Origin of the sequence: Nocardia arthritidis NBRC 100137, from assembly GCF_001612765.1 — a bacterium.
In the GTDB taxonomy this organism is placed as follows: domain Bacteria; phylum Actinomycetota; class Actinomycetes; order Mycobacteriales; family Mycobacteriaceae; genus Nocardia; species Nocardia arthritidis.
This window is the reverse complement of record NZ_BDBB01000016.1, coordinates 1-57,019: the sequence shown is the minus strand read 5'-3', so window position 1 is coordinate 57,019 and position 57,019 is coordinate 1. Positions and strand designations below refer to the sequence as shown.

Below are 57,019 nucleotides of genomic sequence, written 5' to 3'. Positions count from 1 at the left end.
TGGTGGACTCGGTCGCGGGCGCTGGAGCTGGGGCTGGTCGGGCAGGCGAGGAATGCCAGGGACGGCCGGGTGCATGTGGTCGCCGAAGGGTCGCGACCGGCCTGCGAGCGGTTGCTCGCACAGCTGCGTTCCGGCGATACTCCTGGTCAGGTCAGTTTGGTTGTGGAAAGCTGGGAGCCCGCGCGGGGTGATTTGACCGGTTTCGAGGAGCGTTAGTGGTGGTTCGGGCGACGAGGGGGGAACAGCGGTGAGCACGCGGAATCCGGGTGACGACGAGCGCCGGGACGATCCCCAGCGGCCGTCCGGGACGCCACGCCCCGAGGAGAACGATCGGGCCGCGGCCACACCCGGGTCCGGCGACGAAGAGGACTGGTCGACGCCCGTCTCCGGTGGCACGGAACCCGCTTCCACACCGGGTGGCCCCGAGCAGTCCGAGATCGACTGGTCGACGCCCGCTTCGGTGCCGCCCGGCAGCCCGAGCGGTCCGGCCGAGCAGCAACCACCCGCCGAGCACCCGCCGCGTCCTGGCAGTATCCAGCGGCAAGAAGCCGGCGTGACCCGGCCCCGCCCGCCCACGGTGGCCGAGTTACGGGCGAGGGACAAGGCCCGCAAGCGCGCCGAAGAAGCGCAGCGCGCGGCTGCGGCGGTCGAGGAGGCCAAGAAGCGCACCCGCAAACGCGTCATGATCGGGGGTGCCGCCATTGTCGGCGTAGCCGCGCTGGTCGGCGGCGGCTACCTGACCTACCGCGCCCTGACCGCGCCGGACCGGGTCACCGCTCAGTGCGTGAAAGTCGAGAACGGCCAAGAGATCGTGGTGGACGACTCCCACTGCGGCGACGGTCGTCCCGGTTTCATCGGCGACACCGGTGTCGGTCCCGGTCTGATCATCCTCGGTGGCGGACCGCAGTACCGCTACTACTACGGCGGCACCGGCACCGTCGGCAGACCGCCGACCGGCGGCACCACCATCAAACCGAAAGGCGCCGAGATCAAGACCAAGAGCGGCACCACGATCCAGCGCGGCGGCTTGGGCAGCAAGAGCACCGGCGGAGGGTCGTAGATGCGGCGCGTGCGGGATACGCCCCGGACGGGCTGGCAGCAGATCATCGAGGGCCAGGGCCTGGTCTACGGTTCGCCGGGACGGGACGCGAGCGGTCAGCCGCGGCCGTACTGGGACGAGTCGGTGCACTACGAGTTCGAGATGCCGGAGATCCTCGCCTTGGAGGCCGACGTCGAACTGCTGCACTCGATGTGCCTGAACGCGGTGGAGCACATCGTGTTGACCGAGCGGTACGCCGATTTCGGTTTGCCCGAGTGGAGCTGGGGCCCGATCGCCGAATCCTGGCGGCGCTCCGACCCCCATGTGTACGGGCGCTTCGACCTTCGTTACGACGCGCGACGCCCGGCGAAACTGCTGGAGTACAACGCGGACACGCCGACCTCGCTGCTGGAGGCGGCGATCGTGCAGTGGCACTGGCTGACCGACCGCTACCCCGGTGGCGACCAGTGGAACTCGTTGCACGAGAAGCTGGTCGAGCGGTGGGGCGAGCTGCGCGACGTACTGCCCAGCGCGCAGTTGCATTTCACCTGGTCCGGCGCGGACGCCACCGGCGAGGACAACGTCACCACCGCCTACATGCAGGAGACCGCGGCCGAGGCCGGGTTCGACACCATCGCGCTGCCGATCGAGGAGATCGGCTTCGATTCCGCGCTGGAACGTTTCGTCGATCTGGCGGAGGCTCCGATCGAGGCGATCTTCAAGCTCTACCCGTGGGAGTGGGCGCTCGACGACGATTTCGGCAAGCGCGTCGTGGACAGTCTGCCGGAGACCATGTGGATCGAGCCGCTGTGGAAGACGCTGCTGAGCAACAAGGCGATCCTGGCGGTGCTGTGGGAGATGTACCCGGGCCACCCGAACCTGCTGCCCGCCTATCTCGACCAGCCCAACGAACTCACCGAGTACATCCGCAAACCGAAGCTGGGACGCGAGGGCGCCAATATGACGATCGTCGGCGCGGGTTTGGAGACCGCGACCGGCGGTGTCTACGGCGAGGAAGGTTACGTGTACCAGTTGCTGGACCCGCTGCCGGAATTCGACGACATGCGTCCGGTGCTCGGCGCGTGGATCGTCGGCGACGCCGCGGCGGGCCTCGGCATCCGCGAGACGGCGGGCCTGATCACCGACGACGGCTCCGCCTTCGTCCCGCACCGCATCACCGATTGAGCCTCGTCACCGGCAAGCACGAAATAATCTCGGCCGCCCGCCAATCTTTCTCGGAAGGATCAAGATGACCACAGTCGCCCTGGAATCGGGGTACTGGAACTCGCTGGGCGAGGGTGTGGGAGCGATCATCCTCTACGCCCTCGTCGGCTTGGTGCTCATGCTCGTCGGCTTCTACGCCATCGACCTGACCACGCCGGGCAAGCTGCGCAAACTGGTGGTGGCGGGCAAGCCGAACGCCATCATCGTCACCGCCGCGGGCATGATCAGCATGGCGTTCATCGTCGTGCTCGCCATCTTCGCAGTGGGCGGCGGCGGCAAGCTGTCCGAGGGCCTGATCGCCGCGCTGGTGTTCGGCCTGGTCGGCATTGTCGCCCAGGTCATCTCGGTGCGCGTGATCGAGCGGGCGCTCGGGATCGACATCGGCGCCGCGCTGCACGCCGACACCTACACCACCGAGGTCCTCGTGGTGGCGGCCGCGCATTTCGCGCTCGGACTGGTCGTCGCCTTCGCGATCCTCTAGGGGTATGCGGAAACTGATCGGGCGGGACGTTCGGTACCGGCCCGGCATCCCTCGCGGCGGCGCGGCCGCTGGTCAGTGCTCGTCTCCGTGGTCGAGACAGTACGCCGCCGCGGCGAGGTACTGGCGGCACTCCGGACCATGACCGGCGTGCACACCGCGGATGAACAGCGCGCGATCGAGGTCGAGATCTGTCGGCGGCTCCGCGGAACAGTCCCGGTATCGGCTCCGCCAGAGGTCCTGCGTATCCAGCGATGTCTGCATCGTGCACCTCCCGTGCTGCGTATCAGTGCGAGAAGGCTTGCAATGTCCCTACGCCGGAGGCATACCCGCTCGGGCCTCTCGGCAACCGGGTGCGGCTCACCGGGTCACCAGCCGCCAGTCGTCGGGCAGGCGTGCCGCGGTGATCTGCGTGCCCTCGGCCTCCAGGTCGACGGTGGTCGCACCGAGCCGCAACGCGCGCAGCGAGACCTTGCCCCACCGCGCCGGTAGCTGCGGCCGAACGGTGAGCGTCCTGCTCGGCGTGTCCGGGTCGAGTCCGAGGAACGAGCGCACCAGCAACAGCGGTGCCGCGCTCGCCCACGCCTGCGGCGAGCAGGACGTCGGATAGGGCACGGGCGTGGCGAATCGGGACCGGGGAAAGCCGCAGAACAACTCCGGCAGGCGGCCGTCGAACACCGCCGCCGCGTCCAACAGACCAATGGCCAGCCGGGTCGCCAGTTCGACCGCGCCGGGAACGTGACGATAGCGCAGCAAGCCCGCCACCGCGATCGCCGTATCGTGCGGCCAGATCGAGCCGCAGTGATAGCTCATCGGGTTGTAGGCGCCCATGTTGGAGGCCAAGGTGCGCAGACCGAAGCCGGAGTCCATCTCCGGGGACGCGATCCGCGACACCAGCTCGGCCGCGTGCTCGTCGGTGGCGATACCCGACCAGAGGCAGTGGGTGACATTGCTGGTCAGCGCGTCGACCTGACGTTTGCCGCCGTCCAGCGCCACGGCGTACCAGCCGCGGTCGGGCAGCCAGAACTGCTCGGCGAACTTGACGCGCAACTCCGCGGCGCGTTCGCGCAGCAGGCCGGCCAGCCGCGGGTCGTCGAAAGCCTCGGCCAGCTCGGCTCTGGCCAGCATCGCCGCGTGCACGTAGCCCTGCACCTCGCACAGCGCGATCGGCGCCTCGGCGATATGGCCGGTGGCGTCGTTGATTCCGTCGAAGCTGTCCTTCCACCCCTGATTGACCAGACCGCGGTCGGTGGCGCGACGGTACTCGACGAAGCCGTCGCCGTCCCGGTCGCCGTAGTCGGTGATCCAGCGCAGCGCGGCGTCGGCGGCGGGCAGCAATTGCCGGATCGCCTCGCAGTCGGCGCCCCAGCGATGGCATTCTGCCAGCAGCATCACGAATAGCGGTGTGGCGTCGGCGGTTCCGTAGTAGATGTTGCCGCCGAACACCTGCCCGCCCGCGGGTCCGCGCCGCATCTCGTGCATGATGCGCCCGGGTTCCTCCTCGGTGAGCGGGTTCACGTCCTGGCCTTGCAGTTCCGCCAGCTGCTGGAGCGTGCCCAGCGCCAGATCGACCTCCAGCGGCAGCGCCATCCACGCGGTGAGCAGGCTGTCGCGGCCGAACAGGGTCATGAACCACGGCGCGCCCGCGGCGACGAACGGCCGGGCCTCGCCGGATTCGTCATGCATCTGCAGCGCGCCCAAGTCGCTCTCGGTGCGGCGCAGCACGCGGGTGAGCACCGGGTCGGACGCGGCGATGTCGGTGGCGGTGTCACGCCACGCCTCGATCTTGCGGCCCGGCGCGCTGATGCCGTAGTGCTCCCCCGGTGAAACGGCCTGAAATCGCTGGTTGCCCACCGTCGGCTGGGCGATGATCTCGGTCTGCCAGCATTCGCCGACCGGCACGATCACCCGCCACAGCAGCGAACCCGGAATCACTTCGGGTTCCACCGTCGCCGAAATCGAGATCCCCCGGCTGCGATCGGCGTGGTCGTGCAGCACCAGTTCACCGTCGGCGACCGTCATATCCGCGCGCCCGTGCCCCGCCCGGCCTTCCTTCACCGCGAAGAGGTCGACGAAGTCGGCGTCCACGTGCAGTTCCAGCAGCACCGCGGTGGGCTCGCGGCCCATGTTCTCCAGCGTGATCAGCTCGTGCATGCCGTCGGCCACGATCCGTTCGCGCACCACCAGCAGCGTGCTGTCGGCCAGGCCCGCCTGCGGGGGCCTGCGCAACACGAACCTGGCGGCGAACGCCTCCGGACTGAGCACCGAAAGGGACTCGGCGGGTTTGCCGTTCACCAGCAACTCCCAGCGGGACAGCACGCGCGCGTCCCGGAAGAACAAGCCGTGCGGCTTGCCCGGTTCGACATCACCGAGCCGATTGGACAGGCAGAACGTGCCGCCTTCGACCAGGGTCACCGAACCGCACCCCCCGAACCCGGTGGGCTCACCGGAGTTCAGGGGGGCCGGGCTCAACGGGGTGGCACCGCTCACGCCAATCCGCTCGCCGCGATCCGGACGGAGGCGGAGCCGTTCACCGTGGCGTCGAGCGGCGCGGCCGCGGGCGCCGCGATGTCGAGCGGCGCGGCGCCGAACCGCTGCTTGGAACGCAGCAGCCGGCGATACACCTGCTCGTACCCGAAGCCGAGCGTGTCGGACCCGAAATTGGCCTGCACGTGGGCTCGGCAGGCATACGGGTCGATGCCGCGGACCTCTTCGATGGCCGCGGGCAATTCGGCGGGATCCTCACAGATGCGGCCGGTCACGCCATCGACGATTACCTCCGACACCGCCCCGCCGCGCAACGCGACCACCGGCGTGCCGCAAACCATGGACTCGATCATCACCATGCCGAACGGTTCCTCCCAGCGGATCGGGAACAACAGGCAACGCGCATTCGCAAGCAGCTTACGCTTGGCCGCCGCGTCGGCGAGACCGAACACGTGATCGTTGTCCGTCAACATCGGCCGCACCTTCTCCTCGAAGTACGCCTGTTCCGGACGTTCGCTGCACTTACCGGCCAGCACCAGCGGAATGCCCGCGGCGTGCGCGGCCTCCAGCGCCAGATGCGGGGCCTTGCACTCGTTGAACCGGCCGAGGAACAGCGCGTAGTCGTCCTTCTCGATACGGAACGGCCAGTCGTCGACGTGCAGCGCATTGTGCACGCGCCCGGACCAATTCAGGCCCGGCGCCAGCTCGCGCTGGCGATCGCTGATCGCGACCAGCGCCACCTCGTCGCCCAGATCCTGGTAGTAGCGGTAGATGTCGTCCTCCACCGGCCCGTGCACGGTCAGTACGGTCGGCAGGCCCATGCGCTGGAAGATCGACGCGTTGAGCGGGCCGGCGAAGGTGTGATCGTGCACCAGGTCGACACCCGATGTGGCCACGAGCTTCTCGATGGCGCGGCGCACCCGCAACGCGTGCACGACCTCGGGAAACGGCTCCCCGAGACGCTCGGGCAGCGCCCGATCCCACACCGGCACGAACTTGGCCTTCGTCCCCGGTTCCCCCGCGCCCAGCAGAGTCACGTCGTGGCCACGGGCCACCAGTGCGTCGACCAGATCGGCCACCACGGCCTCGACACCGCCGTATGCCTTGGGCGGGACGTCGAAGTACGGCGGCACGACCATCGCGATCCGGAACGGACCGCTGGAGCGATCTGTCGACACGTAGTCGCACGACGGCATCTCCAGATCGGACGACGCCTGCGCGGAAATCGGCACGGAAAGCGCGCTCATGACCCTCCTTCCAGGGACAACCAAGTAGCACTCGCATTCACCCAGCACTCGGAGTACCGGGCGCCGAACTGAACTAAGTGGCCCCCGCGGCGGAGGTGAAGACCTAGCTGCACCGCCGTCCATGGGGCTTGGTTGGCCTGGTCACGCCTTCGGCATGATCAGGGGGGCCGAGTGTGAGGTACCTCAGGCGGTGTGGTTCAAACCACAGTTGGGGAAAAATCCCGCCATCCAGCGATCGTTCAGCTACCGATGGGTAGTCCGGTGACCCCGCCTTCCCGGACAGCCGGGCCTCGCGCGTCTCACCCTTCGAGGACGACGTGCGGATCGCAGCCTGCCGCGGTGGCGTCGCCACCCGCAACGATGAACGACAGCAAATCTTCCGCTTCCGCGCGCACCGCCGCCTCCTCGGTCGCGGACAGCGGATGCCAGGGCATGACGCGCAGCGTGGCGCCGTCGAGCGACCAGCGGCCGTGCACGAAGCCGTCGACCAGATACATGGGTACGCCCGCGGAAGCCTCCCTGGCAGTGCGCTTCCGGTCTTCCTCGCTGATGATCCTGCGGCGGTCCTTGTGGCCCAGCAGCGCGTTGTCGAAGGCGGGCAGAAAGCGTACGGGCACGGGCAGATCCGGTTCGGCCAACGGCGCGTCCGGCAGATCGAACAACACCCGGTGCTGGTCGTCGGTGAACACGCGCAGCCGGGTGCGCAGGTCGTCGACGACCTCGGCCAGCCGGGTGATACCCGCCCATGCCTGCATGTCCGCCACCGTGGCCGGACCGAACGCGGCGAGGTAGCGCAGGACCAGCGTCTCGGGCTGGGCCGCCTCGGCCATCGGAACGCCCGTCCATTCCTCGGCCAGACCGACCGTGACCTGCCGATTGCGCCACCGCCCCCACGCGCCGGTCTCGGGGCCGTGCGTCAACGGGACCAGCAATTCGACGGTTTCGGCGAGCCTGCGCGTGTGCCGGTCCGGGAAACGCCGGGCGAGCAGTTCGCCCAGTTCGCGGCGGCGCAGCCGCTGCCCGGCCAGCAGTTCACGTCCGGCGGCCGCGAGCGCTCCCAGGTCGACGCCGTCGATCTCGTCGCGAAAGTACGGCGCTTTCAGCGCGGCGTCGACCACCGGTTGCACCGTCGGCCGCAGCCAGCGGTAGTCCGCGGCATCGGCCAGGTGGACGGTCCGGCGGATCATGGTGGAGCGCACCAGCGTGCGGTCACGCAGCAGCGCGGCCAAATCGTCGTGCCGGAACTCCGCGAGGCGCGACCACAGCCCCACATAGGGCCAGTTCGGCTCCTGGCCCTGCACCGCGACCAGATGCCGGACGAGTTCGAGCGGAGGCAGCGCCACCCGCTCCACCAGCTTCTGGCGCACCAGCAGCGTCCGATTCAGCTCGCGCAGTGAGAGTTCCGTCATGCACCCATCCTCGCCGAGCCCACCGACATCTCGACGCTGCCCCCGAAGCGCGCGCACCGTGCCACGAGTGCCGGCGACGGCGTCCGGTGTTCACTGATCCGGTAGGCAGCGGCCGGGATCGGGCAACTCGGCGCACGGCGCGTTGCCGTGCGCGCGCAGCACCTCCGTGCCGGTCTGCTCGGTCAGGAAATGCAGGAAGCTCGCGGCGAGCGAGTCACCGGGCAACTCGCCGTTGCTGTAGGCGTACTCGACTCCCCAGAAGGGATAGGCGCGGCGCACCGCGGCGTCGCGGCCGGCGCCGACGCCGTCGATCACGAGGGTCGGCAGGCCCGCGTCGACGGCCTCGGAGAACTCCGTATAGCCGATGGCGCCGGGGATCTCGGCCACCGCCTTGCGCATGTCGGCGGTGACCTGCACCTCGCAGTGCGCGGGCGCGGTGGTGACCGTGCCCTTCAGCGCCGTGCAGCTCACGTGCGGGCGATCCGGCTGTGTGCCGTCGAGCAGCCTGCGCTCGAAGGTGTTGCGCGACCCGGAACCCGGGGTGCGGTCGACCAGCACCACCGGCAGGTCCGGTCCGCCCACCTCGCGCCAGTTGCCGATCGCGCCCCGATACAGATCCCGGATCTGGGCGACGGTGAGATCCCGGACGCCGACGCCGGGATGCACGATCATGGTGAACAACGACAATGCCAGCGGACGGTGCACCAACGCCGGATAACCGCTGCCTTTCGCACCGTCGGTGATGGCGAGCAACCCGGGGTGGCCCGCGCCCTCCTCGGCGAGCCGGTCCAGTCCGCGCTCGGTGCCCTCGAAGCCGAACGCGAATTCCGCATCGGTGCAACGCTTCCGATACTGCTCGGCGGCTTCCCTGACCACCGGGCCGAACGCCGACGACCCGATCACGGTCAGTTTGCCCGAGGCGCACTCCAGTGGCGTCGGCGACGGCTCCAGCGAGGCCACCACCAATTGGACGACGATCACCAGCACCAGGAATATCGTGAGCGCGACCATCATCAGCGGGATTCCGGTGCGGCTGCGGGTCTCGGTGATCCGGCCGGCTTTGATGCCGCCGCGCAGCGCCGGTTGCGGGTATTCGCCCACACCTTCGGAACGCTGCAGGATCGCCAGGATCTTGTAGTGGTCGCCGGGGGCGAGCGGCACCTTCGGCAGATCGATCACGCCGATGTGGCCGCCGGTGTCCTCGCGTACCGCGATGCCGGAGTCGGCGTCGAGGTTGTCGGCCAACGCGGGATCGCTGAGTTCGTTGACCGCCATGCCGATCACGCGGCGCTGCGGAAAGCGCAGGTGCAGACCGATCCGCGCGGCTTCCGGCGCTTTGTAGTCATGGCTGTCGATGGTCGTGATGCCGCTGTTCTCGATGCGCACCAGAACGACCGAGATGTCCTTCAGATCCGGGCTGGCGCCGTCGTCCGAGGGGCGCAGCTGCGGAAGCACACCCGGGAACACCGACTCGATCTCGCCGGTGACCGGCGTGTCCATCTGTACTCGATAGCCGAGCCGCCTGCGGCCGGCGAAGACGAACTCCCACAAGAACGCGCCGATCGGCACCGCGATACCGATGAGCGCCAATACGATTTCGAGCGGAAAGTCGCCCACCAGTCGATCCCCCCAGCAATCCGTGTGGCCCTCATTCTCGGCGGCGATCGCCTACCGACACAGGCGAAGTCGAAATATTCGGCAACAGTTAACCGGGTGGTCACCCTCCCGCGCGAGTCCAGGCCGACAGATCCGCCAGCGGCCAGGTGTTGATCACCCGTTCCGGCGCGACACCGTTCGCGAGCGCGCGCTCGCAACCGTAGCCCTGCCAGTCGAGCTGCCCCGGTGCGTGCGCGTCGGTGTCGATCGAGAAGTAGCACCCCATCTCGGCGGCCAGCCGCAGCAATCGCGAAGGCGGATCGAGTCGTTCGGGCCTGCTGTTGATCTCCACGGCGGTGCCGTAGGTGCGGCACGCCTCGAACACCACCTCGGCGTCGAACGTCGACTCCGGTCTGGTGCCGCGTCCACCCGCGACCAGGCGGCCGGTGCAGTGGCCGAGCACGTCGACGTTGGGGTCGGCGACCGCGTACGCCATGCGCTTGGTCATGGTCGCGCTGTCGTCGCGCAGGTGCGAATGCACGCTGGCCACGACGATGTCCAGCCCGGCGAGCAGATCCGCCTGCTGGTCGAGCGTGCCGTCGTCGAGGATGTCCACTTCGATGCCGGTGAGGATCCGGAACGGCGCCATCCGGTCGTTGAGTTCGGCGACCACGTCGAGTTGCTTGCGCAGCCGGTCGGCGGACAGGCCGTTGGCCACGGTCAGGCGCGGCGAATGGTCGGTCAGGGCACAGTATTCGTGCCCGAGCGCGGCCGCGACGCGCATCATCTCCTCGATCGGGCTGCCGCCGTCGGACCAGTTCGAGTGCGTGTGCAGATCGCCGCGCAACTGTTCCCGCAACGGTTTGCCCGGCGCCCCGATCGGCTGGGCGGCCGCACGCAACTCGGCCAGGTATCGCGGCACCACACCGGTGTACGCCTGCTCGATGACGGCGGCGGTCTTGGGCCCGATGCCTGCCAGTTCGGTCCAGCTGCCGGCCGCGCGGCGCGCCGCGCGCTCGTCGGCGGGCAATCCCGCGACGACGTCGGCGGCGCGCCGGTAGGCCTTCACCCGGTGGGTCTGCGCCCGGGAGCGCTCCAGCCAGAAGCCGATCTCCCGCAGCGCCGCCTCCGGACCGGGCGCCGCGGCCCGGTCCGGCATCCCGCTCGGATCCTGGTCGGGCACCGTGCTAGCGCACCCGGCTGTATTTGACGAAGGCCACGCCGTCCTCGAACACGGTGCTGGTGATCACCCGGAACTTGGCGGGTTCGGGCAAACGCGATCCGGCGCCGAACAGCGGACGGCCGCGGCCGAGCACGATCGGGTAGAGCTTGAGGAAGATCTGGTCGATCTCCGGCAGCAGCGCCTGCGCCAGTTCACCGCCGCCGCACAGCCAGATGCCCAGCCCGCTCTCCCGTTTGAGTTCACGAACCTTCTCGACCGGGTTCGCCGAGATCAGCTCGACGGCCGGATCGGGGCTCTCGGGCAGCGTGGTCGAGACCACGAACTGCCGCAGGTGCGCGTACGGCGTGGAGGTGCCGGTGCGGACGCCGAAGTCGTGCGTCTTGCGCCCCATCAGCACGGTGTCGAAATAGCGATTGTGCTCCTCCACCCCGAGCGCCTCGCGGACCTTGGTGGGCAGCGTCTCGGGGTACTGCGCGTTGATAGACGGACCGTGGTCACCGCCGACCGGGAAGAAGTCGACCGAGCCATCCTCGGTGGCGATGAATCCATCGATCGTCGACGCGACGTAATAGGTGAGCTTGCGCATGCTTCCCTTCCTCACGGCCGGCTGACATTCCGAACCGCCCTGAGGAAACGGTAGCCCGCCCGCGCTAGCGACGGCGAGGCTTCGGCTGGCAGCGCGGGCAGGAGTAGGACGAGCGGTTCATGAACCGCTCCCGGGTGATAGGCGCACCACACCGGCGACACGGCTCGTTCTCCCGACCGTATACGGCCAGAGCGCGTTCGAAGTAGCCCGACTGGCCGTTGACGTTCACATAGAGCGCGTCGAACGAGGTACCGCCCGCGGCGAGCGCTTCGCCCATCACCGCGGCCACATCGGTGAGCAATCCGCGCACCGCGGGCCTGGACAGCCCCGAGGCGAGCCGGCCACCGTGGATCTTCGCGCGCCACAGCGCCTCGTCGGCGTAGATATTGCCGATCCCGGAGACGACGCCTTGATCGAGCAGGACGCGCTTGATCTCAGTCTGCTTGCCCCGGACGACGGCGACCACGGACTCGGGGTCGAAACGCGGATCCAGCGGGTCGCGGGCAATGTGCGCGACCGGCTGCGGTACCAGGGTGCCGTCCACCTCGACCAGCGGCGCGAGCGCCCAGCCGCCGAAGGTGCGCTGGTCGACGAAACGCAGCTGGGTACCGTCGTCGAAGGTGGCGCGGATGTGGGCGTGCTTCTCCAGCGGCGCGTCGACGGGCTGGACCAGCATCTGACCGCTCATGCCCAGATGCACGACCAAGGCCGCTTCCGGGTCGTCGAAGGTGAGCCAGAGGAATTTGCCGCGCCGCTCGGCCGACTCGACCCTCAGGCCGGTCAGCCGCGCGGCGAGATCGGCGGCGCCTTCGAGATGGCGGCGCACCGAGCGAGGATGGGTGATCGCCACCGATTCCACGATCCGGCCGACCACATGCTCGGCGAGGCCGCGTCGCACGACCTCGACCTCGGGTAGTTCGGGCACGTCAGGTTTCGGCGGTCAGCGCCTCGTAGGCGGCCCCCGCGGCCTTCTGCTCGGCTTCTTTTTTGGACCGGCCGACACCCTGCCCATAGGCCCGCCCGCCGACCACCGTGGTGGCGGTGAATTCCTTGTCGTGGTCCGGCCCGGTCGAGGTGATCTCGTAGCTGGGCACGCCGAGACCACGCTCAGCGGTGAGTTCCTGCAGGCTCGTCTTCCAGTCCAGTCCCGCGCCCATTCGCGGTCCGCGCTCGAGCAGCTCGGCGAACAGCCGCAACACCACGGCACGAGCCACCTCGATGCCGTGCTCCAGGTGCACCGCGCCGAGCAGTGACTCCATGCCGTCGGCGAGGATGCTCTCCTTGTCCCGGCCGCCGGTGAGTTCTTCGCCTTTGCCCAGTAACAAGTGCACACCGAGGCCGCCCTCGCCGAGCCCACGGGCTACCTCGGCGAGCGCGCGCATGTTCACCACGCTCGCGCGTAGCTTGGCCAGTTCACCCTCGGTCTTCGAGGGATGCTCGTGATACAGCCGTTCGGTGATGCTCAGCCCGAGCACGGAGTCGCCGAGGAACTCGAGACGCTCGTTCGTCGGCAGACCGCCGTTCTCATACGCGTACGACCGATGGGTCAGCGCGAGACGCAGGAGATCCGGCTGCAGATCGACGCCTAGGGCGGCGAGCAGGCTCGCGTGTTCACCGGACGAGTCGGGTTCGTCGGTCACGTCGCTACGACAGGTCTAACGATCAGACCGCGGCGGTGACCTGGCGGCCCTTGTAGGTGCCGCAGGACGGGCAGGCGATGTGCGGCAGGGTCTTCTCGCCGCAGGCGCGGTTCGGGCAGGTGATCAGGGTCGGCGCGGTGGCCTTCCACTGGCTGCGCCGCGACCTGGTGTTGGAACGGGACATCCGGCGCTTGGGAACGGCCACGACTACTTCTCCTCTGTCTAATTGCTCTGCCGGTTCGGCTGATCGGTCTTGCTCAGTGGTCTCGGTCGGCCGCACCCTCGTCGGGGCGGCCTGTGCCGGGCGATCCGGAGGCGAAGTTAGCCAGTCCGGCCCAGCGAGGGTCAAGTATCTCATGCCCGTGGTCGGATCCCGCAATCGCCATCCGTATGCCGCATTCCGGGCACAGTCCCGCACAATCCGGCGTGCACAGCGGCTGCAGCGGCAGCTCCAGACCGACGGCGTCGATCACCACGGGCTCCAGATCGATGGTGTCGTCGATCAGGCGGTATACCTCGTCGTCCTCGGTGGTCTGCTCGGTGGTGCTGTCCGGGTAGGCGAACAGCTCGGTCACCCGCAGGGTGACCTCGTCGCCGAACGGCTCCAGGCAGCGCGAGCACTCCCCTTCGATCGGCGCGGTGACCGTGCCGGTGACCAGCACACCTTCGGATACCGCCTGCAACTGCAGGTCGAGCTCCACCTGCGCGTCCACGGGCACCGCGATCAGATCCAGACCGATCCGATTTTCGGTGGTGACGGTGCGGTGCAGCTCGCGCATGGTCCCCGGCCTGCGGCCGAGACTACGGGCGTCCAGCACGAAACCAGCGTCCGGCGACCGGCGCTTGGCCGACTTGGGACGCGACGCGGAACCGGAACCGGCGGGCATCACGAACTCACTCACGCTCGAGGGTATGGGCAACCACCCAACAATACGCGATCACGCGGTGCGCTCCCAAACGCAGTCCACCGCGCTCGGCGCCGCTACCTGCGGAATTCGCTGGCGTAGTCGGGTACGCCCGTCCCACTGCGCAGCTGGTGACGTCCCCGCCCGACCGTGCGCAGCGTGCTGGCCAGCGTCTCCTCGAAGTCGGCCAGCCGGGAGTCGACGTAGTGGTCGCATTCCTCGCGAAGGCGATCGGCTTCGGCGTGCGCGGCGTCGATCACCCTGGCCGATTCGGCGTGCGCGGCCCGGACCACCTCCGTCTGCGTGACCAGCCGCTCCTGCTCGGCGAGCCCTTCGGCGACGGAGCGATCGTGGGCGGCCTTGCCCGCCTCGATCATCCGCTCCGACTCGATGCGTGCCCGGCCGGTCACCGCCTCGTATTCGGCGTTGCCGTCGGCCACCACCCGATCGGCCTCCTCCTGAGCGGAGGCGACCAGGTGATCGGCGTGCGCACTCGCCTCGGCGACCATCCGGTCGGCGTGCGCCTTGGCGTCGGCCAGGATGCGATCGGCTTCCTGGCGCGCCGAAGTGATGGTGTGCTCGGCCTGCTCGTTCGCTCCGGTCACGGCGGTCTCGGCCGCGGTCCTGGCATCGGACACGATCTTGTCCCGATGGTCGAGCACGTCCTGGGCGTCGTCGAGTTCGCCGGGCAGCGCGTCCCGGACGTCGTCGAGTAGTTCGAGCACGTCGCCGCGCGGCACGATGCAGCTGCGGGTCGGGGGGATGCCACGCGCCTCTTCGACGATGGCGACAAGTTCGTCGAGCGCTTCGAATACGCGATACATGCTCACTACCCTCCTGCGGACTCACGGCGAAACTCTCCGCCCAGCCCAGTGTGCCCCTCGTCACGGCTCGTGCCGAGTCACTTTCCGGTGTGTCGTGCCAGTGTCTCGCACGCCACAGAAATCAAGTGGAGACCACCTCTCCGCTTCGTGTTACATTTTTCTGGAAGGTCGACCAAGACCTTCGAGGCCTACCGCGTTCCCCCCGGATCGCGGACGAAGAAGCCGGAGGTACGGACAACCCGCCGTCGAATGTTGACAGGCTCCGACGCGTCAGCGATTCCTGACCATGGGCTACGAACGGAACCTGCCAAGAGTCGACCGGAGAGGTGAGCGATCACCATCGCCGTTGTCCCCGCCGAGGACTTGTGTTCGATCGGAAAGACGATGACTGTTCTGGAATTACCGCGATCGGCGGGAGTGAGCGCCACCAGCTTCTTCGTGCCGTGGGTCGGCCCCTACCCGGGGTTGCCGACCACCGCGGTCGCGTCCAAGTTCGGACAGCTCGCCCAATATCTGCGCGGCGATCGCGCCTTCGCTCAGCTGATCCGGTTCGCGCTGGTCGGCGGGTCCAGCAATATCGCCTATGTCCTGCTTTTCTTCGCCATGCACGGGGCCGGGCCGCTGATCGCCAATGTCGTCGGCTCCGTCGTCAGCACCATGATCGCCAACGAGCTGCACCGGCAGCTCACCTTCCACGCGGCGGGACGGGTCGGCTGGTTCACGGCACAGTGGGAGGGTGGTGGGCTGGCGATGGTCGGCCTCGGCGTCACGACCGCCGCGCTTGCCGCACTCGCCGTGTGGGCCCCCGGCCTCGGGGACACAGCCCAGGCCGCCGCGATCCTCGCCCTCACCGCCGCCGTCGGCGGCATGCGCTTCCTGGCCCTGCGCGGCCTGGTGTTCTGAGCGGTCCGCCTCTTCCGAGCACTCAGGGCGTACCGTACGGCGGAACCTGGCCGCGTTCAGGCTTGTTTCCCGGTCAGTTCTCGCGCTCGGCCAAGCGGTCGAGGAGCCGCTTGTGCACCGAAGGCGGCAGCATGTCGGCGACGTCTCCGCCGTACGCCGCGACCTCCTTGACCAGTGAGCTGGACAGGAAGCTGAGCGACGGGTTGGTGGCGATGAAGAAGGTGTCCACCCCCGAAAGCTTCTTGTTCATCTGCGCCATCTGCAGTTCGTAGCCGAAATCGCCCGCGTCGCGCAGGCCCTTCACGATCGCGGTGACGCCCTGCTCGCGGGCGAAGTCGACCAGCAGGCCCTGCCACGACTCCACCCGCACGTTGGCCAGGTGCGCGGTCGACTCGCGCAGCAGCTCGATGCGCTCCTCGACGGTGAACATGCCCTGCTTCTTCGGGTTGATCAAGACGGTGACGACGACCTCGTCGAACTGGGCCGCGGCCCGGGTGAAGACGTCGAGGTGTCCGTAGGTCACGGGGTCGAACGACCCGGGGCACAGTGCTCCTGCCATGAGGCGACGCTAGCAGGGTGACCGCCGGCGGACACGCGCGGCCGGACCCGCGCCTACCCGTCCGGCTCGAACTCCGCGAGATCGATGCGTGTTTCGCCGTATCGTCGCGATTTGGCCGAGACGAAGCCTGCGGGCCAGGCTATTTCGGGCGAACGCGCCGAACGCTCCAGCACCACCGACGCCCCGGGACGCAGCCAACCGCGCTCGGTCAGCGCCCGCAGATCGGCCAGCACCGCGACGTTGTCCACCGCGTAGGGCGGGTCGGAGAAGACCACGTCGAAGCGGCCCGCCCCGCCCTGTTGCAGCACGCAGGCCACCGTCGCGACCCGCAGTTCGGCGCCGGGCAGCCCGAGGTCGGCGATGTTGCCGCGGACCACGGCCGCGGCCTTGCGGTCGGACTCGACGAGCAGCGCGTGCTCGGCGCCGCGCGACAGCGCCTCCAGCCCGAGCGCGCCGGAACCCGCGTACAGGTCGAGCACGCGCGCGCCCGCGAAATCCAGCCGGGCGTCCAACGCGCTGAACAGCGCCTCCCGCACGCGGTCAGAGGTCGGGCGGGTGCCCGACGGCGGCACCCGCAGGCGCCGCCCACCCGCCGTGCCCGCGACGATCCGCGTCATCCGGCGGACGACTCCCGGACCGCCAGTTCGATGAGCAGGTCGCCGCCTTCGACCTGCTGCACGGCGCCGATGGCGACGCGGCCGACGGTGCCCGCGCGGGGCGCGGTGATCGCGGCTTCCATCTTCATGGCCTCGATGGTGCCGATGGTGTCGCCAGCCGCCACCGAATCGCCTTCGGACACCGCGAGAGTGACGACACCGGCGAACGGCGCCGCGACGTGGCCGGGATTGGTCTTGTCGGCCTTCTCCGCCGCCGGGATCTCGCTGGCGATCGACCTGTCGCGCACCGATATGGGCCGCAACTGCCCGTTGAGGATGCACATCACCGTGCGCATGCCGCGCTCGTCGGGTTCGGAGATGGCTTCCAGGCCGATGAGCAGGGTGACGCCCTTCTCCAGTTGCACCCGGTGTTCATCGCCGCGACGCAGGCCGTAGAAGAACTGGTTGGCCGACAGCCCGGAGGTGTCGCCGTACTTCTCGCGGTGGGCGAGGAATTCGGCGGTGGGGCCGGGGAACAGCAGCCGGTTCAACGTCGCCCGACGCTCCTCGGAGCTGCCGGCCAGGGCCTTCTCCTCCGCGGGCGTCAACGGTGTCTCTGGTTTGGCCGCGCCGCGCCCGGCGAGTGCCTTGCTGCGGAACGGTTCGGGCCAGCCACCGGCGGGGGTGCCCAGTTCGCCGCGCAGGAACCCGATCACCGAGTCCGGGATGTCGTAGCGGCCGGGGTCGGCGGCGAAGTCCTCGATCTCGACGCCGGTGCCGACCAGCGCCAGCGCCAGGTCGCCGACGACCTTCGAGGACGGGGTGACCTTCACCAGACGCCCGAGCAGCCGGTCGGCGGCGGCGTATTTCGCCTCGACCTCCTCGAACCGGTCACCCAGCCCGAGCGCGATGGCCTGCTGACGCAGGTTCGACAGCTGCCCGCCGGGGATCTCGTGGGTGTAGACGCGACCCGTCGGCGCGGGCAGCCCGGACTCGAACGGCGCGTATACCTTCCGCAGCGCCTCCCAGTACGGTTCCATGTCGCAGACGTTCTGCAGGTTCAGCCCGGTGTCGTATTCACTGTGTGCCGCCGCGGCGACGATCGCCGAGAGCGCGGGCTGGCTCGTGGTACCCGCCATCGCGGCACTCGCGCCGTCGACGGCGTCGGCGCCGGCCTGCCAGGCGGCCAGGTAGGTGGCCAACTGCCCGCCGGGGGTGTCGTGGGTGTGCACGTGCACCGGCAGATCGAAATTGCTGCGCAACGCGGTGACCAGCTTGGTCGCGGCCGGAGCGCGCAACAGTCCGGCCATGTCCTTGATCGCGAGCACGTGCGCGCCCGCGTCCACGATCTGCTCGGCCAGCTTCAGGTAGTAGTCCAGGGTGTAGAGCGTCTCGTCGGGATTCGACAGATCGCCGGTGTAGCTGATCGCGACTTCGGCGACGGCGGTGCCGGTTTCGCGGACCGCGTCGATGGCCGGGCGCATCTGGTCGACGTTGTTGAGGGCGTCGAAGATACGGAAGATGTCGATACCGGTGGCAGTCGCCTCGGAGACGAACGCGCGGGTCACCGCTTCCGGATACGGGGTGTAGCCGACGGTGTTGCGGCCACGCAGCAGCATCTGCAAGCAGATGTTCGGGATCGCTTCCCGCAATGCCGCCAGCCGCTCCCACGGATCCTCGTAGAGGAATCGCAATCCCACGTCGTAGGTCGCGCCACCCCAGCACTCCACCGACAGCAGCTCCGGCGTCAACCGCGCCACATGCCCCGCCACTCCCAGCAGGCCGTTGGTGCGCACGCGGGTGGCCAGCAGCGACTGGTGCGCGTCGCGGAAGGTGGTGTCGGTGACGCCGACCGCCTTCTGCTCACGCAGCGCCTGCGCGAAGCCCTCTGGTCCCAGCCGCAGCAGCCGCTGGCGCGAGCCGTCCGGCGGCGGCACGCTCAGATCGATCGCGGGCAGCTTGTCGTGCGGATAAACCGTGGTCGGCCGCTCGCCGTGCGGCTTGTTCACCGTGACGTCGGCCAGGTAGTCGAGGATCTTGGTGCCCCGGTCGGCGGACTGACGCAGGGTCAGCAGCTGCGGACGCTCCTCGATGAACGAGGTGGTGACCAGGCCCGCCTTGAAGTCGGGATCGTCGAGCACCGCGAGCAAGAACGGGATGTTGGTGGCCACACCGCGGATGCGGAATTCCGCCAGCGCCCGGCTCGCCCGCGCCACCGCCGCGCCGAAGTCGCGACCGCGGCAGGTGAGCTTGACCAGCATCGAGTCGAAGTAGGCGCCGATCTCGGCGCCCAGGTTCGCACCGCCGTCCAGGCGGATGCCCGCGCCACCCGGGGTGCGGTAGGCGGTAATGCGGCCGGTGTCGGGACGGAACCCGTTGGCCGGGTCCTCGGTGGTGATCCGGCACTGTAAGGCCGCGCCCCTGATCGTCACCGCGTCCTGGCTCAAGCCCAACTGCTCGAGCGTCTCCCCGCCCGCGATGCGCAGCTGCGACTGCACCAGGTCGACATCGGTGATCTCCTCGGTCACCGTGTGCTCGACCTGGATGCGCGGGTTCATCTCGATGAAGACGTGGTTGCCGCGCTCGTCCAGCAGGAACTCCACGGTGCCCGCACACGAGTAACCGATCTGCCGGGCGAAGGCGACCGCGTCGGCGCAGATCCGTTCACGCAGCGCGGGGTCCAGATTCGGCGCGGGCGCCAACTCGATCACCTTCTGATGCCGACGCTGCACCGAGCAGTCCCGCTCGAACAGGTGCATCACATTGCCGTGCTGATCGGCCAGGATCTGCACTTCGATATGGCGTGGGTTCACCACCGCCTGCTCGAGGAACACCGTCGGGTCGCCGAACGCCGACTCCGCCTCCCGGGAGGCCGCCTCGATCGACTCGCGCAGCTGCTCCGGCGCGGCGACCCGGCGCATCCCGCGACCGCCACCACCGGCGACCGCCTTGACGAAGATCGGGTACTCCAGCTCGCGCGACGCGGCCAGCAACTCGTCCACGTCCGACGACGGTGCGCTCGAACGCAGCACCGGCAGGCCGGCCGCCTTGGCCGCTTCGATGGCGCGCGCCTTGTTACCGGCGAGTTCGAGCACTTCGGCCGACGGGCCGATGAACGTGATGCCCTCGCGGGCGCACGCCGCCGCCAGATCCGGGTTCTCCGACAAGAACCCGTACCCCGGGTAGATCGCGTCCGCGCCCGCCGACTTGGCCGCCTCGATGATCGCCTCGATTGACAGGTAGGCGCGCACCGGATGACCGGGCTCGCCGATCTGGTACGACTCCGCCGCCTTCAACCGATGGACCGAATTGCGGTCCTCGTAGGGAAACACGGCGACCGTCCCGATGCCGAGTTCGTAAGCCGCGCGGAAGGCTCGGATGGCGATCTCGCCACGGTTGGCAACCAAGACTTTCGAGAACATTGACCTAAGGTACCCGGCCGTATGAACCGCACCGACATGGAATCCCCCTTCGCGAACCTCTTCACAAGACCGCCTAGCACCGTTGCGAAGTTGCGTTCACAGCGCCGACACATGGGCGGCGCCGCAGCAACCGGTGTGCTGTCCGGCGGCCGGAGCCGACCCGACATGGGCTGCCGGTAGCCCCCCGAAGGGTCGATACGAATCCGCGTGCCCGGCCCTGCCGATAGCCGGAACGCGAGCCGGTGCGGAGTCGGTACGCGGCGAGCGCCTCGGGCAAATATCCGATGTGATGGCCCTCGTGACACGCCGCCGGGCGAACTTCGCGCTCGCGGGGGCTGACCAGTGCGGTCCCAGCCATGCTGCTCGTATCCGGCCGCTGGTCGGCGGGCCGGCGTTTCGCCATCTCGGGTCCGTCGTTCGTGGCGGCGGCCCCGCGTCCTATGCTGAAGGTGCAGCTGGTTCACCGCAGCACGACGAGATGGAGCCCCGACGTCGCGCGACGGAGTCGAGCCCGCCCGTGCGACGTCACGGCGGGCGAGAGGGAACCCGGTGGGAATCCGGGACTGTCCCGCAGCGGTATGCAGGAACGACCGCCGTCACCAGGCACTGGGTCTCACCGAGCTCAAAGGCTCCGCGCGACCCGGGAAGCGACGGCCAGTAGGTCGGCCATCGGGAGCACTCCGGCGTACGCCGGCCCGCACGGCCGGTGCCCGCGAGTCCGAAGACCTGCCAGTCGTGCCGGGTACGCCGTACCCGGCGGCCACCGCCTCGTGGATTGGGCGTGCGGATCACCAGCTGACGTGTCGGGCTCCTGGCCGGGATTTCACCGGCATGTCATAAGGTTTTCCGCCTGCCCGTATGGCGATGGCTTTCGTCCACAGCAATGGAGAAACATCGTGACTGTTGCACAGCAGAAGCCGTTCACCGCGACGGTTCTCGGGCTTCCGCGAGTAGGGCCCCGGCGTGAACTGAAGCGGGCCACCGAAGCCTATTGGGCAGGCGAGATCGACGCAGGCCGGTTGCACGCCGTGGCGTGCGACCTGCGGCGGGCCCAGCTCACCGATTTGCGAGCCGCGGGCCTGGACTCGATTCCGGTCGGCACCTTTTCCTACTACGACCAGATGCTCGACACCGCCGAACTGCTGGGCGCTCTGCCGCCCCGGGTCGCCGGGATCGCCGACCCGCTGGATCGGTATTTCGCCGCCGCGCGCGGCAACGAGACGGTGGAGCCCTTGGAGATGACCAAGTGGTTCGACACCAACTACCACTACCTGGTGCCGGAAATCGGCCCCGAGACCGCGTTCTCGCTGCACCCGGAGAAGCTGCTGGCGCAATTGCGGGAGGCGGTCGAGCTGGGCGTGCCCGCGCGGCCGGTGGTGATCGGCCCGATCACCTTCCTGAAGCTGGCCAAGGCGACCGGCGGCTCGGCCCTGGCCCGGCTGATCGAACTGCTGCCGCTGTATCGGGAACTGCTGCGCAGGCTCGCCGTCGCCGGTGCCCAGTGGGTGCAGATCGACGAGCCGGTGCTGGTCACCGACCTCACGGCGGAGGAGATCGGCCTGGTGCAGGTCACCTACGGGGAACTCGCCGACGCCGCCGAGCGCCCGGCGATCCTCGTCGCGACCTACTTCGGGCAGCCGGACGCCACGCTGCCTGCGCTGGCGAGCACCGGTATAGAAGGAGTGGCCCTCGACTTCACCACCGGCGCCGATGTCGCCGCGGTGGCCGACGCGTCCGCGCTGACCGGGAAGCTGGTCGTCGCGGGGGTCGTGGACGGTCGCAACGTCTGGCGCACCGATCTCGACCACGCCTTGGCCACCCTCGGTGCGTTGCGGGGATCCGCTGCGCAGGTGGCGGTTTCGAGTTCGTGCTCGCTGCTGCACGTGCCCTACACGCTGGCCGCGGAGACGGGGTTGGACGAGCGACTGCGGTCCTGGCTGGCGTTCGGCGCGGAGAAGGTGACCGAGGTCCGCCTGCTCGCGACCGCGCTGAGCGAAGGTGCGGAAGCGATCGACGCCGAGTTGGCCACGGTGCGTGCGGCGCTGGCGGCGCGCAGGTCGGATCCGCGGTTGAACGATCCCCGGGTCCGGGCCGCGCTGGCAGCGCTCGGGCCCGACGCCGTCCGCCGCGCACCCGCCGAACAACGCCGGGAACTGCAGCGGGACCGTTTGCGACTGCCCACGCTGCCGACCACGACGATCGGTTCCTACCCGCAGACCTCGGCCATCCGGCTTGCGCGCGCCGCGCTGCGCAAGGGCGAGATCGACCAGGCGGAGTACGTCCGCCGGATGCGCGCCGAGATCGCTGAGGTCATCGCGCTACAGGAGCGTTTGGGGCTGGACGTGCTGGTGCACGGCGAGCCGGAGCGCAACGACATGGTGCAGTACTTCGCCGAGCAGCTCGACGGGTTCGCGGCGACCGAACAGGGATGGGTGCAGTCCTACGGGACCCGCTGCGTGCGGCCGCCGATCCTGTTCGGTGACGTCGCACGGCGGGAGCCGATGACCGTCGAGTGGATCGCGTACGCGCAGTCGCTCACCGACAAGCCCGTGAAAGGCATGCTGACCGGGCCGGTCACCATCCTGGCGTGGTCGTTCGTGCGCGACGACCAGCCGTTGGCCGAGTCCGCCCGCCAGGTGGCGCTGGCGATCCGCGACGAGACCGTGGACCTCGAATCGGCGGGCATCCGGATCATCCAGGTCGACGAGCCGGCCCTGCGGGAACTGCTGCCACTGCGCGCGGCCGACCAGCCCGGGTACCTGGAGTGGTCGGTGCAATCGTTCCGGATCGCGACCTCAGGAGTGTCCGATGCGACGCAGATCCACACGCACCTGTGCTACTCGGAATTCGGCGAGGTGATCGATGCGATCGCCGGGCTGGACGCCGACGTCACGTCGATCGAGGCGGCGCGCTCTCGCATGGAGGTGCTCGACGACTTGAACGCGGCGGGATTCGACCTCGGCGTCGGCCCCGGCGTGTACGACATCCACTCTCCGCGGGTGCCCAGCGTGGACGAGATCACCACCTCGCTGCACGCGGCACTGAAAGCTGTTCCGGCCGAAAGGCTGTGGGTGAATCCGGACTGCGGGCTGAAGACCAGGGGACGCGCCGAGGTGGAAGCCTCACTGCGCAACATGGTCGCCGCGGCGGCCGCAGTCCGGTAACCCCTTCTCACCCATCGGCGTTCGGTGCCCCCTTCGCCACCCGAAGGGGGCACCGAACCGTCAAGAGCCGCAGTCCGTTTCCGGCTCCGGCCGCGGTGGTTGCCGACGGCGCAGCGTGTACCGATCGCACGGTTCTTCCCGCCGCGTCACCGGCAATTCCCGCGCCCGCGCCCGCATCCCCCGCCGCCACGCCGTATGACACCCGGAACAACGCTCCATCGGCTACCCCTCCTCGCATGTCGACCACCGGACAATCGTTCCCCTCTTACCTACTTCGACGTGCCCGCCCCCCGATTCGGTTCCATACGATCCGGAAATCCATCCCCACCCTCGCTGCCGGTCGAACTCGGTCACCCACGGCCGATTCGAGAACGACCCGCTCGACCGAGTCCCGCTCTACAGCCCGAAGGCCCGGTTGATGGCGGCCATGTCGAAGTAGTCCCGCCACGTGGTGATTTCGCCGTCGGCGACCTCGAAGAAGCCCATGACCGGGAGCGGGGTCTCGCGGCCCGCGGAGCGGAGGGTATCGGTGCGCTCGTTCATCACCACGTTGCCGGAGGCGATCTGGTGATGGATGTCGAAGTCGATGGCCTCGAAGGTGCTCAGGAAGCCCGCGATGAAGTCGCGGATGGCGGTGCGGCCGACGATGGGTTCCATCGGGATGTTGTGGTAGACGGCGTCCTCGGCGAAATACGCGCTGATCCGATCCGGATCGGGGTCGGACCAGCTCCGGCACATCGCACGCACGAGTTCGTCGGGATCGGGCATTCGTTCTGCTCACTTTCCTGCTGATGGAAGGCGGGTGCCGGACCCCTCGATTCAACCAAGCAATCGCTCGGTAGGGAAGGGGATCGATGGGCATTTTCATCCCCCCACCCACAATGCGGCGGCAAACCTCTCTTCGCACGCTACGCAGATCGAAGACATTGCTGGACACCTCGCAAAAGCATATTCCTGCGGGTAAGAACGCGCGTTCTTGCGATGATTGCGAATCATCGCAGCTACCATCGTGCACGTGCGCAAGATGTATGCGGGCGCCCGGCTTCGGCGATTGCGTGAAGAACGGAGGATGACTCAGGCGGCTCTGGCGAAATCGCTGGACCTGTCGCCGAGTTATCTCAATCAGCTCGAGCGCGACCAGCGCCCACTCACCATTCCCGTACTGCTGAAACTCAACTCCACCTTCGATCTCGACGTCCAGTTCTTCGCCGCCGATTCCGACGCGCGTCTCGTGTCGGACCTGCACGAGGTGCTCATCGACGCCGCGGGCGGCCACACCGCGCCGCTGACCGAGGTGGAGGAACTGGCAACCCGCCAGCCGGAGGTCGCCAGGATCGTCGTCGCGATGCATCGCCGACTACGCGCCGCCACCGATCAGCTCGACCTGCTCTCCGCGCGGGTGTCCGCGCCCGCGGGCGCGCCCGGCGTGCCCATGCCCTACGAGGACGTGCGCGACTTCTTCTACGACCATCACAACCACATCGCGCAGCTCGACATCGCCGCCGAGCAGCTGTTCGAGAACTCGGGGCTCACCATCGGCTCGCTCGATCGCCAGCTCGCCCGCGTCGCCGAGGAACGCGCCGGAGTCACCGTTCTGGTACGCGGCGACGGCGCCGACCCCACGGTTCCCAAACGCCACTACGACCCGGAGACCCGGACGCTCACGCTGGCTCGCCGGTTGCGGCCCGGCCAGCGTGCCTTCCAGATCGCCACCACGCTCGGCCTTCTGCTGTACGGAGCCGAGCTGGACGCCGTCTTGGCCGAGAGCCCGGCGCTCAACGGCGAATCCCGCACACTGGCGCGGATCGGGCTGGCCAATTACTTCGCGGGCGCGCTGGTGCTGCCGTACGGCCGATTCCTGCGCTCGGCCGAGGAACTGCACTACGACATCGATCTGCTCGGTCTGCGGTTCGAGGTCGGCTTCGAGACCATCTGCCATCGGCTCAGCACCCTGCAACGGCAGGGCCAGCGTGGCGTCCCGTTCTTCTTCGTGCGCACCGACCGGGCGGGCAACATCTCCAAACGGCAGTCCGCCACCGCGTTCCATTTCTCCCGGGTGGGCGGCAGTTGCCCGCTGTGGGTGGTGCACGAGGCCTTCTCCAACCCCGGCCGCATCCTGACCCAGGTGGCCGAGATGCCCGACGGCCGCCGCTATCTGTGGGTCGCGCGCACCGCGGCGATCGCCCCGCACGGGTTCGGCACCGCGGCGAAGAATTTCGCGATCGGCCTCGGCTGCGATGTCGAATACGCCGACCGCCTGGTGTATTCGGCCGGGTTGCAGCTCGACGACCCGGCGGCCTCGGTGCCGATCGGCGCGGGCTGCAAAGTGTGCGAGCGCCCCGCGTGCCCGCAGCGCGCCTTCCCGCACATCGGCAGTCCGTTGGCGGTCGCCGAGCACACCAGCACCGACCTGCCCTACCCGCGGCTGGGGCGCTGACCTCGGCGGGCCCGGGACATCAGGACTTGGCCAGGTACTCCAGCCGCTCGGAATCGACGGCCGCGTGCATCATTCCCGCCAGGCCCGGATGCTTGCGCAGGCCCGGGTCGGACGCCACCACGGCGCGGGCGAATTCCTGGGCGGCGGTGATGACCTCGAGATCGTCCAGCAGCGACAGCAGGCGCAACGAGCGGGCCGTGCCGGACTGGGCGGCGCCGAGTACGTCGCCCTCGCGGCGGGTACGCAAGTCGAGCACCGCGAGTTCGAAGCCGTCGGTGGTGGCGGCGACCGCGTCCAGCCGCGCCATCGCCGACCCGCCCGGCGCGGCATCGGTGATCAGCAGACACAACCCGGGGTGCCGGCCCCGGCCGATCCGGCCGCGCAGCTGATGCAACTGACTGACGCCGAACCGGTCGGCGTCGACGATGACCATCACCGTCGCGTTGGGCACGTCCACGCCGACCTCGACCACGGTGGTGCACACCAGCACGTCCACCGATCCGTCGTTGAACGCGCGCATCACCTGGTCTTTTTCGTCCGCGGGCAGCCTGCCGTGCAACAGGCCGACCCGCACGCCGGCCAGCGGGCCGCCGCGCAGCATCTCGAATACGTCGAGCGCGGCCTGGGTGGTCGGGCCCTCCTTCTCGCCGTCGCCGGACTTCGAGCGCCCGGTGCGGGACTTGCCCGCCGTCTCCTCGTCGTCGCCGATGCGCGAACACACCACGTACGCCTGACGTCCGGCGGCGACCTCCTCCACGATCCGCTCCCACGCGCGATCCACCCAGTTCGGATGCTGCCTGCGCGGCACCACCTTGGAGACGATCGGCGAGCGCCCTTTCGGCAGTTCGGTCAGCGTGGAGGTCTCCAGATCGCCGAGCGTGGTCATGGCGATTGTGCGCGGGATCGGCGTCGCGGTCATCACCAGCAGATGCGGGCTGACACCGGTTTCGGCCTTGGCGCGCAGTGCGTCTCGCTGCTCCACGCCGAAACGATGCTGCTCGTCGACCACCACCATGCCGAGATCGAAGAACTCGACGTTGTCCTGGATCAGCGCGTGCGTGCCGATCACGATGCCCGCCTCGCCGGTCACCGCTTCCAGCAGCGCGGCCTTCTTGGCCGCGGCCGACATCGACCCGGTCACCAGCACCACGCGGGTGGCGTGGTCGGACGCGCCCAGTTCGCCCGCGGCCCCCAGCTCACCGAGCATGCCGCGCAGCGACCGATAGTGCTGCGCGGCGAGCACCTCCGTCGGGGCGAGCAACGCGCACTGCAATCCCGCGTCCACCACCTGCAACATGGCGTGCAGGGCGACGATCGTCTTGCCGGAGCCCACCTCGCCTTGCAGCAACCGGTGCATCGGCTGCTCGCGGGCCAGGTCGGCGGAGATCTCCGCCACGACCTGCCGCTGCCCCGCGGTGAGCTCGAAGGGCAGCCGCTGGTCGAACGCGGCGGCGATGCCGTCGGTGCGCGGCGCGCAGGCGCGCGCCCGGCGGCCGGACACCTCGTGCCTGCGCTCGGCCAGCACCAATTGCAGGGCCAGCGCCTCGTCGAAGCGCAGCCGATCCTTGGCCTGATCGATATCGGACTTGCGGTCGGGCAGGTGGATCAGGCGCAGCGCGTCGGACAGGTTCGGCAGCGCCCGTTCGGCGCGCACGTCCTCCGGCAGCGGATCATCGAGCGGATCGAGCTGGTCGAGCACCTGCCGCACACAGGCGAGCACATCCCAGCTCTGCACCTTGGCGGTCGCCGGGTAGACCGGGATGAACTCGCGCTCCATGAACGACGTGTCCACTCCTCCCGCGCCCGCGGCGCTCTGCGCCAGACCCCGCAGGTCTCCGCCGCCGCGTACCTTCGTCAGCGCGCCGACCGAATCGTCGTCGCCCTCGGCCTCCGGCAGGATCAGGTAGCCGGGATGACTGAGGTTCCACTGGCCGGGGCGCCAGTAGTTCACCGTGCCCGACATCATCGCGCGCAGACCTTCGCGGACCACGTATTTCACCTTGTCGCCGTTGAAGAAGGTGACGTCGACGCCGCGCCCGGAACCGGTGTCGAGAACCACCTTCAGCAACGATCCGCGGCGGTTGCGCATCGGCCGCAGTTCGGCCTTGGTGATCCGCCCGATGACGGTGATGTGCGAACCGTCCTCGGGCGCCTCCTCGGTGAGCGGCTGACCCTGCGTGGCGTACCGCAGGGGGTAGTGCCGCAGCAGATCCTCGACGGTCCGCATGTCGAACGCGTCCGCCAGCGAGTCCGCCGCCTTCGCGCCGAGGATGTGGTCGAGCCGATCGCTCAGTGCCGCCATGCGCTACTCCACTCCGATCTGCACCGAATCGCCTTGCTGCCCACCGGAATACACGATCACCTCGACCCCGGGAAAGTTCTGTGCGATATGAGCGGCGAGTTCGTCGCCGAGACCGTCCGGCGCCGCCGCTCCCATCAGCAGGGTGACCAGCTCGCCGCCGAAGGCGAGCAGCCGGTCCAGCAGCGTCCGCCCCGCCGCGCGCACGTCGGGCTCGATCACGACGACATCGTGCCCGGCCAATCCGAGACCGTCGCCCGGCTCGCAGGTGCCGACCATGGTGAGCGCGCGCTCGGTCGCCGGGCGCAGCGAGCCCCACCGCGTCGTGGCGGCCGCTTCCGACATGGCGAAGGCGTCGTCCACCGCGAACCGTCCTCGGTCGTGCACGGCCACGGCGGCCAGACCCTGCACCATCGACGCGCTCGGCAGCAGCAGCACGTCCCGATGGGCGTCACGCGCGGCGACGCCGACCGCGACCAGTTCGTGGGCGGGCAGGGCGCCGTTGGGCAGCACCAGTACCTCGCGGTTCGGCATCCGCCGGATCGCGGTCAGCAGCGTCGTCGCGGTGACCTGCTCGTCGCCCGCCAGCACCACGGCGCCCGCGTCCTCGAACAGCGTCGCGGCGCCGGCGCCCGCGACCACCGCCAGAATCCCCCGATCGGCCGGAAGATCGGGTGTCACCCCCGCGCTCGAGCCGAGCCCACCGGCCACCACCTGGGTCGAATCGGCGGCCGGTGCGGACGCCGCGCTGCCCCAGGTCCGGACGGGCCGGACCCGCGAGTCGCGGATACTCTCACCGGCGGAGGGATTCGCCGCGTCCGCGCGGTCGCCGGACCCGGCCGGGGCGTCTTGGTGCGGCGTCCGGACGACATTCTCGATGCGGATCCGGCTGAGTTCGCCCGCCGCGATGCCCGCCTCCACCGCCGCTCCGGCGTCGGCGCAGTGCACATGCGCCGACCAGGTCCCGCCGCCGTCGCCGACCACCACGACCGAGTCGCCGAGTTCGCCGAGCCGGGCGCGCAGCGCGGCCACCTTCCGCTCGTCGGAGCCTGCCAGCAGGTACATCACCTCGTACTGCGGCTCGGCGTCGTCCGCGCGCGCCGATCGCGCCGCCGCGGGCCGTGGGTACTCCGGTCGCGCGGGCGCCTCACCCCGGGTCACGGTGACCAAGCTGTCCAGCAGCACGACCAAGCCGCGAGCTCCCGCGTCGACGACGCCGGCCCGACGCAGCACACCCAATTGGAACGGTGTGTCGCCGAGCGCCTTGGCCGCGCCGTCGGCCGCCGCAAGAGCCACGTTCGCCAGCTCCTGGTCCGGGCATTGCGCGGCCGCCGCGGCCGCGCGGTCCAGCACGGTGAGAATGGTCCCTTCGATCGGCACGCTCAGCGCTTCGCGGACCAGTTCGGAGGCCCTCGCCAGCGCGGCGCGCAGGCTGTCGGCCGTGAACGGGCCACCGTCCACCGCATCCGCGACGCCGCGCAGCACCTGGGACAAGATGATCCCCGAGTTGCCCCTGGCGCCGACCGTCGCCCCGTGCGCCATCGCGACGGCGACGGCGCGGGCCGCGCTTCCGTCCGCGTTCGCCGCCGCCTCCCCCGCCTGCACCGCGGCGCGCATGGTGGCCAGCAGATTCGTTCCGGTATCCGCGTCCGGGACAGGAAAGACATTGAGTGCGTTGATCTCCTCGCGCCGGTGTTCCAGTCCGGCGAGACAGGTACGGCCCCAGCGCAGCAATGCCGTGCCGTCCACTACATCTCGCACTTCGGACCCCGTCACCTCACTCCTTTCCGCCACTTGCCCACCCTCGCCGCCCGCCAGGTTAGCGGGCGGTCCCGACAGGCGACCGGCAAGACCGCGCTCCTACACTGGGGATGCCCGGCAACGGATCCGGCACTCGTCCGTGAGGACCGGTTTGGTGGATCGGCGCCTGCACAGCTACCCTTGCAGGGTTGCCTCGCGTGGCCGTCGCCGGTCCGCGCTGGTCGGCTCTCTGTCGGCAGGGCACACTCGACATTGCAACGAGGACGCGTCGCACCGCGAAGGCGGCGGTCCCCACCATTGACATGAAGGAGTTCGCGACTATGGCTGCCGTCTGCGACGTCTGCGCCAAGGGCCCCGGCTTCGGGAAGTCGGTCTCGCACTCGCACCGGCGCACCAACCGTCGTTGGAACCCGAACATTCAGACCGTGCGCGCACAGGTCGCTCCGGGCAACACCCGCCGCATGAACGTGTGCACCTCCTGCCTGAAGGCGGGCAAGGTCGTCCGCGGCTGATCCGCTTCCCGGCTGACCAATACCGTCGGCACACGCCCCGGCACCCGTATCAGGTGGTCCGGGGCGTTGTCGTGACTGCGGTGTGGCGACGAGCGTGGCAGCGGTGACCGAGCATCCGTGGCGGGTCCAGCCGCTGGCCGCCGAATACGTCTACAGCCTGGCCGAATGCCACATCGCCTGTTGGCGCGAGGCGTATCAGGGGCTGGTGCCCGCGCACGTGCTCGACGCGTTCGACATCGAGCGCCGGGCCGAGCTGTGGGAGCGCGACCGGGTGCGCTATCCGGGCCGCACACACGTCGCGGTCGTCGAGGACCTGGTCATCGGATTCTCCAGCGCCGGCCCGTCCGGCGACGCGGACGCGGTGACCCCGCTCGAGCTGCACGCCCTCTATGCGCGCGCCCGCTGGCACGGCAGCGGAGTCGCCGACGACCTGATCCGCGCCGCCCTCGATCCGGCCGCGCCGTGCTCACTGTGGGTGTTCGAGCGGAATGCGCGGGCCCAGGCGTTCTACCGCAAGCACGGTTTCGTGCCCGACGGCACGCGCAAAGTCGAGTCGTTCACCGCCGCGATGGAAGTGCGCATGGTGCGCACCCCATCTCCGCGTCAGCCACCCCCGAACGTGTCCTGCCGTGCCCGTTAAGGTGCAGATCATGACCTCCAGCGAGCAAGCCGGACACGTGACAACCGTCGACGGCGTTCTCCAGATCACCATCGCCACCTCCGCCAACGGCACGTCCATGGACTTCGCGGGCATCACCGCCGGCACCGCCGCACTGCACTCACTCGGTTCCGAGGTGGGCGCGGTGCTGCTGCGGGGCACCGGCGCCAACTTCTGCGCGGGCGGTGATGTGCGCGGCTTCGCCGCGGCGCGGGATCGCTCGGCGCACATCCACGGTCTGGCCACCGACCTGCACGAATTCGTCCGCGCGCTGGACGCGGTCACGGTCCCGGTGGTGGCGGCGGTCCAGGGGTGGGCGGCCGGGGCGGGTATGAGCCTGGTCTGCATGGCCGACATAGCCCTCGGCGGACCCGGCACCAAGCTGCGCCCGGCTTATCCGGGCATCGGCCTGAGCCCCGACGGCGGCATGTCCTGGACGCTGCCGCGTGTCGTCGGGCGGGCGCGCGCCCGCGAGATCCTGCTCACCGACGCCGTCCTGGACGCCGACGAGGCGGTGCGCCTCGGCGTGCTGAGCAGGCTGGTCCCCGACGGCGAGATCGCCGAGGAGGCACAGCGCCTCGCGCGCACCATCGCCGCCGGACCGCGTTCCACCCACGCGAGCATCAAAACGCTGCTGCGGCAGTCGGATACCGCGACCCTGAGCGAGCAGCTCGACAGCGAGCGCGATGGAATCGCCGCGGCCGCGAGTTCTGCCGCCGGCCGCGAGGGCGTCGACGCCTTCGTCGCCAAGCGCAAGCCCGACTACGCCGGACTGGCCTGATCGGTCGTCACCCGAGAGTCGAAAGGACGAATTTCGCCACCGCGTCGGTGAACGAGTCGTTGTCGTCACCGGCCGCGGTGTGCGCGGCGCCGCCGATCTCCACGAGCTGGGCGTGCGGCACCAGCCGCTGGAATGCCTCGGCTCCTTCGGCGCTCACCACGTCCGAGCGCATGCCGCGGACCAGCAGCACCGGGATGCGCAGCGCCCGCGCCGCGTCCTCCATCGGCTCGATCATCGCGGACGGGTCCTCCGGCCGGTCGCCGAGCATCTCGGGATCCCAGTGCCAGTACCAGCGACCGTCGCGCTCGCGTAGGTTGCGCAGCAGGCCTTCGGCGCTCTTCGGCCGCGGGCGGTGCGGCAGGTACTCGGCGACCGCGTCGGCCGCTTGTTCGATGCTGTCGAAGCCATCGCGATGCTTGCCGAGGAACTCGATCACCCGGGCGACCCCTTCCGGCTCGGGCCGGGTCACGATATCGACGAGCACCAGGGCGCTGATCGCCGCTCCCCCGGGCCGCGCGGTGGTCAGCAGCCCGGTGATTCCGCCCATGCTGGCCCCGACGACCACCGCGGGGGCGCCCAGCTGTTCCAGCACCAGCAACAGGTCCTCGACCATGGTCTGGCGCCGGTAGTCGCGATCCGGCGCCCACTGGCTGTCGCCGTGGCCACGGGCGTCGACCGTGACGACCCGCATCCCCGAAGCGCCCAGCCGGGCGCCGGTCTTCTTCCACGAATGCCGGGTTTGCCCGCCACCGTGCAAGAAGACGACGAGCGGGCCGTCGACCGGGCCGAACTGATCGGCGGCCAGCTCGATTCCGCCCGAACCGCGCAGCCGGAGCCGGGACGGTTCGAGAAGATTGTTCGCATTACTCACGATCTGTAGGATCGCACAACGCTGTTCCGCGCCGGCGCGAACCCGGCGAATCGAGGGTTCAGCAGCCGAGATTGCCCACGAAGAACAGGCACGCGATCTTGGCGTTCACCGACGCGGACAGGGTGGAGGAGCCGCTGGAGGTGTATTCCTCGGCGACCGGAGCCGTCGTGGTCTCCGCGGCGGGCTCGAGCCGCAGGGGGGCCGCTCCCGCGACGGCCGCGCCGCTGGTCAAAGCGGCACAGAAGGCCAAGGTCGCGGTGGTGCCGCGCAGCGCGCCGCGAACGGTGGTGTTGTGCATGGAACAGCTCCTCACTCGTTAACTCTCGGTCGATCACACACAGACGCCCGATTCAGGGCAGGCGCCAGTCAACCGGTTCGGCACCCAGTTCGTCGAGTAGTTCGTTCACTCGCGAGAAGGGGCGGGAACCGAAGAACCCACGAGACGCCGACAGCGGCGACGGATGCGCGGACTCGATGTACGGGACCTCGGATTCGGCCAGCAGCGGCTTCAGCGTCGCCGCGTCGCGGCCCCACAGGATCGCCACCAACGGCTCGTCCCTGGCGACCAGGGAGCGGATCGCCTGATCGGTGACCTCCTCCCAGCCCTTGCCCCGGTGCGAAGCGGGCTTGCCCGGCGACACGGTGAGCACGCGGTTCAGCATCAGCACACCCTGGTCCGACCACGGGCTCAGATCGCCGCAGGAGGGCGTGGGGTGGCCGAGATCCTTGCTGTATTCGGCGAAGATATTGGCCAGGCTGCGCGGGATCGGCGAAACATCCGGCGCCACGGAGAAACTCAGCCCCATCGGGTGGCCGGGCGTCGGGTAGGGATCCTGGCCGACCACGAGCACGCGCACCGCGTCGAACGGACGCTGGAAGGCTCGCAGGACGTTCTCACCGGACGGTAGGTAGCCACGGCCCGCGGCGTTCTCGGCACGAAGGAATTCGCCCATGGCGGAAATCCGATCCGCCACCGGCTCGAGTGCCTTCGCCCATCCCGGATCCATGATTTCCGACAGTGGTTTCGCGCCCATGACCGCACAACTTAGCGTGGCTCGCCGTCGAACGGCGATTCCGCCCCACGGAACGATTCCCACCCACCGCGGCCCGTCTGCGCGACGCCGTCGACGGTAAGCCCGCGACCGGCCACAACTCGCCCGATCACGACCCATCCGGGTGGAAGCGCGCGGCCCGGCGCCCACGCGCCCGCGAAGGCATGGTCTTCGCCGCCGGTCAGGATCCATTGCGCCGCATCGGCGTCCAGCCGAGCGGCGACAGGCTCCAGCGCCGGGTCGCGCAGGGCGGCCGAATCCAGGTCGATGGCCACGCCCGAGGCCGATGCGATGTGCCCCAGATCCGCGAGCAACCCGTCGGACACGTCGGTCAGCGCGTGCAGCCCGAGGCCGGGCGCTCCCGGCGCTGGACCTCCGGACGCAGTGCGCGTTTCCGGTTCGGCACCGAGCGGCGCGGGCCGGGACGACAATGCTGTGTCTCGGGCGTCGAGCGAGACAGTCGCGGTATCTCGGGCGGCCACACCGGATGCGGTGCGAGCCGAAAACGGCTCAGCCGCATCGAGTTCCGATCCTTCGGGACAACCACCGCGCAGTGCGTCCAGGACGACGGCGTATGGCGGCTGCGGGACCCGATGCGCGGCAAGCGCTTCGGCGACCTCGGGGCCGGTCACCCCGGCGGTGAAGGCGGCCAGGCCCGCGGCCGACCAGCCGAGCCGGCCCGCCACCGCGACGACATCCCCCACGCGCGCACCCGCTCTGGTGATCGGCGCGCCGCCACCCGGATCGCCGAAGGCGGTGACGGAGACGACCAGTTCCCGGCTGCGGACCAGGTCTCCGCCCGCGATGGACGCCCCCGCCCTGGCCGCCTCGGCCCACATGCCGTCGGCGAGTCCGTCGACCACCTCGAGCGGGGTATCGGCGGGGCAGCCGAGCGCGACGACGAACGCAGTCGGCGTGGCGCCCATGGCGACCACGTCGGCGGCGTTCTGCGCGATCGCTTTGCGGCCCACGTCCTCGGGGCTGGACCAGTCCAGCCGGAAATGCCGGTCCTGCACGAGCATGTCGGTGGTCACCACGAACCGGCCGTCCGGAGCCGCGATCAGCGCCGCGTCGTCGCCGGGGCCGAGCAGCACGCCCGGCGCCTGCACCCGGCCCGCGTTGATGCGGTCGATCAGCGCGAACTCCCCCAGTTCACGCACTGTCCTCGGGGCCTTGCTGGCGCTGATGACCGATCCTCTCCGGCGCGGTGCTTGCTGGAACGAGCCCGACGGTACCCTTTCGGAGGCACTCGAGTACTTCCGGCCCGGTCCACCGCTGCGCGGCTGCCGACCAGGGCGACGCGCACCAGAAAGGATCGGTGACCATGGCGGCGGATTCGCCGGACCGCGATTCGGCGGAGCAGCGGGACGAACGCCCGCGAGCCGCTACCGAATCCCGGAAGTCCGAGCACACGGACGATGCGGTGGGTAGCGCCGACGCCGCTTCCTCCGACGTCCTTCCCTCCGACGCCGCGACACCGGACAACGGCACCGGCGACAGCGGCGCCGAGGACTCGCCAGCCCCAGCAGACGAGAGCGACCTCGGAAATTCCGCAGCACCAGGCGAGAGCGACGCCGAAGACTCCGCAGCAGCGGGCGAACCGGACAACCCGCCCGCGTCGTCCCCCGCACACCAGTACTCGCCCGCGCTCATCGCCACCGCCGTGGCGCTTCCGGTGGTGCTGGTCGTCGCCGTGATCGTGGCCGCCGTGCTCGCGCGCCGCGCGCCCGTCGAGCGTGAACCGCTGGTGCTCGGCCCCGTCCCGGCCCCGGCGGCGGAGGGACCGGCCTGCGCCGAGCTGCTGCCCGCCCTGCCAGCGAACCTGGGTGAGTTCACCAAATCGACCCTGGTCGAGCCCGCCCCGCCCGCCACCCGCGCCTGGCAGCGCACCGAAGGCGGCGACGCCATCGTCCTGCGCTGCGGGTTGGATCGCCCCCTGGAATTCAACCGTGCCTCGCCGTTGCAGATCGTCAACGGCGTGCAGTGGTTCGAGGTCCGCGACCAGGCCGCCGCGGCGAGCACCTGGTTCGCCGTCGACCGGGGGACCTACGTCGCTCTCACCGTCCCCGACGGCTCCGGCCCCACGCCGCTGCAAGACGTCTCCGACACCATCACCGCCCACCTCCCCGCCCAGCCCATCGACCCTGGACCGCTGCCCAACTGACCGCGAGCAGCGTGCGCCGATCCGTCCGCGAAGGCTCGGGCGGGCCACTCGTCTCGTGGCGCACACACCGCGGCACAGCCGACAAGCGATCAGAACCGAACGCGAACCAGAGTGGGACCGAGTTCCGAGGGGAGCGGGCTCAACGCAAGCCGGTGCCGCGGGCGAGCGCGGTGTCGATGAGCGAGGAGATCAGTGCGGCGAAGTCGACGCCGGTAGCCTCCCACATGCGCGGGTACATGGAGATGGCGGTGAATCCCGGCATCGTGTTGATCTCGTTGATCACCGGGCCCTGCTCGGTGACGAAGAAATCGACTCGCGCCAGACCCTGGCAGTCGAGGGCTCGGAAGGCACGCACGGCCAGTTCCCGGATCTGGTCGGAGACCTCGTCGTCCAGCTTGGCGGGGACATCGAATTCGCAGACGTCGTCGAGGTACTTGGTGTCGAAGTCGTAGAAGGCCGGAGCGTCGGCGATGGTGCCGGTCTCCGGCATCCGGATCTCCGCGACCACGCTCGCCGCGACCCGGCCGTCCGGGAATTCCAGGACCCCGCACTCCACTTCGCGTCCGACGATGCCCGCTTCGACGATCACCTTCGGGTCGTGCGCGCGCGCCGCCGCGATGGCGGCATCCAGGTCTTTCCAGTCGCCGACCCGGGTGATGCCGATCGACGAACCGCCGCGGGCGGGCTTGACGAACACCGGTAGGCCGAGGCGCAGCCGGTCCTCCTCGGCGACCGTCGCGGTGCCGGGCCGCAGCACCACCTGGGTGCCGACCGGCAGTCCCTCGGCCGCGAGCAGTTTCTTGGTGAACTCCTTGTCCATGCCCGCAGCGCTGGCCAGCACACCGGGGCCGACGTAAGGAACTCCGGCGAGTTCCAGCATCCCTTGCAAAGTGCCGTCCTCACCGAACGGTCCGTGCAGGATGGGGAAGACCACGTCGACCGCGCCGAGCGCGGCGCTCGGATCGTCGAGCGCGATCAGCGCCCCCGAGCGGCTCGGGTCCGCGGCCAGGGTCAGTGCCGTGCCTGCGGCGTCCACCGACGGCAGGGCGCGATCGTGGATGCCGAGCGCGGCCACCTCCGCACCGCCGAGCACCCAACGGCCCTCGGTGGTGATGCCGATCGGCACGGCCTCGTACTTCACCGGATCCAGATGACGCAACACGCTACCGGCCGACACGCAGGACACGGCGTGCTCGTTGCTGCGCCCGCCGAAGACCACTGCCACCCTGATCCGGTTCGTCATGCTCCGAACCGTACCCGTTTCGGTGCGCGCTCCCACCGCTGACCGTCCGGGACACTCCGGCCTCCGTCCACGCGGGCCGGAGCCGGAATCACTCCGGCTTCATCCGCCGCCCGAGCAGGTTGTCGACCGCTTCGCGCACGGAGAGCCCTTCATGGCAGACCTGATCCACGGCGGTGGTCAGCGGCATCTCGACCCCCTGCCGCTCGGCCAGCGCGCGCACCGATGTGCAGGACTTCACACCCTCGGCGACTTGGCCATGAGTAGCCGATTGCGCGGCCTCCATGGACCCGCCCGCGCCGAGCACATGACCGAACGACCGGTTGCGCGACAGCGGGGAGGTGCAGGTGGCGACCAGGTCACCGACTCCGGCCAGGCCCGCCAGCGTCACCGGCTCCGCGCCGAGGGCCACCCCGAGCCGGATGATCTCGGCCAGACCGCGGGTGATCAGGCTGGCGATCGAGTTGTCGCCCAGACCCATTCCCGACGCGATCCCGCAGGCCAGCGCGATGACGTTCTTGCAGGCGCCGCCGATCTCGCAGCCGACCACGTCGGTGTTGGTGTAGGGCCGGAAGTATCCGGTCGCGCAGGCGTGCTGCACCGCGACAGCGCGGTCGTTGTCCGAGCAGGCGATCACGGTCGCGGCGGGCTGACACACCGCGATCTCGCGCGCCAGATTCGGCCCGGACAGCACCGCGATCCGGCTCGGATCTGCCTCGGTGACCTCCTCGATCACCTGGCTCATCCGCAGTAGCGTCCCGGTCTCGATCCCTTTCGCCAGGCTGAGCAGGGTGGCGTCGGCCCCGATCAGTCCCTTCCACGCGGCGAGGTTCGCGCGCAGCGACTGCGACGGCACCGCCAGCACGACGATGTCGGCTCCTTCCAGCGCCACCGCCGGGTCGTGGGTCGCCGCGATCGGCGGCAGCGGAATATCCGACAGGTAATCGGGATTGCGATGTTCGGAGGCCAGCGCCGCGGCGACCTCGGGGCGCCTGGCCCAGATCGTGACCTCGGTTCCCGCGTCCGCCAACACCTTCGCGAACGCGGTGCCCCACGATCCCGCGCCCAGCACTGCCACCCTCGTCATCAGCCCAATATGCCATGGAAGGATTGCTCGCATGCGCCCGCACGCCGTGCATGCCGTGATCGCGGTCAAGAGCCTCGATCAGGCCAAGAGCCGACTGGCCGACCGGCTGCGCCCGGAGCACCGGGCACGCTTGGTGCTGGCCATGCTCGCCGACACCGTGACCGCCACCGCGGCGGTCGGGGAGGTCGTGTCGGTCACCGTGGTCACGCCGGACCCCGAGGTCGCGGAGCTGGCCCGCGCGCTGGGCGCCGCTGTGCATCCGGAACCGCGCGAACCGCGCGCCGACGGGCTGAACACCGCGCTGGCCGCCACCGCCGCGGCGTTGCGCGGTGCGCACGGGCCGATCGATCTGCTCGCGCTGCAAGCCGATCTGCCCGCGCTGCGCCCGGAAGAGCTGTCGGACATGCTCGCCGCCGCCCCCCGCGGACTGCGCTCGATCGTGGTCGACCACGAGGGCAGCGGCACCGCCGCGCTCGTGGTTCGCGACCCGGCCGCCGCGCTGGACCCCCGCTTCGGCCCCGGTTCGGCCCGCAGCCATATCGAGGCGGGGGCGGTCGACCTCACCGGGGATTGGCCGGGGCTGCGCCTGGACGTCGACACCGCCGCCGACTTGGACCGCGCGGTGGCGCTCGGAGCCGGAAACGCTACCCGTGCTGTCCTGCGCGACATCGGCTGGCCGGGCAGCGTTCACGAACCCGTTCCACACGTGTGCTAGCCGGTCGCCATGGTGGTGTGAGACACACGGCGATCGCGCTCGCGGGATGCACAGGTGCTCTCCGGTAGGGGATGATCGTTGGCGTGAGCGATACGGAAACCGTCAAGCAGCAGCCGTTGCTTCCCACGCCACCCCCGGCGGCGACACCCCTGTCCGCCGACGAGTCGGCTGCGCGGTTGCCACGCGATCGCTACCTCAATCGTGAATTGAGCTGGCTGGACTTCAACGCCCGCGTGCTCGCCCTCGCCGAGGACGCGTCGCTCCCGTTGCTGGAGCGTGCGAAGTTCCTGGCGATCTTCGCGTCGAATCTCGACGAGTTCTACATGGTGCGGGTCGCGGGCCTGAAACGCCGGGCCGAGACCGGTCTGCTGGTGCGCTCGGCCGACGGCCGGTCTCCCGGCGAGCAGCTGGAACTGATCGCCGCGCGTACGCAGGAGATCGCGGTGCGGCACGCCCGCGTCTTCCTCGACAGCGTGCTGCCCGCGCTGACGGCCGAGGGCATCGCGATCATCGACTGGAGCGACCTGGACGACGGCGAGCGCCAGCGCCTCTCGGGCTACTTCCAGGATCAGGTGTTCCCCGTCCTCACCCCGCTCGCGGTGGACCCGGCGCATCCCTTCCCCTATATCAGCGGGCTCAGTCTCAACCTCGCGGTGACGGTGAAGGACTACTCGACCGGCGGCGAGCACTTCGCCCGCGTCAAGGTGCCCGACAACGTCGACCGGTTCGTCCGCGTGCGCCGCACCGAATCCGGCTCCCCGATCGCCGCTTTCCTGCCGATGGAAGCGCTCATCGCCGCGCACCTGGAGCTGCTGTTCCCCGGGATGGAGGTGGTCGAGCACCACTCGTTCCGGATCACCCGCAACGCCGACTTCGAGGTCGACGAGGATCGCGACGAGGACCTGCTGCAGGCGCTGGAGCGCGAGCTGGCCCGGCGGCGGTTCGGTTCGCCGGTGCGACTCGAGGTGTCCGACGACATGACCGAGCACATGCTCGACCTGCTCCTGCGGGAGTTGGACGTGGACCCCGGCGATGTCATCGAGGTGCCCGGCCTGCTCGACCTGTCCTGCCTCTGGCAGGTGTACGGCGTGGACCGGCCGAATCTGAAGGACACGCCGTACGTCCCCGCGACACCGCCCGCGTTCGGCGAGCGCGAGACGCCACGCAACGTCTTCGCCGCGCTGCGCGAGGGCGACGTGCTCGTGCACCATCCGTACGACTCGTTCTCCACGAGCGTGCAGCGCTTCATCGAACAGGCCGCCGCCGACCCGCAGGTGCTGGCCATCAAGCAGACCCTCTACCGCACCTCCGGCGACTCCCCGATCGTCAACGCGCTCATCGACGCGGCCGAGGCGGGCAAGCAGGTGGTAGCCCTGGTGGAGATCAAGGCGCGCTTCGACGAGCAGGCCAACATCAAATGGGCCCGCGCGCTGGAACAGGCCGGCGTGCACGTGGTGTACGGCCTGATCGGCCTGAAGACCCACTGCAAGACCTGCCTGGTGGTGCGCCGCGAGGGCGCGACCATCCGCCGCTACTGCCACATCGGGACCGGCAATTACAACCCGAAGACCGCACGCCTCTACGAGGACGTCGGATTGCTCACCGCGGCACCGGAAATCGGCGCCGACCTGACCGACCTGTTCAATTCGCTGACCGGTTACTCGCGGAAAGAGAATTACCGCAATCTGCTCGTCGCGCCGCACGGCGTGCGCTCCGGCATCATCGAGCGCATCCAGCGCGAGACCGAACTGGCCGGTCAGGGCGAGGACGCCCGGATCCTGCTCAAGGCCAACGCGATCGTCGACGAGGAGATCATCGACGCGCTGTACCGGGCCTCGCAGGCGGGCGTGCCGGTGCGGATCGTGGTGCGCGGCATCTGCGGTCTGCGCCCCGGCGTGGCCGGTATGAGCGAGAACATCGAAGTCCGCTCCATCCTCGGCCGGTTCTTGGAGCATTCCCGCGTGCTGCACTTCCAGGCGCAGGACGAGTACTGGATCGGCAGCGCCGACATGATGCACCGCAACCTGGATCGCCGGGTCGAGGTGATGGCGCAGGTGAAGGATCCGCGGTTGACCGAGCAACTGCACGGGGTGTTCGATTCCGCCCTGTCGCCGACCACGCGCTGCTGGGTGCTGCAGCCGGACGGCACCTGGCGGGCCTCGCCGGGGGCGTCCGGCGACGGGGACAAGATCAGAGATCATCAGGAGTTCTTGATGCGGCTGCGGAGGCCAGAACAGCAGTGAACGCCAAAACGGGGTTCGAGCATGAGGGGGGCCCGATCTGGGATCCCCGGGTGACTGCCAATATCTACGCCGCCGGTGCGGTGCTGTGGCGTGAATCGTCGGCGGGAACGATCGAGATCGCGCTCGTCCACCGCCCCAAGTACGAGGATTGGTCGCTGCCGAAGGGCAAGCTCGATCCGGGTGAGACCCCGGTGCTGGCCGCGGTTCGGGAGGTCCGCGAGGAGACCGGGCTGGAGTGCAGGCTCGGCCGCTACCTCGGCCACGTGACCTATCCGATTCCGGGCCATCGCAAGCTCAAGCGGGTCGACTACTGGGCAGCCGAGCAGGCGGGCGGGGAGTTCACCGCCAACTCCGAGGTGGACGTGCTCAGCTGGCACCCGCTGGATCGGGTGATGGACCAGTTGTCGTATCCGATGGATCGGCAGGTGGTGCGCGCCTTCACCCGACTGCCCGCACGCACCGACACCCTGCTTCTGGTCCGGCATGCCAAAGCCGGCCGCAGGGACCGCTACAACGGTCCCGACGAGCAGCGTCCGCTCGACCGCGAGGGTGAGACGCAGGCACGGGCGCTCACGCCGAATCTGCTGGCATTCGGCGCATCTCAGGTCTATTCGGCTCCTCCCCTGCGCTGTGTGCAAACCGTGGCTCCGCTGGCGGAGAAGCTCGGTGCCGAAATCATCGAGGAGCCAGTGTTTTCCGAGGCCGGGTACGCCGAACACCCGGACGAGGCCCGGGAATGTCTTCGAGCCCTGGTGTCGGACAAGGCCGTTCGCGTCGTCTGCAGTCAGGGCAAGGTGATCCCGGATCTGCTGGGCTGGTTGGCCGAACGCGACGGGATCGCGCTGCCATCGGCGCGCAATCGCAAGGGCAGTGTGTGGGTGCTGTCGTTCGTCGGCCACCGCTTGGTGGCCGCCGACCATCTGGATCGATCGCTGTCAGCCTACGACGCGGGGTCCTGATACGACGGCAACTTCCCCGTCACCGCGCGGGTCGGCGGGCGCCGATGACGACGACGGCGCCGCGAGGATGAGGCCACGGTAGGCGGACAGCCGAAAACGGCCCCGGGTGTCTCCCGGGGCCGTCTCGACGTTGAGGCGAATGGGCCCGGTGGTGGGGCCGCGCATTCAGCGCCGATCCGGCGGTGGCTCGAGATCAGCGGGTTCCACGAGCCGAGGCCTTCTTGGCCGCGGTCTTCTTCGCTGGGGTCTTCTTGGCGGCGGTGGTCTTCTTGGCCGCCGTGGCCTTGGTGGCCGTCTTCTTGGCCGGAGCCTTCTTCGCGACCGCGGCCTTCTTCGCGGGCGCCTTCTTCGCGGCGGTCTTGGTAGCGGTCGTCTTGCGCGCGGTGGTCTTCGCCGGGGCCTTGGCGGCGGCCTTGCGGGCCGTGCTCTTGGCCGGAGCCTTGGTCGGCGTCGACTTCTTGGCGGCGGTCTTCTTCGCCGCCGTCTTCTTGGCCGCCGCCTTCTTCGCGGCCACCGGCGCATTCACCCCGCGCTTCACGGCGGGCCCGGTCGCGGCCAGTTTCTGCTTACCCGCGATCACCGCCTTGAACTGTGCGCCGGGGCGGAACGCGGGCACCGAAGTGGGCTTGACCTTGACGGTTTCGCCGGTACGCGGGTTCCGCGCGACGCGAGCCGCGCGCTTACGCTGTTCGAACACACCGAAACCGGTGATAGTGACGCTCTGACCCTTGTGCACCGCGCGCACGATGGTGTCGACCACATGCTCGACTGCCGCGGTGGCCGTGCGCCTGTCCGTACCCAACTTTTCGGTCAGAACGTCGATCAGTTCCGCCTTGTTCATTGAATCCTCCGCAGACTAATGGCCCGTCGTCGGACCGACTAGGTACCACGGTAAACCCACTTTGGGCAAGAGTCTATGTGCCACGCCAAAATTCATGTGGTTTAGCACACGTCCAGCTACCGTAACTCCGGCTGCCCAGCTAACCGACCGGGGTGATTACGTCTGCGAAATATGTGCTGGGAGGGTAGTGGGTTTCCATGTTGGCCTTGCCTTTTCGAACCGGGTGATCGCGTCCTCCTGGCGCAGCGTCAGCCCGATGTCATCCAATCCTTCCAGCAGACGCCACCTGGTGTAGTCATCAATATCGAACGGCAACACGACGGTTCCAGCCGTCACCGTGCGCGCCCCGAGATCCACAACCAATTCCAAGCCGGGCTGTTCCTCGAGCAACTTCCAGAGCATTTCGACATCGTTCTGTGACATCTGAGCGGCGAGCACACCGCCCTTGCCCGCATTGCCGCGGAAGATGTCGGCGAACCGGGATGAGATGACCACCCGAAAGCCGTAGTCCGCCAGCGCCCAAACAGCGTGCTCACGAGACGACCCGGTACCGAAATCCGGACCCGCCACCAGCACACTACCGCTGTTGTAAGGCGCGATGTTCAGAATGAAGTCGGGATCCGACCGCCATGCGGCGAACAAGCCGTCTTCGAATCCGGTCCGCGTGACCCGCTTGAGGTAGACCGCCGGGATGATCTGATCGGTATCGACATTGGATCGGCGCAGCGGCACTCCGATGCCCTTGTGCACGGTGAAGGCTTCCATTACGAATCTCCTGGGTTTGTTCGAGGGAATCGGGGCCGGTCAGTCCAGATCCGCAGGCGACGACAGTGTTCCGCGGACCGCTGTCGCGGCCGCTACGAGGGGAGAAACGAGGTGCGTACGGCCGCCTTTGCCCTGCCTGCCCTCGAAGTTGCGGTTCGAGGTGGACGCGCAACGCTGGCCGGGCTCGAGCTGGTCCGGATTCATTCCCAGGCACATTGAGCAGCCCGCCTGCCGCCATTCGGCGCCCGCCGCGGTGAAAATCTCGCCGAGTCCTTCTTTTTCCGCCTGTGCGCGAACCCGCATCGACCCCGGTACAACCAGCATTCGCACGCCATCGGCGACATGACGCCCCTTCAAAATCCCGGCCACCGCACGCAAATCCTCAATGCGTCCGTTGGTGCACGAACCGACGAATACGGTGTCGATCGGTACTTGTCGAAGCGGAGTACCCGGCTCCAAGTCCATGTAACGCAGAGCCTTCTCCGCGGACTCGCGGGCCACCTCGTCGGCGAAGGCGGTGGGGTCGGGCACCGCCTCGCCCAGCGGTGCGCCCTGGCCCGGGTTGGTGCCCCAGGTGACGAACGGGGTCAGCTCGGTGGCGTCGATGTGCACCTCGGCGTCGAAAACGGCGCCCTCGTCGGTCTTCAGTGCCTCCCAGGCGGCCACCGCCGCGTCCCAATCGGCTCCCTGCGGGGCGTGTGGCCGTCCTTCGAGGAATTCGTAGGTCGTTTCGTCCGGCGCGATCATGCCGGCCCGCGCGCCCGCCTCGATGGACATGTTGCAGATCGTCATTCGGGCCTCCATCGACATGGCCCGGATCGCCTCGCCGCGGTACTCCAGAACGTAACCCTGGCCGCCGCCGGTGCCGATCTTCGCGATGACGGCCAGGATCAGGTCCTTGCTCGTCACGCCGGGCGGCATGACGCCGTCCACCGTGATCGCCATCGTCTTGAACGGGCGCAGCGAGAGGGTCTGGGTGGCAAGCACATGCTCGACCTCGGAGGTACCGATGCCCATCGCCAGCGCCCCGAACGCGCCGTGCGTCGAGGTGTGGCTGTCGCCGCAGACCACGGTCATGCCCGGCTGGGTCAGGCCCAGCTGCGGCCCGACCACGTGCACGATGCCCTGATCCAGGTCACCCATCGGGTGCAGCCGCACACCGAATTCCGCGCAGTTACGCCGCAGCGTCTCCACCTGGGTGCGCGAAACCGGGTCGGCGATCGGCTTGTCTATATCGATCGTCGGGACGTTGTGGTCCTCGGTCGCGATCGTGAGATCCGGCCGCCGCACCGGCCTGCCCGCGGCGCGCAGCCCGTCGAAGGCCTGCGGACTGGTCACCTCGTGGACGAGATGCAGGTCGATGTAGATCAGGTCCGGTTCGCGCGAGGCACCCTCCCCCTCTCCGCGAGCGACGACATGCTGGTCCCATACCTTCTCGGCCAGCGTGCGCGGTTCGGCCATTGTCGATCACCTTTCGGACGAAGCAGCCGTTCCGCGATCTGGACTCCGACGCGGCGACGGTTGCACAAGTTGGGATAGCTACGCCTGGTCCGAACGCTGAGGACATCTACCGATGAAGGTGGATTTCTCAACATTCGAGACGCTAGTATCGTTCTATGAGACAGCATAGCGGCATCGGCGTCCTCGACAAAGCAGTGGCGGTCCTGTACGCCGTAGCCGAGCATCCCTCGGGTCTCAACGAGCTCTGTGCGCGCACCGGCCTGCCCCGCGCCACCGCACACCGGTTGGCCGTCGGCCTGGAGGTGCACCGCCTGCTCGCTCGCGACAGCAACGGCACCTGGCGGCCGGGTCCGGCGCTGGCCGAGCTCGCGACCAGCGCCGATGACCCGCTGCTCGAGGCCGCCTCGGCCATCCTGCCCCGGTTGCGCGAGATCACCGGCGAGAGCGTCCAGCTCTACTGCCGCGACGGCAACGCCCGGGTCTGCGTCGCGGCGCTGGAACCCCCCGTCGGACTGCGCGACACCGTGCCGATCGGGGCGCGACTGCCGCTGACCGCGGGTTCGGCGGCCAAAGTGCTGCTGGCGTGGGCCGACCCGGAATTGCAGCGCACTATCCTGCCGGACGCGGTGTTCGGCGAGCGTGCGCTGGCCGAGGTGCGCAAGCGCGGGTGGGCGCAGAGCGCGGCCGAGCGTGCGGCAGGCGTGGCCAGCGTTTCCGCGCCGGTGCGCGACGCCGGCGGCTCCGTGGTCGCGGCCGTGTCGGTGTCGGGGCCGATCGATCGGATGGGCCGCAGGCCGGGCGCCCGGTGGGCGGCGGATCTGGTCGCGGCGGCCGAGGCCCTGCACAGGCGCCTGTAACCCGTTTCACATCGGCTCTCTACAGTGGGCCCATGGGAGTCAACCAACGGGCACAGATCGTGATGTCCGACACCGAGATCACCGATTTCTTGCGGCGCAGCCGGATCGCGACGCTGGCGACCATCGGACCGCAGGGCACGCCGCACCTCACCGCGATGTGGTACGCGCTCATCGACGGGGAGATCTGGTTCGAGACCAAGGCCAAGTCGCAGAAGGCGGTGAACCTGCGCCGCGATCCCAGGATCACCTGCATGGTCGAGGCGGGCGACACCTACGACCAGCTCAGGGGCGTGTCCATCGAGGGCCGCGCCGAGATCATCGAGGACGCCGGGAAACTCTTCGCCGTCGGCGTGAGCGTCTGGGAGCGCTACACCGGCCCCTACAGCGAGGAGGTGCGGCCGATGGTCGAGGCCATGCTGCACAAGCGGGTCGCCGTGCGCGTCGTGCCCGAGCGCACGCGCAGCTGGGATCACCGCAAGCTGGGGCTCCCGGCCATGCCGCTCGGCGGCAGCACCGCACAGGCGCTTTCCTGACCCGCGCGGGCTCGGGTCGCGCGACGCGCCCGAAATCCAACTGACACAGACACCTCGCACGAGCTAGCGTCGGGGTGTTCGACAAGATTCGGCCGGGCAGCGCCGCCCGCGAGGACGCGCCGCGCGACCGCGACGACGAGGAGCAGCGATGGCGGATTCGGGTAAGTCCAATGGCGCCGACGAGGTGAAGCGCAAGTTCCGGGAGGCACTGGAGCGCAAGAACCAGCAGAACGCCCGCGCGGCAGACCACCTCGACGGACGGTCCAAGGCGTCCGCGGCGCACACCGCGGCCAGCCACAAGCGGGAATTCCGGCGCAAGAGCGGATAGTCCGCGCAGGCGGCGAAGGCCCTCCGGCAAGATCGCTGGAGGGCCTCTCTTTTGCGCCGGTTCGCGCCGGACAAGCCGAGGGGCACTCGACTCTCGGCGCGAAGTACCCGTAGAAGTGACGCGAGCCGCGACAGCCCGATATCCGGGGTAGCGCGCACAGCCGCGTCGCGGCGCCGCACACCGCACCGCCGAGAGCGTCCTGGCCATCGCCGAAATCCTCGAGCGTGAGGGCTACATCACCGGCTCTCGGACCGAATTCGCGGCCGCGGGCGCGACCGTGGTCGTCGACCTCGGGTGCGGCCCAATCCGCGAGTACAGTCTCGCGGCGTGCGCGGTGTCTGCGAGCCCTGTTCACGGGCGACGCGAAATCCGCGACTGGAGCGGGATGCCAACTCGGACGACCCGAGCCGCAGCATCGTCACCAAGGCCGTCCGCGCCGCTCCGGCGCGGCGCATCCGTGGCGCTTCACACACCAGCCCATCCGGCCACAACTCGGACACGAGCCATATCGGAGGCGATCATGCGATCGGTGGACAACATCGAGGCCCGGAGCCACCGTGCGGATAGGCCATGATTACCGATCCAGTTGCGCGGATGCCCACCTGACCGAGATCGTCCAGCCGCACGCTGCCAGCGGAGTTCGAGAGCGGGAGCGGGGTCGAGTCGAGATGACCGCCGGGTCCAGCCACGAAAGGGCGAGCCAACGTCTCCCGAGCAGGCCCCTGGATCGTGGCAGGGCGGGGGTTGCACCCCCACAAGACATAGCGAAACGAGAAAGGCTCATGCTCTATGAGCATGAGCCTTTCACTCGTGTAGCCCCGACGGGATTCGAACCCGCGCTACCGCCTTGAGAGGGCGGCGTCCTAGGCCGCTAGACGACGGGGCCAGGACTGCTCTTCACTGTCGCGAGGAGCGCCGTGGTGATCTTTCGATCAGGAGGCTCGGCTAGCTTAACCGGCCGAGGCCCGGCGACCAAATCGCCAGGTGTTGATTGATTTCGGCCGCGAACCGAAGTCGAACAACCCACTCCGCTGGGGTACCAGGACTCGAACCTAGAATGGCTGAACCAGAATCAGCTGTGTTGCCAATTACACCATACCCCAATGACCAGGTAGTTCAGTCGCGAGTCTGGGTGACTCGAGACCGTGTTCCGGGCCGAGAAGAAGAGTACCAAACGGCTACGGGTTAACTACAAATCGCCTGGTCAAAGCCATATTTTCGACCCTGCGCCGCTACTGGGCCGTGTCCTTCCAGTCCAGCGCCGAGCGCAGCCGGTCCAGGGTGACGCCCCGACCGAGCAGTTCCAGCGATTCGTACAGCGGCGGGCTGATATGCGACCCGGTGACCGCGACCCGCACCGGCGCGAAGGCTTTGCGCGGTTTGAGCCCCAGATCATCGATCAGCGCCTTTTTCAGCGCCGCTTCGATAGCCTCGGCGGTCCAGTCGGTCAACGGCTCCAACACGGTAATAGCGGACTGCAATACCTCGGCGGCGCCGGCACCCAGATTCTTGGCACCCGCGGCGGGGTCGATCGCGAACTCATCCGCGGGCGCGAACAGGAATCGCAACAGTTCCCAGGCGTCGGACAACACGACGATCCTGGTCTGTACGAGTTCCGCCGCCTCGGCGAACACCTTCTCATCGATTTCCGCGCCGATATGCCCGTGTTCGGTGAGATACTCCCGCAGCCGGTGGGCGAAATCACCCGGCGCCAGCAATCGGATGTGCTCGGCGTTGAGTGCGTCCGCCTTCTTCTGGTCGAAACGGGCCGGATTCGAATTTACTTTCGAAATATCGAAGGCCGCGACCATCTCCGCCATGGAGAAAACGTCGCGGTCCTCGGACAGACCCCAGCCGAGTAGCGCGAGATAATTCAGCAAACCTTCAGGAATGAAGCCGCGGTCGCGGTGAGCGAACAGATTCGACTCCGGGTCACGCTTGGACAACTTCTTGTTGCCCTGGCCCATGACGAAGGGCAGGTGACCGAACTCGGGAGTGAATTCGGCAACCCCGATCCGGCGCAACGCGGCGTACAGCGCGAGTTGCCGCGGCGTGGAGGAGAGCAGGTCCTCGCCGCGCAGCACGTGGGTGATCCGCATCAGCGCGTCGTCGACCGGGTTGACCAGGGTGTACAGCGGATCGCCATTGCCCCGGGTGAGCGCGAAGTCCGGGACGCTGCCCGCCTTGAAGGTGGTCTCGCCGCGCACCAGATCGTTCCAGGACAGGTCTTCGTCGGGCATCCGCAGCCGTATCACGGCAAGGCGGCCCTCGGCCCGGTACGCCTCGATCCGCTCGGGCGTCAGATCGCGATCGTAGTTGTCGTAACCGAGTTTCGGATCGCGTCCGTCGGCACGATGGCGGGCCTCGACTTCCTCCGGAGTGGAGAACGATTCATACGCCTCACCGGCCTCCAGCAAACGCCGAACCACGTCCAGGTGCAGATCTTTTCGCAACGACTGGCGATATGGTTCGTAAGGACCGCCGACCTCCGGCCCCTCGTCCCAGGTGAGCCCGAGCCAGCGCAGCGCGTCGATAATCGCGCGGTAGGATTCCTCGGAATCGCGTGCGGCGTCGGTGTCTTCGATCCGAAAGACGAATGTGCCACCGTGGTGGCGGGCGTAGGCCCAGTTGAACAGCGCCGTCCGGATCAGGCCGACGTGCGGCGTTCCGGTCGGTGACGGGCAGAATCGGACCCGTACTTCAGTCATGGCTCTCTTTCGATCAGCGTTTGGCGGCAACGGGATTGGTGAGGGTTCCGATGCCCTCGACGGTCACCGACACCTGCTGGCCCTCGCGCATCGGGCCGACGCCCTCTGGGGTGCCGGTGAGGATGACGTCACCGGGCAGCAGCGTCATCACGGTGGTGACCCACTCGATGAGCTTCGGAATGTCGTGCAGCAGAAGCGAAGTACGGCTACGCTGGCGCACCTCGCCGTCGAGCTCGGTGACGATCTCCAGATCCGAAGGGTCCAAGGACGTTTCGATCCAGGGACCGAGCGGGCAGAACGTGTCGTAGCCCTTGCCCCTGGTCCACTGGCCGTCGTGGCGCTGCTGGTCGCGGGCGGTCACGTCGTTGGCGGCGGTGTAACCGAGCACCACGTCCAGCGCGCGGGCGGCGGGCACGTCCTTGCAGGGGCGGCCGATGACGATCGCCAGCTCCCCTTCGTAATCGACCTGAGATGAACTGGGCGGCAAGATGATCGGGGCGTTCGGCCCCACGATCGCGGTGTTCGGCTTGAGGAAGATCACCGGGTCGGCGGGGGCGGGCCCGCCCATCTCGGCGGCATGGGCGGCGTAGTTCTTGCCGATGCAGACCACCTTGCTGGCCAGGATCGGCGCGAGCAGCCGCACGTCGGCCAGCGGCCAGCTCCGGCCGGTGAACGTCGGTGTGCCGAACGGGTGTTCCGCGATCTCCTTGGCCACGCTGTCGCTTCCGTCGCCCTCGATGCTGACGAAGGCGACCCCATCTGGACTGGCAACTCGACCTAGACGCATGCCGGGAGTCTATCGACCCGCCGTCACCTGCCCGAACGCGCCCGACCGAGTGGTCGGATCCCGCGTGGGCACGGCGGTGGCCCGCGCTGTGAGGAGCCCGACAGCCGCAGCCATCGAATCCAGCGGCCACCGGGGTGTACCGTGACCAAGTCAGTTCATAAAGTGGGACGCTAATCCCGAATAATGAGATTTGAGGTGAGCCGATGGCGACCGTTACGCAGATCGACGAGGTTCGGCGCTGGTCCATGCTCGGTCTCGGCGTGTTCGCGCAGGCCTCCAGCGCGGTCTTCATCCACGGCGTCCCGTTCCTGCTGCCCGCGCTGACCGCCAGCGGCATGCCGCTGGCGACCGCCGGCCTGCTCGTGGCCATGCCCACCGTCGGCCTGGTGTGCACCCTGATCGCGTGGGGTTACCTGGTCGACCGGATCGGCGAACGCAAAGTGCTGGTCGGCGGTCCGCTGCTGATGCTGGCGGCCGGGTGCGCCGCGGCCGCCACGACCGACGACATCGCGCTGGGTGCGCTGCTTTTCCTCGGCGGCGTCGGGGCGGCGAGCACCAATGGCGCCAGCGGCCGGGTGATCGTCGGCTGGTTCCCGCCGCATCGGCGCGGTCTGGCGATGGGGATCCGGCAGACCGCGCAGCCGCTGGGCGTGGGCGTCGGCGCACTGGCGATTCCGGCCGTCGCCTCTGCCCACGGTGTGCCCGCGGCCATTCTCGTTCCCGCTCTCATGGCAGGCGTGGCGGCCGTGGGCTGTCTGGCAGGCATCGTCGATCCGCCGCGCCCCGCCGCTTCCGCCGCCGATCCGGCGTCGCGCGCCAATCCCTATCGCGACGACGCCACGCTGTGGCGCATCCATCTGGTCTCGGTGCTGCTGGTCGTCCCGCAGGGCACGGTGTGGACCTTCGCGCTGCTATGGCTGCACCGCGACATCGGCTGGTCGCTGACCACGGCGGGCGCGCTGGTGACGGTCACCCAAGTTCTCGGCGCGCTGGGCCGCATCGGCGCGGGTGCGTGGTCGGATCGGGTCGGCAGCCGGATGGGGCCGCTGCGCACCGTCGCCGTGGCCGCCGTGCTCTCGATGGCCGCGCTGGCGCTGACCGCGTGGACCGCGTGGTGGTGGGCGGCCATCCCGCTGTTGATCGCCGCGTCCGTCATCACCGTCTCCGACAACGGTTTGGCCTTCACCGCGGTCGCCGAAATCGCGGGCCCGTACTGGAGCGGCCGGGGACTCGGCATTCAGAACACCGGCCAGAACCTGGCCATGGCCGCCGTCCCGCCGGTGTTCGGCGCTCTGATCACCGTGAGCGGCTTCCCCGCCGCCTTCCTGCTGGCCGCCGTCACGGCTGTCGCGGCCATCCCCCTCGTCCCGCGCGACGCCGCCTGACGAACACCGACGTCATCGGCCTCGGGCAAAGGCCCGCCCCACGCCGGGCCACACCAGAGTTCGGTGGAAAACGGGCCGAGGCTCGGCAGTGGCGCGGCGGACGCGAACCGCCCCCTGACGTGCGAATGCGCGGTGACGTGCCGAGGACCGATCGATGATCGATCACAGCAAGGTCCCGCTCCCGGGGGGCGGGACCTTGCTGGGGTATGTCAGAGGGTGGCGGCGATCCGGTCGCCGATTTCCACGGTCGACGCGGCTCCCGAGCGCGACTCGAGGTCCTTGGCGACCGCCGACTCGATGCGCGTGGCCGCCTCGGTGTCGCCCAGGTGGTTGAGCAGGAGGGAGACCGAGAGGATCGCAGCGGTGGGGTCGGCCTTGGACTGGCCCGCGATGTCGGGGGCGCTGCCGTGCACCGGCTCGAACATGCTGGGGTTCGTCCCGGACGCGTCGATGTTGCCGCTGGCGGCCAGGCCGATGCCGCCGCTCACGGCCGCGGCGAGGTCGGTGATGATGTCGCCGAAGAGGTTGTCGGTGACGATCACGTCGAACCGGCCAGGGTCGTTGACCATGTGGATGGTGGCGGCATCGATGTGCTGGTAAGCCGTTGTGACGTCGGGGAATTCGGCTGCGACCTCGTCCACGGTGCGCTGCCAGAGCGAGCCGGCGAAGGTGAGCACGTTGTTCTTGTGCACCAGCGTCAGGTGCTTGCGCCGGGTCTGCGCCTTGGCGAAGGCGTAGCGCACCACGCGCTCGATGCCGAAGCGGGTGTTGGTGCTGACCTCGGTCGCCACCTCGTGCGGGGTGCCGACGCGGATCGCGCCGCCGGTGCCGGTGTAGGGCCCCTCGGTGCCCTCGCGCACGACCACGAAGTCGATGTCGGGGTTGCCCGCGAGCGGGCTGGTCACGCCGGGGAACAGCCTGGACGGCCGCAGGTTCACGTGGTGGTCCAGCGCGAACCGGGTGCGCAGCAACAGGCCGCGTTCGAGCACGCCGCTGGGCACCGACGGGTCGCCGATCGCGCCGAGCAGGATGGCGTCGTGCTGCTTCAGCTCGGGCAGCACCGAGTCCGGCAGGATCTCGCCGGTCGCGTGGTAGCGGCGCGCACCGAGGTCGTACTCGGTCTTCTCGACGCCGGGCATGACCACGTCGAGCACCTTGAGCGCCTCGGCGATGACCTCGGGCCCGATCCCGTCACCCGGGATGACAGCAAGCTTCATGACAAATGCTCCGTTCGATGTTGCCGGTCGCGGCCGCCGCATCATGCGGTAAAGGGGGCCGTCGGGTGCGCACGACATTCCGGCCGGGTGACCGCAGCACCGTCACGGTACTCGGCGCGGCCGGATCGCCGAGCACCGGGCGCGAGGACGCGGCGCACCGCGAACTCGCACCGATTCCGCGCGCCGGTGGCGCGTCGGCCGAGCGACCGGCGCCGCGCACGAGTGCTTCGTGCGCGGCGCCGATTCCGCTTCGGCCGGGGCATGCGCCCCGGCGGGATCAGGACAGGTCGACCTGGACGACCTTGGCCGCACCGACGGACTCGGCGATCGCGGCCTGCACGTCGGCGGGCACCTCGCGGGCCACGCGCAGCACGACGGTGGCGCCTTCCTTGTCGACGTCCTGGGTCAGCTGCGCGGCCAGGATGTCGACCTCGGCCTCGCCGAGCTTGGTGCCGATCCGGCCCAGCGCGCCCGGCCGGTCCTCGTAGTTCAGGATGGCCAGGTTGAGGCCCTCGGCGCGCATGTCGTAGTTGCGGCCGTTGATGTTGACGATCTTCTCCACCAGCTGCGGCTCGGTCAGCGTGCCCGCCACGTTCAGGGTGCTGCCGTCGCCGAACACGGCGCGCAGGTCGACGACACTGCGGTGGCTCGGGCTCTCCGAGGCCGTGGTGACCTCGGCGGTGATCCCGCGGTCCTTGGCCAGCGCGGGCGCGTTGACGAAGGTGACCTGGTCTTCGACCAGCGCGGAGAAGATGCCGCGCAGCGCGGACAGCTCCAGCACGCCGACCTCCTGGGCGGCCAGCTCGCCGCGCACCTGGATCTCGACGCTGACCGGCAGCTCGTTGGACAGCGCGCCGAGCAGGGCGCCCTGCTTGCGGACGATGTCCAGCCAGGGGGCGACCTCTTCGCCGACGGTGCCGCCGGTGACGTTCACCGCGCCGGGCACGAACTCACCCGCCAGCGCCAGCAGCACCGACTTGGCGACGTCGGTGCCCGCGCGGTCCTGGGCCTCGGAGGTGGAGGCGCCCAGGTGCGGGGTCACCACGACCTGCGGCAGATCGAACAGCGGGCTGTCGGTGCACGGCTCGGTCTCGAACACGTCCAGGCCGGCGGCGCGCACGTGGCCGGACTTGATCGCCTCGGCCAGGGCGGCCTCGTCGACCAGGCCACCGCGGGCGGCGTTGACGATGATCACGCCCGGCTTGGTCTTGGCGATGGCCTCCTTGCCGATGAGGCCCTTGGTCTCCGGGGTCTTCGGCAGATGGATCGAGATCAGGTCGGCGCGCTCGAGCAGCTCGTCGAGGGTCAGCAGCTCGATGCCGAGCTGCGCGGCGCGCGCGGGCGACACGTACGGGTCGTAGGCGACGATCTTGGTCTCGAAGGCGGCCAGGCGCGCGGCGAACAGCTGGCCGATGCGGCCCAGGCCGACGACGCCGACGGTCTTGTCGAAGATCTCGACGCCGTTGAACTTGCTGCGCTGCCAGGTGCGCTCGCGCAGGGTGGCGTCCGCGGCGGGAACCTGGCGGGCGGCGGCCAGCAGCAGGGTGACCGCGTGCTCGGCGGCGGTGTGGATGTTCGAGGTGGGCGCGTTCACGACCATGACACCGCGCTCGGTGGCGGCGGGCACGTCGACGTTGTCGAGGCCGACCCCCGCGCGGGCGACGATCTTCAGGTTCTTCCCGGCGTCCAGGACCTCGGCGTCGACCGTGGTCGCCGAGCGCACGAGCAGCGCGTCGGCCTCGGGCACCGCGGCCAGCAGGGCCGGGCGGTCGGGTCCGTCGACCCACCGGACCTCGACACCGTCACCGAGCGCGTCGACGGTCGACTGGGCGAGCTTGTCGGCGATCAGAACTACAGGACGGCCTGCTTGGCTCACGTGGAGTACTCCTGGGGAATGGGGTCGGCAATTACCGCCGAACAGCTTAGTGCGCGCGATTTCCACCCCGGCTACCACCTGGTAGGCGGGCGTCCTCAGTCACCCTCCTGGCAAAAATATGAAGACCGGTCTATAGTCGACGCATGGGCGTCAAAGGGACCGAAACTCGCGGCAAACTCGTCGACGCGGCGCGCACGCTCATGGAGCGGCACGGCTATTACGGTGCGGGGCTCAACCAGATCTTGGCGGCCAGCGGCGCACCGCGTGGGTCGTTGTACTTCCACTTCCCCGGCGGCAAGGACGAACTGGTCGCGGCCGCGATCGCTCAGGCGGGCAAGGAGATCACGGCGTTGATCGACACGATCGAGCCCGGCGATGCCGCCGCGGCCGCGAGCACGCTGCTGCGCGCGTTCGGCGACCGGCTGGAAGCGTCCGGCTGGCAACAGGGCTGCCCGGTCGCCACGGTGGCCTTGGACGTCGCGGCCGGGAACGACTCGATCCAAACGGAGTGCGCCGCCGCGTACGCCGCATGGGAACAGGCGTTGCGGCTGCGACTGCGCGCCGACGGCCGTGCGGACGCCGACGATTTGGCCGCCACGGTGCTGGCGATGGTCGAGGGCGCGCTGTTGCTCGCCCGCGCCCAACGCAGTCGTGAACCCCTGGAGCGGGTGGAACGCATTCTGCGCACCATGATCTGACGGCGGATGTCCCGCTGAGCCTTTCCACGTGTCACCAAAATATGTAGACCGGTCTAGTAAGGAGTAGTCATGTCCGACAGCATCGTGTTCGGAGCCGCCGGGTTCCTCGGCCGCAACGCGGTCGCCCGCTTACTCGAGCAGGGGCATTCCGTCACCGCCGCCTTGCGGCCGGGCAGCGAGGAGCGGCTCACCGGCTGGTTGCGCCGCCGAGCCGTGGATTCGGGCGGGCTGGAGATCGTCGCGTGTGATGTCACCGCCCCCGACCTCGGCCTGCCCACGGGGTTCGACCCCTCCGGTATTCGCGACGTGTACAACTGCGCCGCCCGCTTCGCCTTCGGGCTCGCTCGCGAGGACGCGTACGCGGTCAACGTCACCGGTGCGCTGCGGGTGCTGGAGTGGGCCGCCGCCCGGCCCGAACTGCGGCGCGTCGTGCACATCACCGGATATCGGATCACCGTCGAGGAATCCGAGGAGCAGCATTACGAGAGGGGCGCCTACGGCGCTTCGAAGTTCGAATCGGATCCCCTGCTGCGCAGCCGGGCGGCGGAGCTCGGCGTCGCGCTGACCATCGCGAATCCGAGCAGCGTGATCGGACCAGGTCAATACGTCGGGCTGTCGAGCGTCGTCGAGGACCTGTGGAACGGACGGCTCCCGGCCGTCCCCGGCGGCCCCGCGACCTTCGTGCCGATCCTCGACCTGGACTACTTCACCGATTTCTTGATCAGCCTGCCCGCCCTGCCGGATACCGCGGGTCGCTCCTACACGGTTCTGGATGATCGAACACCCGAGCTGCCGAAGCTGATACGGCTGCTGGCCGGGCACCTCGGCGTCCGCGCGCCGCGCTTGTCCATTCCGGTCGGCGTCATCGCGAAACTTCCGCGCGCGCTGACCGGCGCCGATCCGGAAACGATGACGTTCATCGCCGAGGACCGCTACGACACGTCGGCGGCGCAGGACGTGGCCCGCCGTGCCGGGCTCACCATGCCTGCGACCGAGGCGACCTTGCTGACGTGGGCCGACCATCTGGTGGCCAGCCGGTTCGGCGCGGTGGCCGACGATCCGACTGCCGGATTCGTCGACGGCGTATGGGTGGGTGGTGAACGGAGCCGTCCAAACTATGTTCTGGTGCACGGCCTTCCGCTCGACGGTGAGTCGTGGAACGAGGTGCGCGCCGAGTTGGACGGGCCGAGTCTGGTCGTCGACCTGCCGGGCTTGGGGCGCTCGGCGCCCGGCGATACCGATGCGGTGTTGCCGAAACTGCTCGCCTCCGTCCGTAGCCGTCCCGTGCTGGTCGGCCATTCGCTCGGCTGCGGGCCGGTGCTGCGGTACGCGGCGCGGCATCCCGAGCGGGTCTCCGGGGTGGTGCTGGTGGCTCCCTCGTTCCTGCAGCCACCGTCCGGCCTGCTGCTGCGCTCACCATTGGCCGCGGTGGCGATGCGCCGGATGTCTGCCGGTTCCCTCGCCGATCGGCTCGGCGTGCCGGAGAGCGCCGCGCTCGCGAGCGCCGCGGCGAACCTGCGCA

General features: G+C 69.2%; 51 protein-coding genes, 2 tRNA genes and 1 riboswitch (1 of these 54 cut by a window edge). Of the genes, 20 read left to right on the top strand and 33 right to left on the bottom strand.

All coding sequences use genetic code 11. The features are described from left to right. From NA8_RS13045 to NA8_RS13030, 4 genes are all read left to right on the top strand, one after another. Positions 1 to 216: the 3' portion of an acylphosphatase gene (locus NA8_RS13045; RefSeq protein WP_063050652.1), read on the top strand. It extends 63 nt beyond the left edge of the window; 216 of the gene's 279 nt are visible here — the last part of the coding sequence; its start codon lies beyond the left edge, outside the window; the stop codon is at positions 214 to 216. Positions 217 to 247: 31 nt separating this feature from the next. Further along, a complete protein-coding gene (locus NA8_RS34660) occupies positions 248 to 1,060 on the top strand; it encodes a hypothetical protein (protein ID WP_063050651.1) in 813 nt (270 codons plus the stop codon). Next, on the top strand, positions 1,061 to 2,224 hold the full coding sequence (locus NA8_RS13035) for a glutathionylspermidine synthase family protein (RefSeq protein WP_063050650.1): 1,164 nt from the start codon (positions 1,061 to 1,063) through the stop codon (positions 2,222 to 2,224). 64 nt (positions 2,225 to 2,288) lie between these two features. After that, the gene (locus NA8_RS13030; RefSeq protein ID WP_063050649.1) at positions 2,289 to 2,744 is read left to right on the top strand and encodes a DUF350 domain-containing protein; all 456 of its coding nucleotides are present in this window, start codon (positions 2,289 to 2,291) and stop codon (positions 2,742 to 2,744) included. Between the two features lie 72 nt (positions 2,745 to 2,816). Here the strand turns inward: NA8_RS13030 and NA8_RS13025 are convergent, their stop codons facing one another. From NA8_RS13025 to NA8_RS12970, 12 genes are all read right to left on the bottom strand, one after another. Continuing rightward, complete coding sequence (locus NA8_RS13025; RefSeq protein WP_063050648.1) at positions 2,817 to 3,005, bottom strand: hypothetical protein; 189 nt, start codon at positions 3,003 to 3,005, stop codon at positions 2,817 to 2,819. 96 nt (positions 3,006 to 3,101) lie between these two features. Beyond that, positions 3,102 to 5,231: an amylo-alpha-1,6-glucosidase gene (locus NA8_RS13020; protein WP_439957385.1), complete on the bottom strand. Its 2,130-nt coding sequence runs from the start codon at positions 5,229 to 5,231 to the stop codon at positions 3,102 to 3,104. Next, on the bottom strand, positions 5,228 to 6,424 hold the full coding sequence (locus NA8_RS13015) for a glycosyltransferase family 4 protein (protein WP_063050753.1): 1,197 nt from the start codon (positions 6,422 to 6,424) through the stop codon (positions 5,228 to 5,230). Before NA8_RS13015 ends, NA8_RS13020 begins: the two co-directional genes overlap by 4 nt. Positions 6,425 to 6,774: 350 nt before the next feature. Continuing rightward, positions 6,775 to 7,884: a winged helix DNA-binding domain-containing protein gene (locus NA8_RS13010; RefSeq protein ID WP_063050647.1), complete on the bottom strand. Its 1,110-nt coding sequence runs from the start codon at positions 7,882 to 7,884 to the stop codon at positions 6,775 to 6,777. Between the two features lie 90 nt (positions 7,885 to 7,974). After that, positions 7,975 to 9,501, bottom strand: coding sequence for a PstS family phosphate ABC transporter substrate-binding protein (locus NA8_RS13005; protein ID WP_063050646.1), 1,527 nt, complete (start codon positions 9,499 to 9,501; stop codon positions 7,975 to 7,977). 100 nt (positions 9,502 to 9,601) lie between these two features. Then, on the bottom strand, positions 9,602 to 10,639 hold the full coding sequence (locus NA8_RS13000; protein ID WP_063050645.1) for a PHP domain-containing protein: 1,038 nt from the start codon (positions 10,637 to 10,639) through the stop codon (positions 9,602 to 9,604). Positions 10,640 to 10,667: 28 nt separating this feature from the next. Beyond that, positions 10,668 to 11,249 (bottom strand): dihydrofolate reductase family protein, encoded by a 582-nt coding sequence (locus NA8_RS12995; protein WP_063050644.1) that lies wholly within the window; start codon positions 11,247 to 11,249, stop codon positions 10,668 to 10,670. Positions 11,250 to 11,313: 64 nt separating this feature from the next. Continuing rightward, positions 11,314 to 12,174, bottom strand: coding sequence for a bifunctional DNA-formamidopyrimidine glycosylase/DNA-(apurinic or apyrimidinic site) lyase (gene mutM, locus NA8_RS12990; RefSeq protein WP_063050643.1), 861 nt, complete (start codon positions 12,172 to 12,174; stop codon positions 11,314 to 11,316). 1 nt (position 12,175) lies between these two features. Beyond that, entirely contained in the window at positions 12,176 to 12,889 is a 714-nt protein-coding gene (gene rnc / locus NA8_RS12985; RefSeq protein WP_063050642.1) for a ribonuclease III, read from the bottom strand. A gap of 22 nt (positions 12,890 to 12,911) precedes the next feature. Then, positions 12,912 to 13,094 carry a 50S ribosomal protein L32 gene (gene rpmF / locus NA8_RS12980; RefSeq protein ID WP_014987105.1) on the bottom strand — a complete coding sequence of 61 codons (183 nt, stop codon included), beginning with the start codon at positions 13,092 to 13,094 and terminating at the stop codon, positions 12,912 to 12,914. A 52-nt stretch (positions 13,095 to 13,146) separates the two neighbouring features. Next, complete coding sequence (locus tag NA8_RS12975) at positions 13,147 to 13,776, bottom strand: YceD family protein (RefSeq protein ID WP_063050751.1); 630 nt, start codon at positions 13,774 to 13,776, stop codon at positions 13,147 to 13,149. 95 nt (positions 13,777 to 13,871) lie between these two features. Then, positions 13,872 to 14,618 (bottom strand): DivIVA domain-containing protein, encoded by a 747-nt coding sequence (locus NA8_RS12970; RefSeq protein ID WP_063050641.1) that lies wholly within the window; start codon positions 14,616 to 14,618, stop codon positions 13,872 to 13,874. Between the two features lie 384 nt (positions 14,619 to 15,002). Here NA8_RS12970 and NA8_RS12965 point away from each other — a divergent pair, with 384 nt between their 5' ends. Next, complete coding sequence (locus NA8_RS12965; RefSeq protein ID WP_084466746.1) at positions 15,003 to 15,521, top strand: GtrA family protein; 519 nt, start codon at positions 15,003 to 15,005, stop codon at positions 15,519 to 15,521. Between the two features lie 73 nt (positions 15,522 to 15,594). Here NA8_RS12965 and coaD read toward each other — a convergent pair whose 3' ends face one another. The 3 genes from coaD to NA8_RS12950 are packed head-to-tail and all read right to left on the bottom strand — an operon-like array spanning position 15,595 to position 20,098. After that, complete coding sequence (gene coaD, locus NA8_RS12960) at positions 15,595 to 16,080, bottom strand: pantetheine-phosphate adenylyltransferase (RefSeq protein WP_062969864.1); 486 nt, start codon at positions 16,078 to 16,080, stop codon at positions 15,595 to 15,597. 53 nt (positions 16,081 to 16,133) lie between these two features. Beyond that, positions 16,134 to 16,697 carry a 16S rRNA (guanine(966)-N(2))-methyltransferase RsmD gene (gene rsmD / locus NA8_RS12955; protein WP_063050640.1) on the bottom strand — a complete coding sequence of 188 codons (564 nt, stop codon included), beginning with the start codon at positions 16,695 to 16,697 and terminating at the stop codon, positions 16,134 to 16,136. After that, the gene (locus NA8_RS12950) at positions 16,694 to 20,098 is read right to left on the bottom strand and encodes a pyruvate carboxylase (RefSeq protein WP_063050639.1); all 3,405 of its coding nucleotides are present in this window, start codon (positions 20,096 to 20,098) and stop codon (positions 16,694 to 16,696) included. Before NA8_RS12950 ends, rsmD begins: the two co-directional genes overlap by 4 nt. Positions 20,099 to 20,613: 515 nt before the next feature. Next, a riboswitch (cobalamin riboswitch) is annotated at positions 20,614 to 20,846 on the top strand. A 145-nt stretch (positions 20,847 to 20,991) separates the two neighbouring features. On the opposite strand from NA8_RS12950, the gene metE reads away from it, so the two are divergent. Further along, entirely contained in the window at positions 20,992 to 23,262 is a 2,271-nt protein-coding gene (gene metE, locus NA8_RS12945; RefSeq protein WP_157106678.1) for a 5-methyltetrahydropteroyltriglutamate--homocysteine S-methyltransferase, read from the top strand. A gap of 396 nt (positions 23,263 to 23,658) precedes the next feature. On the opposite strand, the gene NA8_RS12940 is transcribed toward metE, so the two are convergent. After that, a complete protein-coding gene (locus NA8_RS12940; protein WP_063050637.1) occupies positions 23,659 to 24,030 on the bottom strand; it encodes a nuclear transport factor 2 family protein in 372 nt (123 codons plus the stop codon). A 247-nt stretch (positions 24,031 to 24,277) separates the two neighbouring features. On the opposite strand from NA8_RS12940, the gene NA8_RS12935 reads away from it, so the two are divergent. Beyond that, positions 24,278 to 25,699, top strand: a complete 1,422-nt coding sequence (locus NA8_RS12935) for a short-chain fatty acyl-CoA regulator family protein (protein ID WP_063050749.1) — start codon at positions 24,278 to 24,280, stop codon at positions 25,697 to 25,699. 19 nt (positions 25,700 to 25,718) lie between these two features. Here the strand turns inward: NA8_RS12935 and recG are convergent, their stop codons facing one another. Next, entirely contained in the window at positions 25,719 to 28,001 is a 2,283-nt protein-coding gene (recG, locus tag NA8_RS12930; RefSeq protein WP_063050636.1) for an ATP-dependent DNA helicase RecG, read from the bottom strand. A 3-nt stretch (positions 28,002 to 28,004) separates the two neighbouring features. Further along, complete coding sequence (locus NA8_RS12925) at positions 28,005 to 29,774, bottom strand: DAK2 domain-containing protein (protein ID WP_439957384.1); 1,770 nt, start codon at positions 29,772 to 29,774, stop codon at positions 28,005 to 28,007. A gap of 305 nt (positions 29,775 to 30,079) precedes the next feature. Here NA8_RS12925 and rpmB point away from each other — a divergent pair, with 305 nt between their 5' ends. The 3 genes from rpmB to NA8_RS12910 all read left to right on the top strand — a co-directional run bounded on the left by rpmB (position 30,080) and on the right by NA8_RS12910 (position 31,710). After that, complete coding sequence (gene rpmB / locus NA8_RS12920) at positions 30,080 to 30,271, top strand: 50S ribosomal protein L28 (RefSeq protein WP_011210730.1); 192 nt, start codon at positions 30,080 to 30,082, stop codon at positions 30,269 to 30,271. A 103-nt stretch (positions 30,272 to 30,374) separates the two neighbouring features. Beyond that, positions 30,375 to 30,911 (top strand): GNAT family N-acetyltransferase, encoded by a 537-nt coding sequence (locus NA8_RS12915; RefSeq protein ID WP_063050748.1) that lies wholly within the window; start codon positions 30,375 to 30,377, stop codon positions 30,909 to 30,911. A 10-nt stretch (positions 30,912 to 30,921) separates the two neighbouring features. Further along, positions 30,922 to 31,710, top strand: coding sequence for an enoyl-CoA hydratase-related protein (locus NA8_RS12910; RefSeq protein WP_063050747.1), 789 nt, complete (start codon positions 30,922 to 30,924; stop codon positions 31,708 to 31,710). A gap of 7 nt (positions 31,711 to 31,717) precedes the next feature. Here the strand turns inward: NA8_RS12910 and NA8_RS12905 are convergent, their stop codons facing one another. The 4 genes from NA8_RS12905 to thiL are packed head-to-tail and all read right to left on the bottom strand — an operon-like array spanning position 31,718 to position 34,793. Next, positions 31,718 to 32,581: an alpha/beta fold hydrolase gene (locus tag NA8_RS12905; protein WP_063050634.1), complete on the bottom strand. Its 864-nt coding sequence runs from the start codon at positions 32,579 to 32,581 to the stop codon at positions 31,718 to 31,720. A gap of 58 nt (positions 32,582 to 32,639) precedes the next feature. Beyond that, positions 32,640 to 32,879, bottom strand: a complete 240-nt coding sequence (locus NA8_RS12900; RefSeq protein ID WP_040868399.1) for a hypothetical protein — start codon at positions 32,877 to 32,879, stop codon at positions 32,640 to 32,642. A 52-nt stretch (positions 32,880 to 32,931) separates the two neighbouring features. Beyond that, positions 32,932 to 33,615 (bottom strand): uracil-DNA glycosylase, encoded by a 684-nt coding sequence (locus NA8_RS12895; protein WP_063050633.1) that lies wholly within the window; start codon positions 33,613 to 33,615, stop codon positions 32,932 to 32,934. An 11-nt stretch (positions 33,616 to 33,626) separates the two neighbouring features. Beyond that, positions 33,627 to 34,793, bottom strand: a complete 1,167-nt coding sequence (thiL, locus tag NA8_RS12890) for a thiamine-phosphate kinase (RefSeq protein WP_063050632.1) — start codon at positions 34,791 to 34,793, stop codon at positions 33,627 to 33,629. A gap of 491 nt (positions 34,794 to 35,284) precedes the next feature. Here thiL and NA8_RS35910 point away from each other — a divergent pair, with 491 nt between their 5' ends. Continuing rightward, on the top strand, positions 35,285 to 35,797 hold the full coding sequence (locus tag NA8_RS35910; RefSeq protein ID WP_084466767.1) for a DUF3515 domain-containing protein: 513 nt from the start codon (positions 35,285 to 35,287) through the stop codon (positions 35,795 to 35,797). A 139-nt stretch (positions 35,798 to 35,936) separates the two neighbouring features. On the opposite strand, the gene NA8_RS12880 is transcribed toward NA8_RS35910, so the two are convergent. Beyond that, positions 35,937 to 37,040, bottom strand: coding sequence for a D-alanine--D-alanine ligase family protein (locus NA8_RS12880; protein ID WP_063050630.1), 1,104 nt, complete (start codon positions 37,038 to 37,040; stop codon positions 35,937 to 35,939). Between the two features lie 88 nt (positions 37,041 to 37,128). Continuing rightward, complete coding sequence (locus NA8_RS12875) at positions 37,129 to 38,124, bottom strand: NAD(P)H-dependent glycerol-3-phosphate dehydrogenase (protein WP_063050629.1); 996 nt, start codon at positions 38,122 to 38,124, stop codon at positions 37,129 to 37,131. A gap of 31 nt (positions 38,125 to 38,155) precedes the next feature. On the opposite strand from NA8_RS12875, the gene cofC reads away from it, so the two are divergent. From cofC to NA8_RS12860, 3 genes are all read left to right on the top strand, one after another. Next, the gene (gene cofC / locus NA8_RS12870; RefSeq protein WP_063050628.1) at positions 38,156 to 38,839 is read left to right on the top strand and encodes a 2-phospho-L-lactate guanylyltransferase; all 684 of its coding nucleotides are present in this window, start codon (positions 38,156 to 38,158) and stop codon (positions 38,837 to 38,839) included. A gap of 71 nt (positions 38,840 to 38,910) precedes the next feature. After that, a complete protein-coding gene (locus NA8_RS12865) occupies positions 38,911 to 41,082 on the top strand; it encodes an RNA degradosome polyphosphate kinase (RefSeq protein WP_063050627.1) in 2,172 nt (723 codons plus the stop codon). Positions 41,083 to 41,132: 50 nt separating this feature from the next. Further along, complete coding sequence (locus NA8_RS12860) at positions 41,133 to 42,041, top strand: NUDIX hydrolase (RefSeq protein ID WP_245663801.1); 909 nt, start codon at positions 41,133 to 41,135, stop codon at positions 42,039 to 42,041. A gap of 193 nt (positions 42,042 to 42,234) precedes the next feature. Here the strand turns inward: NA8_RS12860 and NA8_RS12855 are convergent, their stop codons facing one another. The 3 genes from NA8_RS12855 to leuC form a co-directional block, all read right to left on the bottom strand. Then, positions 42,235 to 42,882: an HU family DNA-binding protein gene (locus NA8_RS12855; protein WP_063050626.1), complete on the bottom strand. Its 648-nt coding sequence runs from the start codon at positions 42,880 to 42,882 to the stop codon at positions 42,235 to 42,237. Between the two features lie 156 nt (positions 42,883 to 43,038). Next, the gene (gene leuD / locus NA8_RS12850) at positions 43,039 to 43,647 is read right to left on the bottom strand and encodes a 3-isopropylmalate dehydratase small subunit (protein WP_040868414.1); all 609 of its coding nucleotides are present in this window, start codon (positions 43,645 to 43,647) and stop codon (positions 43,039 to 43,041) included. A 39-nt stretch (positions 43,648 to 43,686) separates the two neighbouring features. Next, positions 43,687 to 45,108: a 3-isopropylmalate dehydratase large subunit gene (gene leuC / locus NA8_RS12845; RefSeq protein ID WP_063050625.1), complete on the bottom strand. Its 1,422-nt coding sequence runs from the start codon at positions 45,106 to 45,108 to the stop codon at positions 43,687 to 43,689. 155 nt (positions 45,109 to 45,263) lie between these two features. On the opposite strand from leuC, the gene NA8_RS12840 reads away from it, so the two are divergent. The 3 genes from NA8_RS12840 to NA8_RS12830 all read left to right on the top strand — a co-directional run bounded on the left by NA8_RS12840 (position 45,264) and on the right by NA8_RS12830 (position 46,826). Further along, positions 45,264 to 45,965 carry an IclR family transcriptional regulator gene (locus NA8_RS12840; RefSeq protein ID WP_063050624.1) on the top strand — a complete coding sequence of 234 codons (702 nt, stop codon included), beginning with the start codon at positions 45,264 to 45,266 and terminating at the stop codon, positions 45,963 to 45,965. 32 nt (positions 45,966 to 45,997) lie between these two features. Further along, positions 45,998 to 46,498, top strand: coding sequence for a PPOX class F420-dependent oxidoreductase (locus NA8_RS12835; RefSeq protein ID WP_063050623.1), 501 nt, complete (start codon positions 45,998 to 46,000; stop codon positions 46,496 to 46,498). Between the two features lie 148 nt (positions 46,499 to 46,646). Beyond that, positions 46,647 to 46,826: a DUF5302 domain-containing protein gene (locus tag NA8_RS12830; RefSeq protein ID WP_063050622.1), complete on the top strand. Its 180-nt coding sequence runs from the start codon at positions 46,647 to 46,649 to the stop codon at positions 46,824 to 46,826. A gap of 813 nt (positions 46,827 to 47,639) precedes the next feature. Here NA8_RS12830 and NA8_RS12825 read toward each other — a convergent pair. The 4 genes from NA8_RS12825 to NA8_RS12810 all read right to left on the bottom strand — a co-directional run bounded on the left by NA8_RS12825 (position 47,640) and on the right by NA8_RS12810 (position 50,321). Beyond that, positions 47,640 to 47,712, bottom strand: a tRNA-Glu gene (locus NA8_RS12825). 145 nt (positions 47,713 to 47,857) lie between these two features. Continuing rightward, positions 47,858 to 47,929, bottom strand: a tRNA-Gln gene (locus NA8_RS12820). A gap of 129 nt (positions 47,930 to 48,058) precedes the next feature. Continuing rightward, entirely contained in the window at positions 48,059 to 49,534 is a 1,476-nt protein-coding gene (gltX, locus tag NA8_RS12815) for a glutamate--tRNA ligase (protein WP_063050621.1), read from the bottom strand. A gap of 13 nt (positions 49,535 to 49,547) precedes the next feature. Further along, positions 49,548 to 50,321 (bottom strand): fumarylacetoacetate hydrolase family protein, encoded by a 774-nt coding sequence (locus NA8_RS12810; RefSeq protein ID WP_062969885.1) that lies wholly within the window; start codon positions 50,319 to 50,321, stop codon positions 49,548 to 49,550. 203 nt (positions 50,322 to 50,524) lie between these two features. Here NA8_RS12810 and NA8_RS12805 point away from each other — a divergent pair, with 203 nt between their 5' ends. Then, positions 50,525 to 51,706, top strand: coding sequence for an MFS transporter (locus NA8_RS12805; protein WP_063050620.1), 1,182 nt, complete (start codon positions 50,525 to 50,527; stop codon positions 51,704 to 51,706). A 209-nt stretch (positions 51,707 to 51,915) separates the two neighbouring features. On the opposite strand, the gene NA8_RS12800 is transcribed toward NA8_RS12805, so the two are convergent. Beyond that, on the bottom strand, positions 51,916 to 52,923 hold the full coding sequence (locus NA8_RS12800; RefSeq protein WP_063050619.1) for a 3-isopropylmalate dehydrogenase: 1,008 nt from the start codon (positions 52,921 to 52,923) through the stop codon (positions 51,916 to 51,918). Between the two features lie 277 nt (positions 52,924 to 53,200). Continuing rightward, positions 53,201 to 54,799: a phosphoglycerate dehydrogenase gene (gene serA / locus NA8_RS12795; protein ID WP_063050618.1), complete on the bottom strand. Its 1,599-nt coding sequence runs from the start codon at positions 54,797 to 54,799 to the stop codon at positions 53,201 to 53,203. Between the two features lie 143 nt (positions 54,800 to 54,942). On the opposite strand from serA, the gene NA8_RS12790 reads away from it, so the two are divergent. Together NA8_RS12790 and NA8_RS12785 are read left to right on the top strand one after the other, a co-directional pair. After that, positions 54,943 to 55,497, top strand: a complete 555-nt coding sequence (locus tag NA8_RS12790) for a TetR/AcrR family transcriptional regulator (protein WP_063050617.1) — start codon at positions 54,943 to 54,945, stop codon at positions 55,495 to 55,497. Positions 55,498 to 55,566: 69 nt separating this feature from the next. Then, positions 55,567 to 57,019: alpha/beta fold hydrolase (locus NA8_RS12785; RefSeq protein ID WP_063050616.1), on the top strand; the 1,453-nt coding region annotated here is incomplete at its 3' end.

Excerpts from the sequence above, each read along its gene's own strand:
- NA8_RS13035 (WP_063050650.1), top strand. The coding sequence starts at position 1,061 with ATGCGGCGCGTGCGGGATACGCCCCGGACGGGCTGGCAGCAGATCATC.
- NA8_RS13030 (WP_063050649.1), top strand. The coding sequence starts at position 2,289 with ATGACCACAGTCGCCCTGGAATCGGGGTACTGGAACTCGCTGGGCGAG.
- NA8_RS13025 (WP_063050648.1), bottom strand. The coding sequence starts at position 3,005 with ATGCAGACATCGCTGGATACGCAGGACCTCTGGCGGAGCCGATACCGG.
- NA8_RS13015 (WP_063050753.1), bottom strand. The coding sequence starts at position 6,424 with ATGCCGTCGTGCGACTACGTGTCGACAGATCGCTCCAGCGGTCCGTTC.
- NA8_RS13010 (WP_063050647.1), bottom strand. The coding sequence starts at position 7,884 with ATGACGGAACTCTCACTGCGCGAGCTGAATCGGACGCTGCTGGTGCGC.
- NA8_RS13000 (WP_063050645.1), bottom strand. The coding sequence starts at position 10,639 with ATGCCGGACCGGGCCGCGGCGCCCGGTCCGGAGGCGGCGCTGCGGGAG.
- NA8_RS12995 (WP_063050644.1), bottom strand. The coding sequence starts at position 11,249 with ATGCGCAAGCTCACCTATTACGTCGCGTCGACGATCGATGGATTCATC.
- NA8_RS12975 (WP_063050751.1), bottom strand. The coding sequence starts at position 13,776 with ATGCCCGCCGGTTCCGGTTCCGCGTCGCGTCCCAAGTCGGCCAAGCGC.
- NA8_RS12970 (WP_063050641.1), bottom strand. The coding sequence starts at position 14,618 with ATGTATCGCGTATTCGAAGCGCTCGACGAACTTGTCGCCATCGTCGAA.
- NA8_RS12965 (WP_084466746.1), top strand. The coding sequence starts at position 15,003 with ATGACTGTTCTGGAATTACCGCGATCGGCGGGAGTGAGCGCCACCAGC.
- coaD (WP_062969864.1), bottom strand. The coding sequence starts at position 16,080 with ATGGCAGGAGCACTGTGCCCCGGGTCGTTCGACCCCGTGACCTACGGA.
- rsmD (WP_063050640.1), bottom strand. The coding sequence starts at position 16,697 with ATGACGCGGATCGTCGCGGGCACGGCGGGTGGGCGGCGCCTGCGGGTG.
- NA8_RS12950 (WP_063050639.1), bottom strand. The coding sequence starts at position 20,098 with ATGTTCTCGAAAGTCTTGGTTGCCAACCGTGGCGAGATCGCCATCCGA.
- NA8_RS12940 (WP_063050637.1), bottom strand. The coding sequence starts at position 24,030 with ATGCCCGATCCCGACGAACTCGTGCGTGCGATGTGCCGGAGCTGGTCC.
- recG (WP_063050636.1), bottom strand. The coding sequence starts at position 28,001 with ATGGCGGCACTGAGCGATCGGCTCGACCACATCCTCGGCGCGAAGGCG.
- rpmB (WP_011210730.1), top strand. The coding sequence starts at position 30,080 with ATGGCTGCCGTCTGCGACGTCTGCGCCAAGGGCCCCGGCTTCGGGAAG.
- NA8_RS12910 (WP_063050747.1), top strand. The coding sequence starts at position 30,922 with ATGACCTCCAGCGAGCAAGCCGGACACGTGACAACCGTCGACGGCGTT.
- NA8_RS12900 (WP_040868399.1), bottom strand. The coding sequence starts at position 32,879 with ATGCACAACACCACCGTTCGCGGCGCGCTGCGCGGCACCACCGCGACC.
- NA8_RS12895 (WP_063050633.1), bottom strand. The coding sequence starts at position 33,615 with ATGGGCGCGAAACCACTGTCGGAAATCATGGATCCGGGATGGGCGAAG.
- NA8_RS12880 (WP_063050630.1), bottom strand. The coding sequence starts at position 37,040 with ATGACGAACCGGATCAGGGTGGCAGTGGTCTTCGGCGGGCGCAGCAAC.
- NA8_RS12875 (WP_063050629.1), bottom strand. The coding sequence starts at position 38,124 with ATGACGAGGGTGGCAGTGCTGGGCGCGGGATCGTGGGGCACCGCGTTC.
- cofC (WP_063050628.1), top strand. The coding sequence starts at position 38,156 with ATGCGCCCGCACGCCGTGCATGCCGTGATCGCGGTCAAGAGCCTCGAT.
- NA8_RS12865 (WP_063050627.1), top strand. The coding sequence starts at position 38,911 with ATGATCGTTGGCGTGAGCGATACGGAAACCGTCAAGCAGCAGCCGTTG.
- NA8_RS12855 (WP_063050626.1), bottom strand. The coding sequence starts at position 42,882 with ATGAACAAGGCGGAACTGATCGACGTTCTGACCGAAAAGTTGGGTACG.
- leuD (WP_040868414.1), bottom strand. The coding sequence starts at position 43,647 with ATGGAAGCCTTCACCGTGCACAAGGGCATCGGAGTGCCGCTGCGCCGA.
- leuC (WP_063050625.1), bottom strand. The coding sequence starts at position 45,108 with ATGGCCGAACCGCGCACGCTGGCCGAGAAGGTATGGGACCAGCATGTC.
- NA8_RS12840 (WP_063050624.1), top strand. The coding sequence starts at position 45,264 with ATGAGACAGCATAGCGGCATCGGCGTCCTCGACAAAGCAGTGGCGGTC.
- NA8_RS12835 (WP_063050623.1), top strand. The coding sequence starts at position 45,998 with ATGGGAGTCAACCAACGGGCACAGATCGTGATGTCCGACACCGAGATC.
- NA8_RS12830 (WP_063050622.1), top strand. The coding sequence starts at position 46,647 with ATGGCGGATTCGGGTAAGTCCAATGGCGCCGACGAGGTGAAGCGCAAG.
- gltX (WP_063050621.1), bottom strand. The coding sequence starts at position 49,534 with ATGACTGAAGTACGGGTCCGATTCTGCCCGTCACCGACCGGAACGCCG.
- NA8_RS12810 (WP_062969885.1), bottom strand. The coding sequence starts at position 50,321 with ATGCGTCTAGGTCGAGTTGCCAGTCCAGATGGGGTCGCCTTCGTCAGC.
- NA8_RS12805 (WP_063050620.1), top strand. The coding sequence starts at position 50,525 with ATGGCGACCGTTACGCAGATCGACGAGGTTCGGCGCTGGTCCATGCTC.
- NA8_RS12800 (WP_063050619.1), bottom strand. The coding sequence starts at position 52,923 with ATGAAGCTTGCTGTCATCCCGGGTGACGGGATCGGGCCCGAGGTCATC.
- NA8_RS12790 (WP_063050617.1), top strand. The coding sequence starts at position 54,943 with ATGGGCGTCAAAGGGACCGAAACTCGCGGCAAACTCGTCGACGCGGCG.